This window comes from Lentzea sp. NPDC020367, assembly GCF_044387305.1.
Lineage (GTDB): Bacteria > Actinomycetota > Actinomycetes > Mycobacteriales > Pseudonocardiaceae > Lentzea.
The window spans coordinates 114,190-169,109 of the sequence record NZ_JBIRVV010000006.1; the positions used below are offsets into that span (position 1 = coordinate 114,190).

The following is a 54,920-nucleotide window of genomic DNA, read 5'->3' on the forward strand; positions in this document are numbered from 1 at the left end:
ACCTCGGTGACTGGGGCACCCCGTTCGGCATGCTCATCGAGCACCTGACGGACGAGGGCCAGGGCGCCGAGCACGAGATCAGCGACCTCAACGCGTTCTACCAGCAGGCCCGGCAGAAGTTCGACAGCGATCCCGGCTTCGCGGACCGCGCGCGGCGCCGGGTGGTGCTGCTGCAGGGCGGCGACGAGGCGACGCTCAAGCTGTGGCACGAGCTGGTGGGGGAGTCGCAGCGGCACTTCAACCAGATCTACGAACTGCTCGGCATCGGGCTGTCGGCCGGGGACAACTACGGCGAGAGCTTCTACAACCCCTACCTCGCGGACACGATCACCGAGCTGCAGCAGAAGGGTCTCATCGAGACCAGCGACGGCGCGCTCTGCGTGTTCCCGCCCGGCTTCAGCAACCGCGAGGGCGACCGGCTGCCGCTCATCGTGCGCAAGAGCGACGGCGGCTACGGCTACGCCACCACGGACTTCGCGACGGTGCGGTACTGGGTGCGGGACCGGAAGGTCGACGAGCTCATCTACGTCGTCGGCACGCCGCAGTCGCAGCACTTCCAGATGATCTTCGCGACGTCGAAGCAGGCCGGGTGGCTCGACGACGCGCACACCGCCGTGCACACCGGGTTCGGCACGATCCTCGGCTCCGACGGCAAGACCATCCGGACGCGGGCCGGCGGCACGATCAAGCTGATCGACCTGCTCACCGAGGCGATCGAGCAGTCGTACAAGGTGATGCCCGAAACGTCTGAAGTGGAGGGTGAGGAGAAGGTCGCCCTCGCCCACACGCTCGGGCTGGGCGCGGTGAAGTACGCGGACCTCTCCAGCGACCGGGAGAAGGACTACGTCTTCACCTGGGACAAGATGCTCGCCAAGACCGGTGACACGTCGGTCTACATCCAGTACGCGAACGCGCGCACCATCTCCATCGCGCGCAAGGTCGGACGCGTTCCCGACGCGAACGCCCCGCTCCTCCTGCAGGAACCGGCCGAGCAGGCTCTGGCGCTGAAGCTGCTGCAGTTGCCCACGGCCGTCAATGCGGCCATCGACGAACTCGCACCGCACAAGCTCACGAGCTACCTGTTCGACACGGCCACGGCGCTCTCGACGTTCTACGACGCATGTCATGTCGTGAAGGCGGAGACGCAGGAGTTGCAGGACTCGCGGCTGCAACTGCTCGCGCTGACCTCGCGGGTGCTCACCCTCGGACTGTCACTTCTGGGTATCGGGGCACCCGAACGGCTGTAGCAGGTTTATCCCTGGTCAGACCACGGGTACGCAGTGATCGCAACTCATTCCCCAGCCCACCGGGAGTTCGCGATGACCTGCACCACCCGTTTGCCCAAGCCGGTCACCGAGGTGTGGGACTGGCAGATGGACGGTCTGTGCCGCGGGCAGAACAGCGCCGTCTTCTTCCACCCCGACAACGAACGCGGCTACGCGCGGGCGGCTCGGGAGGAGAAGGCCAAGGCGATCTGCGAGACCTGCCCCGTGCTGGCACAATGCCGCTCCCACGCGCTGGAGGCTCAAGAGCCGTACGGCGTGTGGGGCGGCATGGGAGAGGACGAACGGCGCCAGATCGTCGTCGCGGCCCGGCGCCGTGTCCGTGCCTACTCCTCCAGCACGTCCCTGAGCTGACGCAACGTCTTCGCGAGCAGACGCGAGACGTGCATCTGGGAGATGCCGACCTTCTGCGCGATCTGGGTCTGGGTCATGTTGCCGAAGAAGCGCATGACCACGATCTTGCGTTCGCGCTCGGGCAGCTTCTCCAGCAACGGGTGCAGCGCCTCGCGTTGTTCGATCATCGCGATCTCGGGATCTTCCTCGCCGATCGTGCTGCCCAGCGAGATCGACGAGTCCTCCGACATCAGCATGTCGTCCAAGGACGCGCTCTGGTAAGCGTTTCCGGCCGCGAGTCCTTCGTGGATCTCCTCGCGCGACAGTCCCAGGTGCTCGGCGAGCTCCGACGGCGTGGGCGCGCGGCCCAGCGACTGCGCCAGTCTCGACGTGCCCGCGTTGATCGCCAGGTGCAGCTCCTTGAGCCGCCTCGGCATCCGCACCGACCAGCTGGAGTCGCGGAAGTACTTCCGGACCTCACCCATGATCGTCGGCACCGCGAACGACAGGAAGTCGCTGCCGCGGTCGGGATCGAACCGGTCGACCGCGTTGATCAGGCCCACCGTCGCGACCTGCACCAGGTCCTCGTGCGGCTCGCCGCGGTGACCGAATCTGCGTGCGATGTGCTGGGCCACCGGGAGGTGTTCGGTGACGAGCCTGTCCCGCAACGTCTCGCGCTTCGGCCCGGCGGGGGTGACCGCGAGCTCGGCGAACAACGGGGCCAGGTGGTCGTAGTCACCGGAGCGGGAGGACTTGCCCTCCGGCTTGGTCTCCTCCGGTGTGGACTCCTGCGGCGCGGTCTCCGCCGTCTTGGTGGCCTCTTCCGCCCCGGTCACGCATCCACCGCCCCTGCCGTGGACTTCACGAGGTCGATGTGAACCACGAACCCTTCGGTCTCCTCGACCGCGGTCTGCACCGAGTCGACGAGCGCGGTGAGCACCCGCCAGCCGAAGCTGGCCTCGTCCGGGCCGGCCGCGGACTTCGCGGACACCTTCGCGGAGACGTGCACGGCACCCTTGTCGTCCACCGCGAAGTGGCAGCTGAGCACCGCGTCCTGGGCCGCCAGGGTGATCAGCGTCGAGCACGTCTCGTCCACGGCGAGCTTCAGGTCCTCGATCGAGTCGAGGTCGAAGTCCTGGCGCATCGCGATGTCCGCCGCGACCGCACGCACGATGGACAGCTGCGTGGGATCCGCGGCCATCCGAAGCTCGACGCCTGACAATTGAGTCACAGCCACCTCGTAGTCCGTTCTGCTGAAGGCGGGTACGTCAACGCCGTACCCGAATCGATCTCATTTCACACGTGTAGTAGTGCCGTGGCCTGGGAAATCACCTGGCAGAAGCAACCAACACGAGGGAGCGCTGTGCTTGTGCACGAGGACTTCCTTGCCCTCAGATTCCCGGCGGACCCGCACGAGGTGGCGCCTGTGCGGCACCAGCTTCGCGAATGGCTGCGGGGCAGCGGCTTCGGTGAGGACGAGGCCGGCGACCTCGTTCTCGCGGTCAGTGAAGCGGTCAACAACTCCGTGGAACACGCCTACCCCGGCCTGGCGGGCGGCACCATCGAGGTGCGTGCCCGCGTCGACGCGGACGGCTCGGCTCGCGTCGACATCGCCGACCACGGCCAGTGGCGCGTACCGCCTCCCGCGCTGACCACGCGGGGCCGGGGACTTCTGCTCATGCGGGAGAGCGTGGACGAGGTCGAGATCGACCGCAGGGCGAGCGGCACGACCGTGCGCCTGCGTCGAGCCCGTTCGCCCGCACTGCCCGTGGCCCGGGCCGCGCCTGAATGCGACGTCCAGGTCCACGAGACCTCCTCCGGCGTAGTAGCGGTCGTGCGCGGAAACGTGCCGGCCGAGGCAGGCCCGTCGTTGCGCCGCACGCTGACCACGGCGGCACGAGGTGGAACCGTGCCGCTGACCGTCGACCTCAGCGGGCTCGGCGTCGAGAAGAGCGGAGTGGAACAGGCTCTCCACGACGTCGCCGAGGCACTCACGGCCGCGGGCAACCGTCTCACCGTGAAGATGCGTTAGCCGAGGGCGGAGTCGACGGAGTCGTGCAGGCTGAAGACCTCGCCCAGCCCGGTCGCCTCCAACGGGCGCGTCACCGCCCGTGCGGTCGCCACCACCTTGAGAGCGGCGTTCTCCCGCTGGGCCAGCCGGGCGGCCTCCACGAGCACCGCCAGACCGGCGGAGCCGAGGAACGTCACGCCCGTCATGTCCACCACGAAGGTGCCGCCGTCGGCGATGCCGTTGACCAGGGCGTCGCGCAGCGTGGGCGCGGACACCATGTCGACCTCGCCGGACACGGCGAGGACCGTGGCACCGGGCGCCGGCTGCCTCACCGACAGCGCGATGGTCTGCTCCGCACGCGGGTCCTGCACAGTCACCGATGTACTCCCTCTCGCGATAAACAGATACAAGGGAGCCGCCATTGCAGCGGCTCCTGTGCGGCTGCTGGCTCAACCGCTGCGGGCACCACCGTACGGGAGTGACCGCTCGACAGGACAGATCGAGATGTCCATACCCAGACAATGGTCGGTTCAAACACGCAGCGCCTCCCAGAGTCTTCGCGCCACCTCGAACGCGGCGGCGGGCGGCTCGACGACCTCCTCCGCGCTGTCCTCCAGCGTTCCGCCCACGACCAGCACCAACGCGGTGGCCACGTCCCGCAGCTTCACGTTGGCGTGCTGGCTCGCCCGCACCAGCAGTTCGAACGCCTCACCGGGCGCGCTCGGCCGCGCTCCCATCACCAGGCCCTTCGCCTGCTCGATGTAGCGGCGGTGCTGGACCATCCGGACCATCTGGTCGGCGCGCATCACCTCGCCCGCGCAGAACTCCACCACCGCCGCCGCGGTCGCGATGAGCGGTTCGATCTCCTCGATGGCCTTCAGATCCGCGACCTGGGGCGCGTGCGAGAGGTACACGGTGAGCACCACCGGCCCGCTGTCCCCCCAGCTGCCCGGCACCGCGACCACGTCCACGCCGCCGACCTTCCCGGACACCTGCCGCTCGTCGCGCGAGGCCTCGACGAGCGGTCCCGCGCCGCTGCTCAGCTGCTCGGCGTCGAGCTCCACGGCCACCCCGAGGGCCCTCAGCAGTTTGCCGTCCGGCCACACGCTCAGGCCCACGCCTTCGCAGCCGTCGAGCTGCGAGCACAGGTGGTCCATCACCCGCGAAATGAGTTCCGCACCGAATTTCACCTGGTTCACGCGCTGAGATTAGGCCCGGCCGATGAACTGGACGAGCCGTGCGGTCATCGTCGTACGACGAACGGTTGCGCAGGCAAGGACCCGCTCTTCCGCTGCGCTTCGGGCCCGAACAGCTCGGCGCGCGGTTCGATCCAGTTAACGCTTAGGACCCAAACAGGACACGTGTTCTGAACCACAGTCCGACAGAATTCGTTTCCAGGGATAACGCCGGAGCCCCGGTGCGCGACATCCCTGATGTCACGGAGGGACTGAAATGAGAACCGCCATGGAAACCCAGCCGATGCAGGACGCAGACTGCGATTCCGCGCTGCCGACCACGCCTTGCAGCGTGGTGTGGAGCCGGGGTCACGCCTACGTGCTCGAGGGTTTCCGCGCTCGCTGGGTGGGCCGCGACGACCGGGGCCGCCCGCACGCCATCACCGGGGCCGAGATGCAGCGCCGAGGATGGACGTTCACCCGGACAGCCTGAGATTTACCCGCACGAAACGAACACAGTGAGATCGAACATCGGGCACCACCCGCAACCAGTCGCACCGCGTGCCGTGACGCCATCCGGCAGCCCTTGCGCAGTCACTCGTTTAGAGTGCGGGTGTGCGTGATCCGGCTGATCGCCTGCTGACGATTCCGAACCTGCTCAGCGTGTTGCGGCTGGCCGGTGTTCCGCTCTTCCTCTACCTGTTGCTGGGACCCCGCGAAGACGGCTGGGCGATCCTCGTCCTCGTCTTCGCGGGCTTCTCCGACTGGCTCGATGGCAAGCTCGCGCGCTGGCTCAACCAGATGAGCAACCTCGGCGCGCTGCTCGATCCCGCCGCCGACCGCCTCTACGTGTTCTGCACGCTGCTGGCGTTCGTCATCAGGGACATCGTTCCGCTCTGGGTCGCCCTCGTGCTCGTGGGGCGAGAGATCGTCGTCGGCATCTGCCTGCTGATCCTGCGGCAACGGGGCTGGGGCCCGTTCGAGGTGACGTACCTGGGCAAGGCCGCGACCTTCAACCTGCTGTACGCCTTCCCCCTGCTGCTGCTCGCGCAGGGCGACTCGGCGTGGGCGCAGGCCGCCCAGCCGGTCGCCTACGCGTTCACGGTGTGGGGCGGGGCGCTCTACCTGTGGTCGGCGCTGCTGTACGTCTACCAGTTCTTCCTGGCCCTGCGGGGCACACCTCGCACGGTCGCGTGAAAAGATCACCCCATACAGGTTCAGCACGAGGAGCGCAGTCAGTTGATTCCCGAGGAGCTTCGTTACACCGAGGAGCACGAGTGGATCGCCGCCAGCGGCGAGAACACAGTGCGCGTCGGCATCACCGACTACGCCCAGGAACAGCTCGGTGACGTCGTCTTCGTCCAGCTGCCCGAGGTCGGCCACACCGTGGCGGCCGGCGACACGTTCGGCGAGGTCGAGTCCACCAAGAGCGTGTCCGACCTCTACTCGCCGCTCGACGGCGAGGTCGTCGCCATCAACGACGCGTTGGTCCAGACGCCGGACTCCGTCAACACCGATCCGTACGGCGAGGGCTGGATGGTCGAGATCAGGCTGAACGACCCCGAGGCGCTGGAAGGCCTGCTGGACGCGGAGGCGTACAAGGCCTTGGTGGAGAAGGAGTGACGTCGATCTTTCGCCGGATCTTCGGCCGGAAGGGGAGCCGCGCTGAAGGCGGTGACCCCAACGCGATAGGTTTTACCGGAAGTGACGGATCCAGCAGCAGGAGGAGAGCTCAGGTGAGCACGAACGACGGCCCAGGCGTTCCGCCGGAGCAGTCCCCGGAGCGGACCTCCGTCTTCCGGGCGGACTTCCTCCAGGAGATGGAAGGCACCCCCGCCCCGGAGCCGGCTGTTGCCGGTGTTGACGCCCTTCCCGCCGGTTCCGCGCTGCTCGTGGTGAAGCGCGGCCCGAACGCCGGTTCCCGGTTCTTGCTGGACCGTGACACGACGAGTGCGGGGCGCCACCCCGACAGCGACATCTTCCTGGACGACGTGACGGTTTCGCGCCGGCACGCCGAGTTCCGCCGGGAGAGCGGTGAGTTCGTCGTCATCGACGTGGGCAGCCTCAACGGCACCTACGTCAACCGTGAGCCGGTCGACCAGGCCGTCCTCGCGAACGGCGACGAGGTTCAGATCGGCAAGTTCCGTCTCGTCTTCCTGACGGGTCCTGGCTCCGCGGGAGCCTGACGCGTGACGGCCGGGCGGCCACAACGCGGGGTCTTGAGCATCGGAGCTGTGCTCGCACAGCTTCGTCCCGAGTTCCCCGACGTCACCATCTCCAAGATCCGCTTCCTGGAAGCGGAGGGGTTGGTCCGCCCGGCACGCACCGCCTCCGGCTACCGCCAGTTCGCCGTGGCGGACGTCGAGAGGTTGCGGTTCGTGCTGTCCGCACAACGGGACAGGTACCTGCCGCTCAAAGTGATCCGCGAGCAGCTCGACTCCGTCCCCGAGGACGCCACGTCGCTGTCGCGGATCGATCTGCTGTCCCAGACCGGTTTCACCGCCGAGCAACTGTCCCAGCTGGAACGCGACGGTCTGCTGCGCCCCGGCCCCGGCGGCCGGTTCACCACCGAGGACATCACCGCGCTCCGCACGATCCGGACGATGACCGGGCTCGGCGTCGAGCGCGAACACCTGCGCGCGGTTCGCGCGGCAGCGGACCACGAGGTGGTCGTGCTGAAGTCCTTCTCAGATCCCGAGACGGTTCGGGAATTGGCTGACCTGTTCACCTCGTTGCACACGTTGTTGGTGAGAGCGGGCTTGCGGCAATCATCTTGATCACTTTCTGCCCGCAACAATTGAGCACACGGCCCGCTTGGCGGGTAGCGTCGAACGCATACGCCGGGGGATGCTCGGAGCGAACCGGGTACTCCCCAACGAGTCAGAGGGAGGCGAGACCCGATGAGTGAGATGCGCGTCGTGGGCGTCCGGGTGGAGCTGCCCCAGAACCAGCCGATCCTCCTGCTCCGTGAAACCGAGGGTGAGCGGTACCTGCCGATCTGGATCGGCTCCGTGGAGGCCACGGCGATCGCACTCGAACAACAGGGTGTCCGTCCTGCCCGTCCGCTCACGCACGACCTCCTCAAGGACGTCATCGGAGCACTGGGACGCAACCTCGAGCAGGTGCGGATCACCGACCTGCAGGAGGGCACCTTCTTCGCCGAGCTCGTGTTCGACGGCGACGTGCGGGTGTCCGCGCGGCCGTCCGACTCGGTGGCGCTGGCGTTGCGCGTCGGCGTGCCCATCCACGCCGAGGAGTCCGTCCTGGCCGAGGCGGGCCTCATCATCCCGGACGAGCAGGAGGACGAGGTGGAGAAGTTCCGCGAGTTCCTCGACTCCGTGTCCCCTGAAGACTTCAGAGGCGCGGACACCTGAGTTTTCAAGGGTGTCGCACTCCGTCTCGTATGGACCGTGAGTCAGTTCGTTTGGATGTCCCTCGATCGGACTACTTACGGTCGTTTTAATCGCTAAACGATCACTAAACGTCACCTGAACGTCCCGTTTCGGGTGACGGCATGACTCTCCACTTGAGGTTGAGGGTCGCCTCTCCCCGCGCGTCGCGTTGACCTGCCCTCGGACCGGTCCTACCGTCGAACTCGAGTGGACGTCGCTGGTTCGCGCGAGCTGACGTAGCGGCTTGACGGTCATGAGTTTCGTGGCCGTTCCGAGGGGAGGCAGGCGTGGTCGAGGAAGCGCCCTTGAGGGCCGAATCCGGGCTGCAGGGTGAACTGTTCCCGGACTCCTCGCTGCCGGACGAGCTCGTCGGTTACCGAGGACCCGCGGCGTGTCAGATCGCGGGGATCACGTACCGGCAGCTCGACTACTGGGCAAGGACCGGGCTGGTCGCGCCGACGATAAGGATGGCGCACGGCTCCGGGAGCCAGAGGCTGTACTCCTTCAAGGACATCCTGGTGCTCAAGGTCGTGAAGCGGCTGCTGGACACCGGTGTCTCCCTGCAGAACATCAGGGTCGCGGTCGACCACCTGCGGCGCCGCGGCGTGCAGGACCTGGCGCGCATCACGCTGTTCTCCGACGGCACCACCGTCTACGAGTGCACCTCGCCGGAAGAGGTCGTCGATCTGCTGCAGGGCGGTCAGGGCGTGTTCGGCATCGCGGTCAGCGGTGCGATGCGCGAGATCTCCGGCACGATCCACGAGTTCCCGGCCGAACGTGCGGACGGCGTCGAGATCGCCCCGATGACCGAGGACGAGCTGACCCGCCGGCGTCGCGAGCGCGCCACCGGCTGACCGGTTTGGGAAACGTGGCCGACTGGCGCCGTGGGATGGCCGGTCGGCGGCAGCGACCAGACCGCATCGGTCCCTAGCGTTCCCCGCATGACGATCACCCCCTCCTACCAGGTCGTGAAGGTGCTGGAAGCGGCGGCGCAGCGCGCGCTTCGGCTGGAGTTCGGCTTCCTCGGCACCGAGAACCTGCTGATCTCGCTGATCGACACCATCGGACCCGGCCGCAAGCTCGGCGTGAAGTCGCTGCGGGCCCAGGCGATGGCGCGGGGGGCCGAGCACTGGGCCGACGACGACGGTGGCGTCGTTCCCGAGGCTCATCCGGACGTCACGGCGTTGCTGAACGTCGCCTGCGACCGCCTGGTCATCGAGACCGTGCCGCCCGTCAGCCGTGCGCTGGAGGAGTGTCTGCTCGCGGCGGCCGCCCGGGCCGGCGACGGCGTGCTGACCACGACCCACCTCTCCCTCGCGTTGCTGGAGCAGGGTTCCGGACGTGCCGCCGACCTGTTCGTGCTGCGCGGAGTGGACGTCGACGCGATGGCCGCCGCTGTGCGGGCGGATGCCGCGCGAACCCACGCGGAGGTCGAGGAAGCGCCCGCCGTGCGGTTGCTGCGCAAGGCGGGAGCGTTGGAGGGTGAGTCCGGCGGCGGGTACGTGCGCTGGCTGGTGCGGTGGGTCGCGCGCGGCCAGGGGCTGGGCGGGCCGGTGCTGACCGTCGTGCGCAACGAGGCCGGACGGCTGGCCGTGGCCGCGAGGCGAGAAGTGTCGTCTCGCGACCTGGTGGAGGCGGTGCTGGCGGTCGACCGCCAGTTGACGGTGGCAGGCAGGAGGCTGAAGCCGGAGTTCGAGTCGGGCGGGGCGGCGGCGTTGCGCGAGGCGGGGATCGACCTGGCCGCGTTGCCCGTCAGCGGCGGCAAGGTGGAGCGTGCGATGGAACGGGCGAAGCTCGTCGCCGCCCGGCGCGGAGACGCGGTCGTGGGCACCGCGCACCTGCTCGTGGCGCTGCGCGACGACCCGGCGGACCCCGTTGCGGAGGTGCTCGCCGGTCTTGGCACTGAGATGTAGGTCGCGTCCCTGGGGACTAGCGGGGCTGCCTGCGGGTATTCTTCTCGGGTAGTCGCTGAACTCAGGCGGGAGAGACCGGGTTTCGAGCCCGGCGCCGAAGGAGCAAGTCCCTCCCCGGGAACCTCTCAGGCATCCAGGACCGCCGAGCGAGACGCCTCTGGAAAGTGGATCACCAGGATTTTTCTGGGGATCCCGCCGACGGTGAAAGCCCATCCTTACCGGTGGGTGAACCTCTCAGGCGCCCTTCGGGGTACGGACAGAGCGGGGAGGGCACCAGGACACGTGTGCCCGCAGCCCCCGGAGGCGTTTGATGACGCAGGACCGCATTCCGCTCGCAGCTCTCGAGCACGGCACCCCGTTCGCCGACCGCCACGTCGGTCCGCGCCCCGCCGAACTCGCGCGCATCCTCGACGTCATCGGCGTCGGGTCGCTCGAGGAGCTGGCGCAGCACGCGGTGCCTTCGTCGATCCACGAGCGCGATCTCGTGCTGGACCTGCCCGACCCGGCCACCGAGACCGAGGCGCTGGCCGAACTGCGTGAGCTCGCCTCGCGGAACCGCCCGATGACGCAGATGATCGGCCTCGGCTACTACGACACCGTGACGCCGGGCGTGATCCTGCGCAACGTGCTCGAGTCGCCCGCCTGGTACACCGCGTACACGCCGTACCAGCCGGAGATCTCGCAGGGCCGTCTCGAGGCGCTGCTGAACTTCCAGACCATGGTCGGCGACCTGACCGGCCTGCCGACCGCGAACGCGTCCATGCTGGACGAGTCGACCGCCGCCGCCGAGGCGATGACGCTGGTGCGCCGCGCGGGCAAGTCCAAGTCGAACAAGTTCGTCATCGACGCCGACACGCTGCCGCAGACGCTGGCCGTCATCGAGACGCGCGCCGAGCCGCTGGGCATCGAGATCGTCGTCGCCGACCTGTCGCAGGGCATCGAGGGCCTGGGCCTCGGCGGCGACTTCTACGGCGTACTGCTGTCCTACCCCGGCGCCTCCGGTGTCGTGCGCGACCAGGCCGCGTTGATCGAGGAGATCCACGCCGCCGGTGCGCAGGCCGTCGTCGTCGCCGACCTGCTGGCGCTGACGCTGCTGCGCGCGCCGGGCGAGATCGGCGCGGACGTCGTCGTCGGCACCACGCAGCGCTTCGGCGTGCCCATCGGCTTCGGTGGCCCGCACGCCGGCTACATGGCCGTCCGGTCCGGCCTGGAGCGTCAGCTGCCCGGCCGTCTGGTCGGTGTCTCCGTCGACTCCGACGGCTCGCTGGCCTACCGCCTCGCGCTGCAGACGCGTGAGCAGCACATCCGCCGTGAGAAGGCCACGTCGAACATCTGCACCGCGCAGGTTCTTCTGGCCGTGATCGCGTCCATGTACGCCGTCTACCACGGTCCCGAGGGCCTGCGGTCGATCGCGACCCGCGTGCACCGCCTGGCCACCGTGCTCGCCACGGGCCTGTGCGAGGCCGGTCTCGACGTCGTGCACGGCGAGTTCTTCGACACCGTCCAGGTCCGCGTCGAGGGCCAGGCCGCCGCTGTCGTCGAGAAGGCGCGTGAGGCCGGCATCAACCTCCGCAAGGTCGACGACGACGTCGTGGCAATCGCTTGCGACGAGAAGACCACGCGCGCGCACATCGTCGCCGTGTGGAACGCCTTCGGTGTCACCGGGTCCGATGTGGACGCGATCGACGCCGACACCGCCGACGGCATCCCGGGCGACCTGCGCCGCACCTCGGACTACCTGACGCACCCGGTCTTCCACGCGCACCGCTCCGAGACCGCGCTGCTGCGCTACCTGCGCGCGCTGTCCGACAAGGACGTCGCGCTGGACCGCAGCATGATCCCGCTGGGCTCGTGCACGATGAAGCTGAACGCCACCGCGGAGATGGAGTCCATCACGTGGCCGGAGTTCTCGACGCTGCACCCGTTCGCGCCCGCCGAGGACGCCGCCGGTCTGCTGAAGATCGTGTCCGACCTGGAGGAGTGGCTCGCCGAGGTCACCGGCTACGACGCGGTGTCGTTGCAGCCCAACGCCGGTTCGCAGGGTGAGTTCGCCGGTCTGCTGGCGATCCGCGCCTACCACCGCGCCAACGGCAACGCCGACCGCGACGTCTGCCTGATCCCGTCGTCCGCGCACGGCACCAACGCCGCGTCCGCCGTCATGGCCGGCATGCGCGTCGTCGTCGTGAAGTGCGACGACAAGGGCAACATCGACATGGGCCACCTGCGTTCGACGGTCGCCGAGCACGCCGACGACCTCGCCGCGATCATGATCACCTACCCGTCGACCCACGGCGTGTACGAGGACACCGTCCGCGAGGTCTGCGGCCTGGTCCACGACGCGGGCGGCCAGGTGTACGTCGACGGCGCGAACCTCAACGCGTTGATCGGCCTGGCCCGCTACGGCAAGTTCGGCTCGGACGTCTCGCACCTGAACCTGCACAAGACGTTCTGCATCCCGCACGGCGGCGGTGGCCCCGGCGTCGGCCCGATCGGCGTGAAGTCCCACCTCGCCCCGTTCCTGCCGAACCACCCACTGCAGCCGACCGCGGGACCGGCCACCGGTGTCGGCCCGATCTCCGGCGCCCCGTGGGGTTCCGCGTCGATCCTGCCGATCTCGTGGGCGTACGTGCGCATGATGGGCGGCGACGGCCTGCGCCGCGCCACCCTGACCGCCGTGGCGGCCGCCAACTACGTCGCACGGCGCCTGGACGAGCACTACCCGGTCCTCTACACCGGCGAGGGCGGCTTCGTGGCCCACGAGTGCATCCTCGACCTGCGCCCGATCACCAAGGCCACCGGCGTGACGGTGGACGACGTGGCCAAGCGTCTCGCCGACTACGGCCTGCACGCCCCGACCATGTCGTTCCCGGTCGCCGGCACCCTGATGGTCGAGCCGACCGAGTCCGAGGACCTGGCCGAGATCGACAGGTTCATCGACGCCATGATCGCCATCAAGCACGAGATCGACCGCGTCGGCGCCGGCGACTGGCCCGTCGAGGACAACCCGCTGCGCAACGCCCCGCACACCGCGGCCTGCGTGACCGTCGGCGAGTGGAACCACCCGTACACCCGCGAGGAGGCCGTGTACCCGGCCGGTACCGGTGCTCCGAAGATCTGGCCGCCCGTCCGCCGCATCGACGGCGCGAAGGGCGACCGCAACCTGGTCTGCTCCTGCCCGCCGCTCGAGGCGTACAGCAGCTGATCTAGGGCTGGTGAAACGGGCGCACTCGGGGGTGCGCCCGTTTTTCTACGCTCCGACCGGGCAGGCCTCGTCGCCGCAGTTCTCGTCGGCGCTGATGCCGGGCTTGTTCACGTCGTGCTCGAACGCGAAGTGGAAGCAGTCGGGATGCATCCGCTCGAACAGCTCGAAGTCTTCCCGTTCCAGCTCGACCGTCTCGCCACACCGCTGACACGTCTGTTCTTCTGACACGCGCAAATGGTCTCACCCGCGCCGTGCGAACAGGACCGCGCCGTCGTCGCCGAGCAACCACTGCGCCTCCACGGTGAACCCGGCCTCCCGCAGCCATTCCGCCACCCGCTCGGGCTTGCGCAGATGAACGTGCACGCGCATCGGATGCCCGCCGTAGCCCTGCGTCTTGAGCCGCGTCTCGTCGCCGACGTGGAAACCCACCTGCAGCAACCCGTCCGGCCGCAACGCGTCCCGGAAGTGCCCGAACACCACGGGCACGAGCTCGTCGGGAACGTGGATCAGCGACCACCAGGCGATGATCCCGCCGACCTGCTCGCCGAGCGGTTCGGTCATCGACCCCACCTCGAACCGCAGCCCGGGGTGGGTGCGCCTGGCCAGTTCGATCATCGCGGGGGAGAGGTCGATCCCGAACGCGTCGACGCCGAGGCCGTGCAGGAGCGCCGTGATGGTGCCGGGCCCGCAGCCGACGTCCGCGACCGGCCCGCGCACCTCCTCCGCGAACAACCGCAGCGCCGCCCGCAGGTGCGGGAGGCCGTCCAGGAGGTGGTGCGTCTGCTCGGCATAGCTGACCGAGACCGTGTCGTAGGAGTCGCGGGTGTCCGCCAGCCAGTCGCTCACGCCGAGGGAAGTTACTCCTCGAACGGCTCCGGCCGGTGCCGCCCGAACAACGCCAGCGCGGCGATCCACACGTCCGGATCGCCGTCCCAGTCCAGAGCTTTGATCTGGTCGGCCGACCGCCGCCCGCCGATGGCCCGCATCAGCTCGAACGACGTGGTCCGCAACGTCCCGGCCGGCTCGCCGTGCCCGAGCACGCGGTCCCCGTGCTCCAGCGTGATCCGCAACGCCGGCACGTCGTTCTCCCGCATCCGCTGGTCGAGCTGCTGCAACGGCCGCACCAGCGCCGACCGCACCTCCACGCCGTCCCGATCGCCAGGAACCCCCAGTGCCGCACGGAGATCGTGCTCGTGCGCGATCACCTCGGACACCAGGATCGGCCCCATCGGCGTGTCGAACAACGGCTGCGCCAGCGCGAGGTTCGCCTCCCACTCGGCGAAGGCGTCCTCCAGCGAGTTGTCCTGGCGGTCGCGGACCTGCCGTTCACCCCACTCGCCCGACTCGACACCGTCGAACCGGCGGTCCACGAAGTCGCGCAGACCGCCGGCGAGGTGCGCCACCACGTCCTTGACCGACCAGCCGGGCGTCGCCGCCACGGGCGTCTGCGGATCACGTCCCTCGACCAGTGAGGTGATCCGGGCCTTGGCCGCGTCGTAGATGGGGGCGTTGGTCATGCTCAGACCTCGTACTCCAGGGTGTAGGTGCCGCTGCCATCCTCCGCCCAGTCCACCGTCACCGCACCTCGCGCGTTCAGGTACTTCCCGGTGCCGTCGACGATCTCGATGACGCCCTCCACAGAGGACCGGTACGCGCCGACGTGCCGCAGCACCAGCGTGCCCTCGTCCGCCACGATCTCCTCCAGCGCGGTCGTCCACGCCACGTCGTCGCCGTAGTACATGAGGTACCGGCAGCTGCCGACGCCGCTGACGTCGCCTGCGTAGCCGAACTGGACGTGCGCCTCGGTCAGCTTGCGTCCCTCGACCTCCTTGTAGGACCGGCCGTCCCAGGTCTTCTCGTCCCAGCTCTTCACTTCGATGGTTCCGGTTGCCTTCATGGGGACCACTCTGCTGGCTATTCCTGACAGATCGTGTCAGGTTTGGTGAATGAAATCCGGCAGGCTCCTCCAGGTCCTCCTGCTCCTGCAGTCCAGGGGCCGGATGACGGCCGACGAGCTGGCGTCCGAACTGGAGGTCTCGCCGCGCACGATCTACCGCGACGTCGAGGCCCTGTCGGCCGCCGGCATCCCGGTCTACGCCGACCGCGGCCCGGCCGGCGGCTACCAGCTGGTCGACGGCTACCGCACCCGGCTGACCGGCCTGACCACCGACGAGGCGCAGTCGCTGTTCCTCGCCGGGCTCCCCGGACCCGCCGAAGCGCTGGGGCTGAAGGAGTTCGCGGCCGCCGCCCAGCTCAAGCTCCTCGCCGCGCTGCCGACCGAGCTGCGCGACAAGGCCGACCAGATCCGCCAGCGGTTCCACCTCGACACCCCGACGTGGTTCCGCGGCGACGAACCCACCGAGCACCTCGCCACGATCGCCGACGCCGTGTGGGAGCAACGCCGCGTGCGGATGACCTACCTGCGTTGGGGCAACCAGACCGTCGAACGCGAGGTCGACCCGTACGGGCTCGTGCTGAAGGCGGGCACCTGGTACTTCGTCGGCAGCGGCCGCACCTACCGCGTCTCGCGCGTGCTGTCCCTTCAGGCCACACCCGAGGAGTTCGAACGTCCCAAGGACTTCGACCTCGCGCGGTACTGGGCGGAGTGGTCGCTGGAGTTCGAGGCCCGCATGTACGGCGAGCGCGTCACGGTCCGCATGACGCGGTCCGGCCTCGACAAGTCCCAGTACCTGCTCAGCGGCTACCAGGCCCGCGTCATTCGAGACGCGGCACCGCAGCCGGGACAGGAGTTCGGCTTCCCCACGGAGTCGCACCGGCACGTCGTCGCTGACCTGCTCAAATTCGGTGCGGACGTGGAAGTCTTGGCACCAAACGAAGTAAGACGCGAACTGGTGGCCGCAATCAAGGCGATGCACGACGTCTACAACGATGCGAAGCTACCCGCATGGTTCCGCTGATCTCGTTGAACAACGGAGTACGGATCCCTCAACTCGGCTTCGGCGTCTACCAGGTGCCGGAGCAGCAGGTGGCCGGCGCGGTCACGACCGCCATCGAGGCCGGCTACCGCAGCATCGACACCGCTGCCGCCTACGGAAACGAGTCCGGTGTCGGCGACGCCATCGCCGGCGTCCCCGACCTGTTCATCACGACCAAGCTGTGGAACGCCGACCAGGGCCACGATTCCACGCTGCGCGCCTTCGACGAGAGCATGCGCCGCCTGCGCCGCGACGTGCTCGACCTCTACCTGATCCACTGGCCGACGCCCAAGCGCGACCTGTACGCCGACACGTGGCGTGCGTTGGAACGGCTCTACGCCGACGGCCGCGTGCGTGCGATCGGCGTGTCCAACTTCCACACCGCGCACCTGCAGCGGTTGTTCGACGAGTTCCCGACCACCCCGGCGGTGAACCAGATCGAGCTGCATCCGTTGCTGCAACAGGAAGAGATGCGCAAGGTGCACGTGACGCACCGCATCGTCACCGAGGCGTGGTCGCCGCTCGGGCAGGGCGCGTTGCTGCGCGAGCCCGACATCGTCGGCCTGGCCGAGAAGTACGGCAAGACGCCGGCCCAGATCGTGCTGCGCTGGCACGTCCAGCTCGGCATCGTCGTGATCCCGAAGTCCGTCACGCCGTACCGGATCAAGGAGAACATCGACATCTTCGACTTCGAGCTGGCCCAGGACGACATGCTCGTGATCACCGAGCTCGACAACGGCACCCGCACCGGCCCGGACCCCGACCGCTTCAACGCCGCCTGACCGGACGAGCCGCGCTCGGTCAGGCCTTCGTCGACAGCACCTGACCGAGCGCCGCCTCCACGCCGTCCACGTTCTCCACCACCGACACCGACCCGCCGGTCGTCTGCGCGATGTCCGTCAGCGCCGCCTTGTCGACGTCGCCGCCGATCGCGATGAAGCTGACCGGCAGGTCCGTCCCGTGCAGCTGCGACTTCAGCGCCGCCAGGTCGATCCCGCCGTCCGAGGTGCCGTCGGTGATCACCACGACCCGGTTGACCCGCCCGGCCACGAACCCGTCGTGCGCGGTCTCGTAACAGGCCGCGAGCGCGCTGTAGAGCTGCGAGCCCTCCGCGGTCTTGAGCGCGTCGATCGACCTGCGCAACGCGTCGCGCTTGTCCGCCACGGGTCCGGTCGCGACCAGTTGCTTGTGCGGCTTCGACCCGTCGAGGTCGCGGGCGAACTCCCACAGCCCGAACGAGCCCGACACCGATCGGTCGACCTGGCCGCGCAGGGCCGCCTTCACCTTGTCCAGCCGGGGTTTCATCGACGTGGACACGTCCGTCAGCACCGTGACGACCTGCCCGCCGCGGTCGGCAGAAGCCCAGGCCGAGGAGATCTGCTGCGTGGTCGTCGCGTCGGCGGCGACGAGGTTCTCCGTGACAGGGGACCAGGACACGCCGGGCGAGGGCGACGGGCGGTCCTGAGTGGACTCGACCCGCAAGCCACCGGCGGCCAGGATGGCCTGCTGCTTCGGTTCGGTCATGAAGTCGCGGAACGCCTGCGCCGCACGCACTTCCGCCTCACCGACCTCGCTGCCGCCCAGCGCCACGTACGGGAAGTCCGCCACCGGTGCCGGTCCGGCCGGCAGCACGCCGACCAGAGGCTTCGACGGGGCTTCCTTGCCCGTGTTGTGCTTGAACAGGTCCACTTCGGACACCGGCGTGGCCGAGAAGCCCGCCGCGTTGACCGTCGCGCTGTCGCCCAGACGCCGCAACGCGTCGCGCGTCGTCGGCGGCACCTCCGGCGGCACCGTGGCGGCGAGCTTCGTCAGCGCGGACTTCGAGGCGTCCGACCCGAGCGACTCCGGCGTGACGGGACCCACGCCACCGGCCAGTGCCGACTGGATCGCGAGCGCGGACGCCGTGTTCGCGGCCGGATCGGGCATCGCGACGCTGAACCGGCCCCAGGACTGGCCGTACTTGCTCCAGTCCGTCACCTGGGGCATGTCCGACCAGCGGAAGTCCTTCAACACCGGCGCGGCGGCCTCGGGAGCCGCGAGCAGCACCGGCGACGTGCCGACGGACTTCGGCGCCGCGCCGACCAGCTTCGCGTTCAGCGCGGACAGCCGGTTCGCCCAGAGCGTCGAGTCGGGCAGCCACGCGTGGGGCCGCTTGCCGAGCTTCGACTCGTCCCAGGTCGTCGTCAGGCCTTCCAGCACCGCGGAGGAGTCCGCGGAAGTCACTTCGATCGCGATGCAGTGGTCGTACACAACGGGCCGTGTCGCGCTGTACGCGCGCGCAACGTCCCGCACGGCCTCTGCGATGCTCGGCGTCACGGAGACGCGCAGCACCGAGTCGCCCTCGCTGCAGTTCTGGGCAATGGCCTGCGAGCGCTTGTCGAGCACGTCACCGGCCCACGAGAGTGCGAGCCAGCTGAGGCCAAGCAACACCACGAGCACGACGATGAGCACGGGCCACTTGGCGATTCCGCGCTTCACCTTCGCCCGCAGAGTGCGGTGTCGAGACATCGATCCCTCACAACTACTCAGCGGCCCCCGACGACCGCCAATCACGCTAACAGGTGAACTTCGTCAGCGAAGTGAAGTCACTCCATGTATCGACTGGCAAACGAAGATGAGCCGTTCTCGCAACGGTCGTGCCTGCTCAGCGAACTCCGCCTGCCTGCGCGCGTACTCCGCACGCCCCTCCGGCGTCTCGATCCGCACCGGCCCGTACCCGAGTCCCGCCAGGTCGTACGGTGACGCTTGCATGTCCAGTTCGCGCACGTCAGCGGCCAGTTCGAAGCAGTCGGCGACCAGATCCGACGGCGTCGCGGGCTCCAGTTTGTAGGCCCACTTGAACAGGTCCATGGTCGCGTGCAGGCACCCTGGTTGTTCGTTCAGCAACTGATCGTCGCGAGTGGGCTGCAGAGCGTTACGCGGCCGAGCGGGTGGCGTGAAGAAGCGGAACGCGTCGAAGTGCCCGCACTGGATCCGGCTCGCCTCGACCACCTGGTCCGTGCCGTCACTGCCCAGGCGCAACGGCCACGCGTTGTGCCGGACCTCCTCAGGCTGCTGCCGGTAGACCATGGCCCACTCGTGCAGCCCGAAGCAGCCCAGCCGCGCGGGCCTCGAGAGCGTCGCCGTGAGCAGTGCCTGGACGAACTCCAGCGTCTTCGCGCGCTGCCCGACAAAGCTCTCGACGTCGAGCGTGACGCCGTCTTCGGTGGCCTTGTAGTGCGGGAACTCCAGATACTCCGCGGCGTCCTCCAGGACGACCCCAGGCCCCGGATGCCACCGTTCGAGCCGCACGGGCCGATGGCTGTAGTAGGTGAAGAGGAAGTCCATCACCGGGTGCTTCTCTTTGCGAAGCTTCCGCTCCTGATGTGGCCCCGTGAACCGGCGTATGCGTGCGATGTGCGAATCGCGCAGTTCGTGCCATTGGACTCGGGACAGGACCTCCACGAGCGATTACCGTACGCGCATGGTGAAGAGCCAGGCCTCCACGGTCGCCCAGTACCTCGCCGAACTGCCTGATGAGCAGCGTGCCGAGATCGAGGCCGTGCGCGACGTCATCCTCGCCAACCTCCCCGACGGCTACGTCGAGGCCATGGACTGGGGACTGATCACCTACGGCGTGCCGCTGGAGGTGAGCGGCCCGACCTACAACAAGAAGCCGCTCCTCTACGTCGCCCTGGGCGCCCAGAAGCGCTACCACTCCGTCTACCTCACCACGGTGATGGAGGAGTTCGAGGAGTCGTTCCGCGCCAGGTGGGCGGAGACCGGCAAGAAGCTCGACATGGGCAAGGCCTGCGTCCGCTACAGGCGAGCGTCAGACCTGGCCCTCGACGTCGTCGGCGACGAGGTGGCCCGCCTCTCGGTCCAGGAGTTCCTCGACTGGCACGCCGAGAACAGGGCTAAAGCGGCGGCACGAGCCCGGTGAACGTCCGCGCGCCGGCGCAGTGCGGGCACTCCCGCCCGTTGTCCACGGTCCGAGGCGCGCCACCGATGATCGCGAGCGTCGGCGCCGCGATGTAACTCGCACCCCCGCACAGGTGGCAGACCGTGCGCGGCTCAGGCGTGACGGCGAAGAGGTCGTCCGGGTCTTCCTCGTCCTCGAAGTCGTCGTCCTCGGCGAACTCGTCCTCGTCGTCCTCACTCATGCCGCCCAACTTAGTGGGTCGGCCTCGACGCCCGCGCGCGCTCCACCCATCGCGGGTCCAGTGTTTCGAGCAGTTCGTCCTGGCGCCGGAACGCCGTGAACCGCTGCTCCTCACCCTCCACCGGATTCTGCACCGCCCACGCGTACGCCATGCTGCGCGTGACCTCGAACAGGGCCCAGTAGAGGATCTCGTCGAGCTTGCGGGTCTCCCTCGCGTACAGCCGCTGCCCGCGCTCGTAGGCCACGAGCCGGTACACCGGCCCCTCGGACACCTCGATGAACGGGTGACCGCCGTCGAAGTTCTCGAACCCGATCATCCAGGTGGCGCCGACCTGCACCCTCAGTGCTTCCAGTCGCGCCGCGAGGTCGGTCACGCCGCCGACTCCGGTGCGCGGGTCAGCGACTCCGCCGTCGCCTCCTCGCCGCACGCCGCGCACACGACGCGTGGCTCCAGCACGGCGCCGCACGAGTGCTGGTACACGAGCGGGAGGGGGCCCTGCGTCACGTAGGTGTCGCCCCACTCCTTGAACATCAGCAGCACGTTGTGCAGCGCACGTCCCGCGTCCGTCAGGTGGTACTCGTGCCGCGGCGGGTGGTCCGAGTACTGGTGCTTTTCCAGCACGCCTGCCGCGACCAGCTTCTTCAGTCGCACGGTCAGCACGTCGCGGGAGGCGCCGGTGTTCGCGGCGATCTGGTCGAAGCGGGTGTTGCCGAAGAAGACCTCGCGCAACGCCAGCAGTGACCAGCGCTCGCCCACGACCTCCAGGGCGTTCGCCACCGAGCAGATTCGAGGTGCCATGTGACCATCCTATCAGTGAGTTGGCAAATCCAACTTACCCGGCTAACGTGAGTTGGGAAAGCCAACTTAGGAGGTAGCGATGGACTTCAACGGCGCAGCGGTGCTGGTGACCGGAGCCAACCGCGGGCTCGGCAGGGCGTTCGCGCAGGAGTTCGCGAAGCGCGGGGCGAAGGTCTACGCCGGCGCTCGCAATCCGGCGTCCGTTGTGGACGAGGGCGTCATCCCGGTCCAGCTGGACGTGACCGACGACGCGTCCGTCGCGGCCGCCGCGAAGGAGCTCGGGGACGTCTCGATCGTCATCAACAACGCCGGCGTGCTCGTCGCGGGCGAGGACGTTGACAGCATCAAGGCAGAATTCGAGGTCAACTTCTTCGGCCTCGTCCGCACGACGGACGCGTTCGCGCCCATTCTGAAAGCCAATGGCGGCGGCGCGCTCGTCAACGTGCTGAGCATCCTGTCCTGGGTCGGACGTCCGGCCTGGCGCGGGTACGCGGCGTCGAAGGCCGCGGGCTGGTCGCTCACCAGGTCGACGCGGGAAGCGTTGCGGGAACAGGGAACCAACGTCATCGGAGTGCACGCCGGCTTCATCGACACCGACATGGCGGCGGCCCAGACCGGACCGAAGGTCAGCCCGGAGGATGTCGTTTCCCAAGTGCTGCAAGCGATTCAGAATGGTGATGAGGAAGTACTCGCCGACGACCGCACCCGTGCGGTGAAGGCCTCACTGGCCTCTTGAGACGGTCGGCCTGCACACGTGAGCCCGTCTCGGAACTAGGTGTTCCCCCTGAGCGCCCGGCGTAGGTTTCCGCCGCATCCAACCGCTGCGGGAGCGTTCTCCTGATCGCATCCGCCTGGGGCGCTTAGGGGAACAGTGATGCTCAACAGACGAGGTGTGCTCGCCGCGGGCGGAATCGCGGCGGGTGTGTTCGGGGTGCCGAAGCTGCTCGCGCCGGCCGAGGGGCACGAGGACACGACGCACGCCGCGCACGAGCCGGTGGCGTTCCAGGAGTCGAAGACGTTTTCGGGCACCAGACCGGAAATAGTCCCGTGGACACGCCCGATGCCCGTGCCACCCGTGCTCAAACCGCTGGTGTCCACCTCGAAGCAGGAGGTCTACCAGCTCTCGATCGAACGCACGACCGCCGAGATCCTGCCCGGCCTGCAGTCGCCGGTCATGGGCTTCGGCGGTCAGTTCGTCGGCCCGACGATCAAGGCCAAGACGGGTCGCAAGACCCTGATCCTGTTCCAGAACAAGATGGACGAGGCCGCGAACGTCCACCTGCACGGCGGCCACGTGCCGGCCGAGCACGACGGCCACCCGAGGGACCTCATCGAGCCCGGCCGCAGCCGCCTCTACCTCTACCCGAACACCCAGCAGGGCACGACCCTCTGGTACCACGACCACAGCCACGGCACCGAGGCCGCGCACGTCTACTTAGGACTGCACGGCGCCTACGTGATCGAGGACGACTCCGAAAAGGGCCTGAACCTCCCGTCCGGCGCCTACGACGTCCCGATCATGCTGCGCGACATCCAGTTCGACGACAGCGGCAACATCGTGGTCTTCGACGACCCGAGCAAGCGCACCACGGTCCTCGCCAACGGCGTGCCGCAGCCCTACTTCGAGGTCGCCGCCCGCAAGTACCGCTTCCGCCTGATCAACACTGCGAACCAGCGCGTCTTCCACCTCAGGCTGACCGGCGACAGGTTCACCCGCATTGGCTCCGACGGCGGCCTGTACGCCAACTCCGTGGAGACCGAGGAAATCCTGCTCTCCTCAGCCGAACGCGCCGACGTCGTCATCGACTTCTCGAAGTACCCGGTGGGCTCGAAGGTGACGCTGACCGACTCCGTGGGCGGCGAGATCCTCCGCTTCGACGTCGTCCGCCGCGCCTCGGACTCGAGCCGCGTGCCGGCCGTCCTGCGCCCGCTGCCCGCGCTGCCGCTGTCCACAGTGGACCGCGAGGTCGACCTGTTCTACGTCTTCAAGCCCAACGACCGGCCCGACGGCGTGATCAACGGCAAGGTCTTCGACATGGACCGCGTCGACTTCACCGTCAAACGCGGCACCACCGAGACCTGGCTCATCAAGAGCTCCGACCCGACCGGCGTCAAGCACAACTTCCACCTGCACCTGGTCCAGTTCCGCGTGCTGGAACGCGGCGGCGGCCCGCCCCACCCGAGCGACGCGGGCCTCAAGGACACCATCCCGATCACGGCGGGCGAGACGGTGAAGGTGCAGGCGACGTTCACCGGCTACACCGGCCGCTACGTCTACCACTGCCACTTCCTCGAGCACTCGTGGATCGGCATGATGGCGCAGCTCGAAATCGTGCCCTAGCGCCGCAGCTCCCACACCACGTCCACCCCGACCCGGTTGCCGATCGCGGGTTCGCGCGGCGGTGTGCGGCGGTCGATCTCGGTGAACCCGAGGCGTCGCGGCACACCGCTGCTCGCGACGTTGGCCTCGTCGTGCCAGATCTGGATCCTGCGCACGCCGTCCAGCGCGAACGCGAACTCGACCAGCTCCGCGGTCGCCGCCGTGGCGTGGCCCTGTCCGGTGTGCGCCGGATGAAGCCAGTAGCCGATCTCCGCGAGATCGTCCTGATCGGTGCGCTCCGCCCCCGCCACCCCGGCGATGGCGCCGTCGACGGTGATGGCGTGGTGGAACAACGTCCCGCGCTCCCAGCCGTCCGCGGCGATGCGCAGAAACCCTTCGGCGGCCGCCAGGTCGTAGTCGCCGACGGCCCACGGCATCCACAGCCGCAGATGCGGGAGCGACTCCGTGATCACCTGAAGCAGCTCCGCAGCGTCGGCGTCACTCAGTCTCCGAAGCTTCATGCGTCACTTTGTAGCGCAGGTGCGTGACGGAGGCGCTCTCATTACCCCCCCGCGTCGATGGCCTGCCGCGCGACGTGAAGTGCTCGTTGTCCTCCAACGACACGGTGTGCACGCCCATCGGGTGCCGACCACCACACCGGGCTCAGCCGATGGGGTCGGGCAGCCTCGTCACCTCGTAGTCGCAGTCGAGGACGTCACCGGTCGCCGGGTCACGCAGCTCGACGCGCCACTTCGACGCGAACTGGTCGACACCGTGGTGCATCGGGATCGTGCCGGACAGCAGCACGGTGCCGGGCTTGAGCAGGCCGAGTTCGCGCAACCGCTCCACCCAGTACTGCGGGGTCAGCAGCTCGGCGAGGGTGCCGCGCTGGATCTCCACGCCGTCCGCCCACGCGGTGAGCTCGATCGCGTCGATCCGGTCCGCCACCTCGGACAACCGCCACGCCTTGCGGCCCAGCACGTCCGGGCCGGCGTTCTTGCTCCACGCGACGCCGTGCACTTCCAGCGCGCGGTCCGTGTGGTCGCATGCGACCGTCAGCAGGACATCTGAACCTGCTTCGAAATCATTGGGGACGACGAGCGCCCACTCGGCCTCGCCGGACGTCTTGCCGTGCTGCGCGGGAACCGTCGAGGTCTGCTGCGCGAGGTACGGCGAGACGGGGTAGAGGCTCGGCGTCACGGACGGCGCCGGCACGCCCAGCTCGGCGAGTTCGCGCACGTGAGCGGCCACGTCGTCCTGGCTTCGACCTGCGTATCCGCCGTTCAGCAAGGTCGTCACGGCGATCTCGGCGGTGCTGCCGTCGGGAAGATCGAACTGCAGCGTAGCGAGCTGTGTACGAGCGGTAGACATCCAGTACTCCTTGCGCATACGAGTTGTATACAGGCAGTATTACGCCATGCCGCCTGACTCTGCAACGACAGCAACACCACAGGACGTACCTCGTTCAGCCCTGGTACGGGCGTTCGTGGCCTCGCTCTCCGGTACCGCCCTGGAGTGGTACGACTTCGCGATCTACAACGTCGCCGCGGCCGTCGTGCTCGGCCCGTTGTTCTTCCCCAGCGAAGAACCGCTGACCGCGACATTGCTCGCGTTCTCGACGTACGCCGTCGGCTACCTGTCCCGGCCGCTGGGCGGGTTCCTGTTCGGCCGGCTCGGCGACAAGATCGGCCGCAAACGCGTGCTCGTCACGACGTTGCTGATCACCGGTATCGCGACGCTGCTCATCGGCCTGTTGCCGACGCACGCCGCGATCGGTCCCGCGGCCGGCGTGCTGCTCGTGCTGCTGCGGTTCGCGCAGGGCGTCGGCCTCGGCGGCGAGTGGGGCGGCGCGGTGCTGCTGTCCAGCGAGTACGGCAATCCGAAGCAACGCGGCTTCTGGGCGTCGGCCGCCCAGATCGGCCCGCCCGCCGGCAACCTGATGGCGAACGGCGTGCTGGCGCTCCTCGGCGTCGCGCTGTCGGACGAGGCCTTCATGTCGTGGGGCTGGCGGGTGGCGTTCCTGCTGTCCGCGGTGCTCGTGATCTTCGGCCTGTGGATCCGGGTGAAGCTGGAGGAGACCCCGGTCTTCAAGGCGATCGAGGCCCGCGGTGACCGCCCGACCGCGCCGATCAGCGAGGTGTTCCGCACGCAGACCCGGCCGCTGATCGCCGCCGTGCTGTGCCGCGTCGGCCCGGACGTGCTGTACGCGCTGCACACCGTGTTCGTGCTGACCTACCTCACGACCCAGCTGAAGCTGCCGCGCAACGTCGGCCTGGTCGCCGTGCTGATCGCCTCGGGCTTCCAGCTGTTCCTGATGCCGTTCGCCGGCTGGCTGTCCGACCGGGTCAACCGGCGCGGCCTCTACGCGGCGGCCGCGGTGTGCGGTGCGGTGTGGCCGTTCGTGCTGTTCCCGCTGATCGACACGAAGTCGTGGCCGCTGATCGTGCTCGGCGTCGTGGTGGGACTGGCCTTCCACGCGTTCATGTACGGGCCGCAGGCCGCGTTCATCTCCGAGCAGTTCAGCGAACGCCTGCGCTACACCGGAAGCTCGCTCGCCTACACGCTGGCCGGCGTGATCGGCGGCGCGATCGCCCCGTTGCTCTTCACCGCGCTGCTGGCCGGTTTCGGCACGTGGGTGGTCGTCGGCCTCTACGTAACGGTGGCGTGCGTGGTCACGCTGGTCGGCCTCAAGCTGGGCCGCAATCCCCAGGAAGACGGCGAGGATCAGCCCCAAGATCAGCCGTTGAGCAGCACCTTCAACGTGGTGTCCAAGTGAGCGGTGATCGCCGCGGTGGCCGCGCCGACGTCCCCGGACTCGAGCGCGGCCACGATCTCGTCGTGCTCGTCGATCACGGCCTGCTGCCTGCCGTGCGCCCGGTACAACGCGACCACACCCGCGCGCACCTGCCGTGCGCGCAACCCCTCGTAGGTCTTCGTCAGCAGCTCGTTGCCCGTCGCCGCCACCAACAGCGCGTGGAACTGCCTGTCGACGTCGATGAACTGCCGCGCGTCCTCGACCAGGAACCGCTGCTGCTCGATGAGCTCCTGCATCTGCCGCAACGGGACGGTGCCCTCGGAGATCGTGCGCTCGGCGGCGTACCGCTCGACGATGCCGCGCAGCTCCATCAACTCGCTGATCTGCCGCGAGGACAACGGCGCGACGTACGCACCCTTCTTCGGCACGAGCTGGACGAGGTCTTCGGCCGCGAGCAGCAGCAGGGCCTCGCGGATCGGCGTGCGGGAGACGCCGATCTGGTTGGCGACGTCCTGCTCGCTGATGAACCGCCCCTGCATCTCAGGGTCGGCGAGGATCGTGTCCTTGAGGAACTCGTAGGCCTTTTCTCTGCCAGACAAGCCGTCACCATCTCTAGGTGCACCCTGCATACAACATGTATACCAGAGGAGGATCATGCGCTTCGCGCTCTGCCAGATCAGCTCCACCGCTGATCCGCAGGAGAACCTTGCCACCGTCCGCGCCGAGGTAGCCGCTGCTGCTGCGAACGGCGCACGCGTCGTGCAGTTCCCGGAAGCCACGCAGTGCCGCTTCGGCGTCCCGCTGACGCCGATCGCCGAACCCCTCGACGGCCCGTGGGCGACGGCGGTCCGCGACATCGCCGACGAGCACAACGTCGTCGTGGTCGCCGGGATGTTCACGCCAGGTGAGGGAGACCGGGTCGCCAACACCACGCTCCTCACCGGCACGGGCCTGCACCTGGGCTACGACAAGATCCACCTGTTCGACGCGTTCGGCTTCCGCGAGTCCGACACCGTCACCCCGGGCGAGAAGCCGGTGACGTTCGAGGTCGACGGCATCACGATCGGCCTCGCCACCTGCTACGACGTCAGGTTCCCCGAACTCTTCCGCGCGCTCGCCACCACCGCGCCGGTCATCCTGCTCGGCGCCTCCTGGGGAGCGGGCCCCGGCAAGGCCGACCAGTGGGACCTGCTGGTCCAAGCCCGTGCCCTGGACGCGACGTCCTGGGTCCTCGCCTGCGGTCAGGCCGACCCCGACGCCGACCACGGTTCCGCCCCCACGGGAATCGGCCGCAGCGCCGCGATCGACCCGATCGGCTCCGTGCGCGAGCGACTCGGCGGAGCTCCCGGCACGATCCTGTCCGATGTGGACGTTCAGCTGGTCGACGAGGTCCGCGCGAAGCTGCCCGTGCTGGCGAACCGGAGGCTGTGATGCGCGAGGAACACGAGTTCTTCCCGGTCGAGGCGATCGACTGGCGCCCGGCCGACAAAGGCATCGCCGAACGCGTCCTGAGCCGCGACCCGGACACCTCGACCCTCACGAGGATCGCGCGCTGGGAACCGGGCCTGGAGACCCAGGACGTGATCCGCCACGACTACCACGAGGAGGTCTACCTGCTGGAAGGCGACCTCACCGACCTGACGCTGGGCAGAACGTTCCGGGCCGGCGACTTCGCGAGCCGCCGCCCCGGAATGCCCCATGGTCCCTACCGGACGGACGAGGGCTGCACGATGCTGGAAATCCGCACGGCCCCCAGCACCTAGACCCAGCGCACGTGGGTGCCGTCGCGCACGGTGCCCACGTACTCCTCCACCAGGTCCTCCAACGCCACGACACCGATCACCGTGCCGTCAGCGCCCACCGCGCGCGCGAGGTGGGACTGCGCCCGGCGCAACGCGGCCAGCGCCTCGTCCAGACGGGCGTCGACGGGCACCTCCGGCAACCCGCGGACCCGGTCACGCGGCACCGACGTCTCCGCGCCCTCCAGGTCCAGCACGTCCTTGACGTGCAGGTACCCGATCAGCCCGGCATCGGCGAGCACCGGGAAGCGCGAGAACCCGGTCGTCGCGACCACGTTCTCGATCTCACCCACGGTCGGCGTGGCCGACACCGTCGTCAGCTTCTCCAACGGCACCAGGACATCAGCGACCGTGCGCGCGGCGGACGACAGCGTCTGCGCCAGCCGCCGGTGCTCCGAGTCCTCCAACAGCCCTTCGGACCGGGACTGACCGATCAGCAACGCGAGCTCGTCCGGCGTGTAGGCCGACTCCAGCTCGTCGACCGGCTCCACGTCGAAGCGGCGCAGCACCCACCGGCCCACGGCGTTGAACAGGGCCAGCACCGGCGCGATCATCCGCGAGAACCCGTAGTGCACCGGAACCAGCCACACCGCGGCCCGTTCGGGACCGGCGATCGCGAGGTTCTTCGGCACCATCTCGCCGAGGATCGTGTGCAGCGCGACGACGATGACCAACGCCACCGCGAACGCCACACCGTGCACCACGGCCAACGGCAACCCGACGGCGCCGAGGGGCCCCTCCAGCACAGAAGCCAGCGCGGGCTCGGCGATCGCACCCAGCCCCAGCGAGCACAACGTGATGCCCAGCTGCGCGCCCGCGATCAGCAACGGCAGCTGCTGCGACGCCTTGATCGCGGTACGGGCCCGGGAAGAACCCTTGTCCGCCAACGCTTCCAGCCGGTCCCGGCGCGCGGTGATCACCGCGAACTCGGCACCGACGAAGAAGGCGTTACCGGCCAGCAGCAAAGCGATGACGAGGAAGTTCATGAGGACGACACCACCCGCAGCTCGGCCACGCGGTGCTTGTCCATCCTCATGACGGTCACCCTCCACCCGTCGACGCGAATCTCGTCGCCGACGTCCGGAATCCGCCCGAGCCGCGCCAGCACCAGACCGGCCAGCGTCTCGTAGTCGCCCTCGGGCATGGTGAACCCGGTCGCCTCGGCCACCTCGTCGTCGCGCAGCAGCCCGGACACGATCCAGCTGTCCTTGCCCAGCGAACGCACCGGCGCCGCCTCACCGCGGTCGTGCTCGTCGCGCACGTCGCCGACGATCTCCTCGACCACGTCCTCCAGCGTCACCAGCCCGGCCGTGCCGCCGTACTCGTCGACGACCAGCGCGGTCTGCAGCCCGGACGCCCGCAGGCGGTCCAGCAGGGCATCGCCCTCGAGCGTCTCCGGCACCGAGTACACGGGCCGGGTCAACGCCGACAGGGGAGTGGACACGCGCAACGCGGAAGGCACGGCGAACGCCTGCTTCACGTGCACGATCCCGCTCACCTCGTCCAGCGAGCCGTTGTGCACCGGGAACCGCGAGAAGCCGGTCTCCCGCGCCTTCAGCACGAGATCCGCGACCGACGCGTCGGCGCGCAACGCCTCGACCCGCACGCGCGGCGTCATCAGCTCGCCGGCCGTCCGGTCACCGAAGCGCAGCGACCGGTCCAGCAGCACCGCGGTGCCCTGGTCCAGCGTGCCGTGCTCCGCCGAACTGCGCACCAGCGCGCCGAGCTCCTCGGGTGACCGCGCGGACGCCAGCTCCTCGACCGGTTCGACGCCCAGGCGCCGGACCAGCCAGTTCGCCGAGTTGTTCATCCAGTTGATCAACCAGCGGAAGACCGTGGAGAACCCCGCCTGGATGCTGACCACGCCGCGCGCGGTCTCCAGCGGCTTCGCGATCGCCAGGTTCTTGGGCACGAGCTCGCCGAACACCATCGACAACGCCGTGGCGATCGCCAGCGCGAGGGCCAGCGACAACCAGTCGGCCACGGGTTCGGACACGCCCACCGCGGTGAGCCCGGGCTCGATCAGGTTCGCGATCGCGGGCTCCGCGATGTAACCGGTGATCAGCGTGGTCAGCGTGATGGCGAGCTGTGCGCCGGAGAGCTGGAACGAGAGAGTGCGATGCGCACGGTCGATGGTTCGCGCCTTCGCGTCACCGACCTCGGCGACATGGCGTTCGACGGTGCTCCGTTCCAGCGCGGTCAGCGAGAACTCCGCCGCCACCGCGATGAAGGTGCCCGCGGTCAGCGCCACGACGGCGACCAGACCGAGCACGCTCAGAAGTATTCCGGTCACCTACGCGCTCCAAGCGAGCGGATGACCGGGTTGGTATGCCAGCCAGGGCCAGACCCCATGGGGACGGCTCAACTCCTCATGACTAAGTACGTGAATAGCCAGACGAGTCTAATTGTGGGCAGTGGACGCCCTGAGCACCACCTCACCCGCCACCCGGACGGTGCGGGCCTCGTCACCCCCGGCGTCCAGCACGAGACCTGCGGCGATCTCGCCCATCTCCTCCAACGGCAGGCGCACGGTGGACAGCGCCGGAACCGTGTCGCGCAGCGTCGGGATGTCGTCGAACCCGGCGATCGAGATGTCCTCCGGGATGCGCACACCCCGTTCGCGCAGCGCCGCCATCGCGCCCATCGCCATCACGTCGGTCACGGCGAACACGCAGGTAGAGCGCGACTTCGACCCCAGCAGCTCCATCGCGGCGGCGTATCCGCCATCACGGGTGAAGGCTCCGTTGATCACCGTCGGAGGCGCGATTCCGGCGTCCGCGAGTCCCGCCTTGAACCCGGCGAGCCGGTCGCGGGCCACCACGAGCTCGGTCGGTCCACCCAATACGGCGAACTTCTTGTGCCCGAGCTCGGCCAGCGCACGGGCGAGTGCGCGACCACCCGCACGGTTGCCGGGAACGACCGTGTCGGTGCCGAGCTTCGCCTGCGACACGCACGCGACACGCCCACCCTGCTCGGTGAACGCGTCGATCTCTGCCGCGAGCCGCGACTGCGCCGCACGGTCCGTGGTGCGGGAACCGGCGAGCACCACCGCACGGGCCCGATGCGCACGCAGAGTAGAAAGCAGCTCCGCCTCACGCTCGGGACGGCGCCCGGTCGTGCCGAGGACGACGGAGAGCCCGGCGGCCTCGGCCACCCTCGTCACCCCCGCCGCGATGCACGAGAAGTACGGGTCGGTGATGTCGTGGACCACCAGCCCGACCAGCGAGCTCGAGTTGCGGGCCAACGCCTGGGCGGACGCGTTCGGCACGTAGCCGAGCTCCTCCGCGGTGCGCAGGACCCGCTCGCTCAGGTCCTCGCTCACCTGCCGCGTGCTGCCGTTGAGCACGCGAGAAGCGGTCGCCAGCGACACACCCGCCTGCTTCGCCACCTCGGCGAGCGTCACCTGTCGGGCGGACACGACCACCTCCGTCAACGTGCATGTGAGCGCTGAGACTAACTCGCGAGGAGGTTGACGGCCGTGAAGGACCGCGATTAGCGTGGCGGGAAAGCGCTTTCCAGCGCTGCTACCAGGGAGGTGCGATGGCGGTCAGGACCATTGGCGTGGCGGTCAACGGCGTCACGGGGCGGATGGGATACCGCCAGCATCTGGTCCGTTCACTGCTGCCGTTGCGCGACGAGGGCGTGCGGTTGCAGGACGGGACCGTGCTGAAGGTGGAACCGGTCCTCGTGGGCCGCAACGCCGACAAGCTCAAGGAGATCGCCGAACGGCACGACCTCGCCCACTGGACGACGGACCTCGACGCGGCGCTCGCGGACCCGTCCGTGGAGATCTACTTCGACTCGCAGGTCACGTCGAGGCATGTCGAGTCGATCACGAAGGCGCTGCGGGCGGGCAAGCACGTCTACACCGAGAAGCCGGTCTCCGACACCGTCGAGCAGGCGCTGGAGCTCGGGCGACTGGCCGACTCGCTGAACCTCCGGCACGGCGTGGTGGCGGACAAGCTGTACCTGCCGGGCATCCGCAAGCTCAAGCGGCTCATCGACGGCGGCTTCTTCGGCCGGATCCTCAGCGTGCGCGGCGAGTTCGGCTACTGGGTCTTCGAGGGCGACTGGCAGCCCGCGCAGCGCCCGAGCTGGAACTACCGGGCGCAGGACGGCGGCGGCATCGTCTCGGACATGTTCTGCCACTGGAGCTATCTGCTGCACGACCTGTTCGGCAGGGTCGAGGCCGTCACGGCGAAGGCCGTCACGCACATTCCAACCCGCTGGGACGAGCAGAACAACGCCTACGAGGCGACCGCGGACGACGCCGCGTACGGGATCTTCGAGATCGCGAACGGCGTCATCGCCCAGATCAACTCGTCCTGGTGCGTGCGCGTGCGCCGCGACGAGCTCGTCGAGTTCCAAGTGGACGGCACCGAGGGGAGTGCGGTCGCGGGTCTGCGCGAGTGCTTCGTGCAGACCCGCGCCGTCACGCCGAAGCCCGTCTGGAACCCGGATCTGCCGGTCACGCACCCGTTCCGCGAGCAGTGGCAGCAGGTGCCGGACAACGAGGAGTTCGACAACGGCTTCAAGGTGCAGTGGGCGGAGTTCCTGCGGCACGTCTACGACGGCACGCCGTTCCCGCACGACTTCCGCGCCGGGGCACGAGGTGTCGCGCTGGCGGCGGCCGGTCTGCAGTCCTCTTCGGAGGGTCGCCGAGTGGAGATCGCCGATGTCTAACCGGATCGTGTTCGCCGCGGCACACGTCGTGGCCGAGGACGAACACAGCGTCGACTGGGACGCGACTCTCGCCTTCCGGCACCACCTGTGGTCGCACGGCTTCGGTGTCGCGGAAGCCATGGACACAGCCCAACGCGGCATGGGCCTGGACTGGCCGACGGCCGCCGAGCTCATCCGTCGCAGCGCCGCCGAGAAGGCGGGACGGATCTGCGCGGGCGTCGCGACCGACCACCTCGCCGGTGAACCTGGGCTCGACGACGTGCTGAACGCCTACCTGGAGCAGCTCGACGTCGTCCAGGAGGCCGGCGCGCAGCCCGTGCTGATGTGTTCGCGTCAGCTCGCGGCGGCCGCACGTGGTCCCGAGGACTACGAGAAGGTCTACGGCACGTTGCTCGACCGCGTCAGCGAACCGGTGATCCTGCACTGGCTCGGCACCGCGTTCGACCCGAAGCTGGAGGGGTACTGGGGTACGGGCGACATCCCGCAGGCCACCCGGAACTTCCTGGAGATCATCCACTCGCGGCCGGACAAGATCGACAGCGTGAAGGTCTCGCTGCTCGACGCCGACCACGAGATCGGGCTGCGGCGCGCGCTGCCGGACGGCGTCCGCTGCTACACCGGCGACGACTTCAACTACCCGGACCTGATCGCGGGCGACGAGCAGGGCCACAGCCACGCGCTGCTCGGCATCTTCGACCCGATCGCCCCGGTGGCCGCTCGTGCGCTGGCCAAGCTGGCGGAGGGCGACACCGAGGAGTTCCACCGGATCATGGCGCCGACGGTTCCGTTGTCCCGCCATCTGTTCAGCGCGCCGACTTACTACTACAAAACAGGTGTCGTGTTCCTGGCGTGGCTGGCCGGACATCAGGAACGATTCCAGCTCCTCGGTGGCCTGGAATCCGCACGCACCGTTGAACATCTCGCCGAGGCGAAACGTCTCGCGGAGATCGCCGGCGTGATCGAACCGGAGTTCGCGGAACGGCGGTGGCGCCAATGGCTCGCCTCTCGCTGAACCAGGCCACGATCAAACGCGCGACGGTCGCGGAGGCAGTCGAAGGCTGTGCGCGGCACGGCATCGAATCGATCGGACTGTGGCGCGAACCCGTCGCGGACCACGGCCTGGAACGCACCGCCAAACTCGTCGCGGACGCCGGACTGCGCGTGTCCTCGTTGTGCCGCGGCGGGTTCCTCACGGCCGTGGACAACCGAAGCGCGATGGACGACAACCGCCGCGCGATCGACGAGGCGGCGGCGTTGCGCACCGACACGCTGGTCATGGTCGTCGGGGGAGTGCAGGCCGACAAGGACCTCATCGGCGCACGTCAGCGCGTTGCGGACGCCATCGCGGAACTGTCGGCGTACGCCGCGCAGGCGGGCGTGGTCCTGGCGCTGGAGCCGATGCATCCGGTGTTCTGCGCGGATCGCGGCGTGCTGTCGACGTTGGCGCAGGCGCTGGACATCGCCGAACGGCACGAGTCGGTCGGCGTCGTCGTGGACGCGCTGCACGTGTGGTGGGACCCCGATCTGGACGCGCAGATCGTGCGCGCGGGGCCGCACATCGCGTCGTACCAGGTGTGCGACTGGCTCACGCCCGTGCCCGCCGATGTGTTGCTCGGACGCGGTTATCCCGGTGACGGCGACATCGACCTGGACCGTCTGACGCGACACGTCGCGGCGACCGGATATTCGGGGGATGTCGAAGTGGAGATCTTCAACGCGGCCATCTGGGCGGCGGACTTCGACGAGGTGATCGAAGAGGTGACGCGCAGGTACCACGACATTGTGGAACCGGCGCTCTGACCAACGCGGGGAAGCCGGTCGTCGACGGCGGCGACGACCGACCCCGGCGTTGGTATCTATATATCTGAAAACCAGCGTTCTTTGGTCCAGATTCCAGATAAATCTCAGGAATCAGCCACCGTTGACGAACCTGTAAACCTTTGCACCGTGTTTCGGCTTCGCGGTCGTGATCTTGATGACGGCGTCGAACATGGACCGCCCGAGCTCCGCGCGGGCCGCGACGGCCGGGTGCGTGGTGCTGAAGTCCTCGTCGTTCACGGCCTTGTCGCCGGCGAAGGCGCCCGACGCGAACATCGAGTAGATCAGGATCGCCCGGTTGTCCGCGCTGAACATGATCCCGGCCTCGTTGCGGCCGTCCTCGAACCAACCGGCCTTCGTGGCGACGCGCAGACGCTCGTTCGTCGTGAGGTTGAGCCGCACGCCGTCGGTGAAGCTCGCCGTGGCGCGCAGGATGTTCAGCAGGTACGCGGTGGACGCGGCGGACAGCAGCTGACCGTCGACCAGCTTCTGCAGCAACGTGTGCGTCTCACGCGCCGTCGTGGTGCCGAGGAAGAACCGGTTCGGGTTCGCGACCGGGACGACCTGCGTGTGCACGAAGCCCTTGGACCGCAGGATCTCGTTGAGCTCCAACGCCGGCACGACCAGGCCGCACAGGCGGACCGCGGTGTTGTCCGAGACCGTCAGCAGGTTCGCCAGCGCGTGGCCGACGGTGACCTCGCTCGGGTACGCGCCGTCGAGCGCGAAGATGCCGTCGGTGTCCTGGATGACGATGGCGGCCGACACGGTGACCGTCTGGTCGAGCTTGATCAGCCCGCGGTCCACCTTGTCCAGCACGGCGACCGCGACCGCGATCTTGTTGACGCTGTAGGCCTCGACCACCTTGTCGGCGTCCTCGTCGACGGCGGGCTTCGTCGTCCCGTCGAGATCGGCGACCGTGATCAGCGACGACCAGCTGCCCTTCGCCTTGCGGGCCTGCCGCTTGTAGATCTGGGCCACGCGCTTGCGCGACCGGTCGGCCGTCGCCGGAGAGCGTTCGATCTCTACCTCCGCGTCTTCCTGGGCTTGTGCTGCACCGTTGGAGCCGAGCACGGCCGTCGCGGCCGCGACGGTTCCCAGCCCGAACACGGACCTGCGGTTCAAAGTCATGAGCGGTATCAAAACAGGCGGCACTGACGTTTCCCTGACTAGGGTTCCGGATCATGGAAAACGTCTTCGTGGTGACCGGCGCTTCCCGCGGAATCGGGGCGGCGACCGCCGTTCTCGCAGCTCAGGCGGGGTATCGCGTGGTCAGGGCCTCGCGCGGCGCCGAAGAATCTGTCGGAGATCGCGGCTGGGACGCCCGATGCGACGTCTCTTCCTGGGATTCCGTGCAGGATCTCATGTCCCGAGTGGAGTCCCGCTGGGGCCGGATCGACGTTGTATTCGCGAACGCTGGAGTTTCCGTCGACACGTCGTTCGTCTCCGACGCCGGCGCGAAGCCGTCGGAGTGGACCGGCATGGTCGTCACGAACGTCTGCGGGCCCGCCTTCACCGCCCGTGCCGCGATGCCGGCGCTGATCCGCTCCGGCGGCCACTTCGTGATGACGGGGTCCGCCGCCGGTCGTGGCGTGCGTCCTGGCAACCTGTACTCGGCGACGAAGTGGGCGATCACCGGTCTGGCGCAGGCGATCCGCGCCGAAGCGGTGGCCACCGGGGTTAGGGTGACGGTGGTGCAGCCGGGCCTGGTCGACACCGACGCCATTCCGGCGTCGCGTGTGGATGACCCGAAGCTGGCACCGGAAGACGTTGGCAGGGCGGTGCTCTACGCCGTGTCCCAACCGTCCACTGTGGACGTGTACGAGATCCTGCTGCGGCCGACCGGACAGGCTGCGCATCGCTGACGGGGGTACTTCGTTGATCGTGCTCTTCGCTGTCGGAGGCGGTGGCGACCCGGAACGGCACCGCCCGCTCCTGGACCACTTCACCGCTCGGGGTCACCAGGTCATCGCGCCGTCCTTCCCGCGCCTGCACCCGCGGCAGGCGACCTGGGACGACTACCTGGCGCGGCCGTTGGGCCTGGTCGAGGCCCTGCGCGACGTCGGCCCGGACGCCGAGGTGGCTGTGGTCGGCCACTCGATCGGCGCCTGGGCGGGGTTGTGCCTCGCGGGCGCGACGCCGTGGAGCAAGGAACGCGAGCCCCTCGACGTGCCAAGGGATTCGCGCGTCAGCCGCCTGGTGCTCTACACCCCGCCCGCCGGCTGGTTCGCGGCTCCCGGCGCGCTGGACGCGGTGAAGGTGCCGATCCTCGCCTACGTCGGCGAGCTGGACACGTTCGTCCCGGCCTCCGAAGTGGAGGTCCTGAAGACCGCGCCGGCCGAGGTGGACCTGCGGGTCGTGCCGAAGGCGGGCCACTTCAGCTTCGTGCACGTGCCGCCGCCGGGCATGGACGAGGACCCGGAGTTCGACCGCGACCGGTTCCTCGCGCGGATGGTCGACGAGACCTACGAGTTCGTCAGCTCTCGCTGAGCACGTCGGAACATCGCTGTAGGAGCGCGCGCAACTGCGCGCGCTCCTCGGTGCTGAACGCGTCCGCCAGCCTTTGCTCCACCGCCACCGCGGCCCTGTCCGCCTCGTGGAACCTCGCCTGACCCGTCTCGGTCAGCCGGTTCTCCAGGACGTTGCGCTGCCACTGGTGCGATGTGCGCTCCACGAGACCCAGCGCGACCAGGTTCTGCAGGATCGTCGTCATCGTCTGAGGCGTCGTCAGGCACAACCGCGCGAGCGTCGCCGCGGGCGCGCCGGGGTTCTCGCTCAGGGCCAGCAACGCCGAGTACTGCGGCACGGTCAGCCCCGCGGGCTTCACCGCCGCCGACTTCGCGGCCACCAGGTCCTGCTCGGCGCGCTTGATGTCTCCGCCGATCCGATCACCGCTGCGCATCCCCCCATCGTAAGAGTGTGATAAGAGTATGGATGAGTATCAGAGTTCTGATATTCATCAGTGCTCGTACTGGAGGGAAGTCATGCGCGTCCTGCTCACCGTCTTGACGGTGCTGGTGCTGTTCACGGGCACGGCCCAGGCCACGCCGAGACACGTCGAGGCCCGCTCACCGTCGCTGCACCCCGAGGGCGTGGCCTGGGACTCGAGCCGCGGCCAGTTCCTCGTCGGCTCGCTGCGCCACGGCACGGTGTCGCTCGTCGGCACGAACGGCCGGGTCCGCCCGCTCGTCACCGGAACCCACATGGTGTCCACGTTCGGCCTCCAGGTGGACGGCGGCCGCCTGCTCGTCACCTACGGGGACATCGGCCTCGGCGAACGATCGGTGCCGGGCCAGTCCGGTCTTGGCATCTTCGACCTGCGCACCGGCCGCGCGCTGAAGTTCGTCGACGTCCCCGGCGGCGCCAACGACGTCGCGCTCGACCCACTCGGCAACGCCTACGTCACCGGCACGATGGGCGACACGATCTGGAAGGTCGGCCGCGACGGCACCGCGACGCCGTTCGCCCGCGACCCCCGGCTGGGCGGCACGTCGTTCGGCAACAACGGAATCGTCTGGGACCCCAGGGGATTCCTCGTCACCGGCCACTACACGAACGGCACGTTGTTCAAGGTCACGCAGAACCGCGTCGAGGAACTGCCCGCACCGAGGCTGCCGGGCGCGGACGGCCTCACGCTCACCCCGCAGGGCCTGGTCGTCGTGACGAACAGCCTGGCCGCACCGGGCAAGAACGCGGTGACGCTCCTCGACACCCGCACGTGGCAGGTGAAGTCCCAGCGCGACTGGAAGACCGCACCGACCACGGCCGCCCGCACACCGCACGGCACCTACGTGCTCAGTGGCCGCGTCGACCTGCTCGTGAAGGGGGAGACGACGGACGAGTTCAGTCTCGACCGCTAGCCGGGGTCACCCGGCGCCGCTCGCGGTCGATCTCGGTGACGACGGGGTCGACCGCGTCGCCGGCTCGGGCGAGGTCAGGAACGCGTCGAGTTCCGGGTGCTCCTGCGGGTTCACGCGCCGGCGAGGAACTCGACCAGCAGCCGGTTCACCTCGTCCGGCCGCTCCAGGTACCCGACGTGCCCGGCGTCCGCGACCTCGGCGTACCGGGCGCCGGGAATCGCGTCCGCCACCTCGCGAGACAACCGTGGCGGCAGCACGACGTCGTCGGCGAACCCGATCACCAGCGACCGCACCGCGATCGCGCGGTAGGCCTCCAGACGCGTGTCGTACTCGGCCAGGCCGAGCTGGATCCGTTCGCCCGCACCGAGCGACGACCCGGCGAACTCGTACATCTGCAGCCAGTCGCGCGCCACCACGGGGTCGGCCAGCGTCGTCTGCGACAGGTTCCGGACCACCGACGCCACCGAGTAGAACGCCAGCGGGATCTCGACACCCTTGTCGTGCAGGTCGCACAGCGCCTGCGACCACGCCTGCTGCACCGGTTCGGGACGGCCGGCGGTCGCCATCATCACCGCGCTGCGCACGAGTGACGGATGCGCCAGCGCCAGTTCCTGGGTGATGCGCCCGCCCAGCGACGTGCCGATCACGTGCGCCGGACCGCCCAGGTGCTCGATCAGCGCGGCGGTGTCGGCGACCATGTCGTCGAGCGTGAAACCCCCGGCGCACTCCGACGACGGCCTGATGCCGCGGTTGTCGAAGTACGCGACCCGGTAACCGGCCTTGACCAGCGCGGGCACCTGGTAGGAGCGCCAGACCCTGCCGGGACTGCCGGTGCCCATGACGAGCACGACGAGGTCACCGGAACCCTCGGTCTGGACGTTGAGCTCGATGCCGTTGAGCGGGACAAGCGCCATGCGCAAGATCCTAGATAGCTAGAACCGGCACAGGGGCCGAATCACCGCAGCGTGTGAGGGATAACGCGCACACAGCTCGTCCGCGTGCCCGAAGGACACGATGTCATCGGTGTACGGCGGCACCACGACCGTGCCGACCAACGACCAGTCACCGGCCGGAGTGCTGCCCTGCCACACGCCCGCGGGCACCACGACCTGCGGATTCGACTCGCTCAGCACCGGCTCGGTCACCGTGCCGTCCGGGTGCAGCAGCAGCATCCGCAACGGCGACCCGGCGTGGAAGTGGTAGATCTCCAGGTGCTTCAGCACGTGCATGCCGGAGAAGTCCGGGCTGCGCAACAGGTACGCGATCGCGGACACCTCGTCGGACCGGTGCGTCTGCGCGAAGTACCCGCCCTCGACGGGCAGTTCCTGCATGTCCAACGAGGCGATCAACTGCTCTGGGGTCACGTCATCTCCGGAAGCGGGGAACCGTGCACGACGACCATGCCCTTGCCGAGCCGCTTCGCCGTGTACATCGCGGCGTCCGCGGCCCCGAGCACGTCGTCGGCGGTGATCTTGGGATCGTACGAGAACCGTTGCGCCACACCGATGCTGGCGTGCACCCGGTGCACCCGGCCGTGCACCTCGTGCGGATGCCCCAGCGCGTCCAGCAGCCGTGTGCCGATCTCGTCCGCGTCGCCGCCGTCGATCAGCACGCCGAATTCGTCACCACCGAGCCGCGCCACGGTGTCCTCGGGCCGGACGTTGTTCTCCAGCCGTGCGGCGACATTGCGCAGAACGATGTCGCCCTCGGCGTGCCCGTTGTTGTCGTTGACCGCCTTGAAGCCATCCACGTCGATGAACAGCAGGATCAGCGGCTTCGCGCGGTCACGGACCGCGAGCGCGCGCTCCAGCCGTTCGCGGAAGAGCGAGCGGTTCGCGACGCCGGTCAACGGGTCGTGCGTCGCCTCGTGCCGTAGCTCCTCGCGAGAGACGCGGAGCTGGTCCATCAGCCGTACGTTGTCCATCATCGTGAGCAGCTGACGCACGATCACGAGACACACGACCAGAAGCCCGACGTAGATCTCGACCGGGTTGAGACGGCCGCCCGTCGCGGTGTTCCAGATGACGAACAGGCCGGTGATCGCGAGCGGCAGGTACGGCACGAGCAGGTGCAGCAGGTCGGCCGTGCGCATGCGGCCAGAGGTGGGTTCGAGGTTGCGGGCCGGTGCCAGCGCGCTCAGCAGGAAGAACGCCGGGCACAGCATGAAACCGATGTCCGCGGCCGCCGGGATCGCCGTGTTGCCCTTGGAGATGTAGAACGCGAACACCCAGCCCGACGACGACTGCGCGATACCGGCCAGTGCGACGAAAAGCATCGGCCACTGACGCACGGCCTGATGCGTCCACGACATCACCACGATCGCCACGAGCAGCACGAGGTACGCGGCGGGATGCGCGATGACGGTGGCGAACCCGGGACCTTCGGTCGCCCACGCCCTGGTCAGAGACTCCAGCGCCGACACCCACGTCAGCACGAACAGCGACCCGATCACGATCAGCCCGTCGAGCACGAGAACCGTGCGGCTGCGGTAGTTCGGCAACAGGTCGTCGGAACGGCGTTTCTGCGCCTTCGCGATCACGGCGGCCAGGCACAGCACCGGCACCATCGTGAACCCGATCGGCGCGATCGTCGACGACGGCAGTTGCACGCCCATGATCTGCTGGCCCCAGATCCACGCGGACAACCCGACGCTGAGGCTGATCATCGCCGCCGTCATCCAGCGGTCACGTGCTCGCGCGTAGACGACCAACGCCGCGATGGCGAACACCAGCTGCACGAGCTTGTCGATTGCGATACCGATATCGCGCGGCGCGGCGAGGGCGGTGAGGATGGCGATCGCGATGAAAGTGCCGACGCACCCCGCGATGATCCAGAACCTCTTCACCGTGACTCCCGATGATCGAAACCCGACCACCGTAGTAACGGCGGTGTGGACTTGTCGAACCGCGTCAGCCCGTGTCGGTGCAAGTCCCCTATCGGTGCACCGGATATGGTTCGAACTGTTGTTCGTTCAGCGATCCGGGGAGCTGTTGTGCGGGTGTTCGGGGTCGACCCCGGTCTGACCAGGTGCGGCTTCGGCGTCGTCGACGGCGGACCAGGCCGAGTCGTGCGCGCCGTGGCCGTCGATGTCCTGCGCACGCCCGTTGACGCTCCGCTGTCCGTGCGCCTTCATGAGCTGTACGACGGCGTCTGCGTGTGGCTGGACCGTTACGAACCTCAGGTCGTCGCCATCGAACGCGTCTTCGCGCAACACAACGTCAGCACCGCGATGGGGGTCGCGCAGGCGTCGGGCGTCGTCGCTTTGGCTGCCGCGCAACGGAACCTGCCGGTCGAGTTCCACACGCCTTCCGAGGTGAAGGCCGCCGTCACGGGCTCTGGCCGCGCGGACAAGGCGCAGGTGACCGCCATGGTGACCAAGCTGCTCGGCCTGAAGGTCGCGCCGAAGCCGGCCGACGCGGCGGACGCGCTGGCCCTCGCGATCTGCCACCACTGGCGCGCGCCGATGCGCAACAGGCTGGAAGAGGCGCAGGCCCGCGCGGCGGAACTCGCCCGCGTGCACAGGGCGAAGCTGGCCGAAGCAGCCAAGCGAACTAACTAAGGTCCAGCAAGTGAAGTCCGGAGGAACCAGGTGATCTCGTCACTGCGCGGCCAGGTGCAGCACGTCGGCCTCGACCACGCCGTCGTCGAGGTGGGCGGCGTCGGGTTCGCCGTCCAGATGACGCCGACCACGCTCGCCACCCTGCGCCGCGGCGAGGAGGCGAGCCTCGCCACCACCCTGATCGTCCGCGAGGACAGCCTCACCCTGTTCGGGTTCGCCGACGCCGAGGCCCGCGAGCTGTTCAGCCTGCTCCAGACGGTCAGCGGCATCGGCCCGCGGATCGCACTGGCCACCCTCGCGGTCCTGGAGCCGGACAAGCTCCGTCACGCGCTCGCCGAGGGCAACATCACCGTGCTCACGCAGGTCCCGGGCATCGGCAAGAAGGGCGCGGAACGCCTCATCATCGAGCTGCGCGACAAGGTCGGCCAGCTCTCCGCACCCACGACGCCCGCGCACAGCCAGACGCGTGACCACGTCGTGGAGGCGCTCCTCGGCCTCGGCTTCCCGGCCAAGTCGGCCGAGACCACGGTCGACAACGTCCTCGCCGCGAACCCCGACCAGTCCACGTCGGCCGTCCTGCGCCGTGCGCTCGCGACCCTGGGGCGCAAGTGACCGAGGACGAGCTCAGCCCGTACGTCGCCCCCGCCGAACGCGACCTCGAGACCAGCCTCCGCCCGGCCGACCTGCACGAGTTCGTCGGCCAGCAGCGCGTCCGCGAGCAGCTCGAACTGGTCCTGCACGGCGCGATGCGCCGGGGGACGGCCCCGGACCACGTCCTGCTCAGCGGCCCTCCCGGCCTGGGCAAGACCTCGCTGGCCATGATCATCGCCAAGGAGCTCGGCGCCGCCATCCGCATCACCAGCGGCCCCGCCCTGGAACGCGCCGGCGACCTGGCCTCGATGCTGTCGAACCTCGTCGAGGGCGACGTCCTCTTCATCGACGAGATCCACCGCATGGCGAGGCCCGCGGAGGAGATGCTGTACCTCGCGATGGAGGACTTCCGCGTCGACGTGATGGTCGGCAAGGGCCCCGGAGCGACCAGCATCCCGCTCGACATCGCGCCGTTCACGCTGGTGGGAGCCACCACCAGGTCCGGTGCGCTCACCGGACCGCTGCGCGACCGCTTCGGCTTCACCGGGCACATGGAGTTCTACACGCCGGAAGAGCTCGACCTCATCGTGAAGCGCAGCGCGAAGATCCTCGGCGTCGACCTCGCCGAGGACGCCGCCATCGAGATCGCCGGTCGCTCCCGCGGCACCCCCCGCATCGCGAACCGCCTGCTGCGCCGGGTGCGCGACTTCGCCGAGGTCAGGGCCGACGGAAAGGTGACGGAGGACATCGCCAAGCAGGCCCTGGTGGTCTACGACGTCGACGAACTGGGCCTCGACCGGCTCGACCGCGCGGTGCTGAACGCCCTGGTCAAGAGCTTCAACGGCGGCCCCGTCGGCGTCGCCACCCTCGCGGTCGCGGTCGGTGAGGAACCGACCACCGTGGAAGAGGTGTGCGAACCGTATTTGGTGCGGGCTGGCATGCTGGCCCGGACACCGCGCGGCCGAGTGGCGACGCCCGCCGCGTGGTACCACCTGGGGCTCGAACCGCCCGCCGGTGATCAACTGTGGTGACCTGGCACAATCGGTGAAAGCACCTGGACATATCGGACGTGCGTCGAGGCATGTCCACCTGATCGGAGAATGATGGGCAACCTTTCGTCTTTGATGTTCCCGTTGCTTCTGGTTCTGCTGGCGGTGCCGCTGTTCCTCAGCGCGCGCAAGCAGAAGCGGGCGATGGCCGAGCAGAAGAACCTGCAGGACTCGCTCGCCCCCGGCGACAAGGTGATGACGACGTCCGGCCTGTACGGCACCGTTGCCGACGCGAGCCACGACACCACCATCGACATCGAGATCTCCGAGGGTGTCGTCACGCGCTGGCTGCGTGCCGCCATTCGCGAGAAGGTCGCCGAGACCGACGAGTTCGTGGCCGAGGAGAAGACCGACGACGTCGAGGAAGAGGTGCCCGCGACCACCGCACAGGTCGCCGAGCCCCTGGACCACGGCGCCAAGAAGTAACCAACAAGCTCGTGACACCTGGAGTTGGCAACTGTGAACACCGCCAACTCCAGGTAGTGACGCGCAGCTCACGCGGCGCGCGTTACGCTGCGCGCTCGGAAACCATAGCTACTAGGAGACGGACGGATCGTGGCACCTCCGGCCGGGCAAATTCGCCCTGCGAAGTATCTGGCGAGTTTTGTCCTCATCGTGGTCGCGCTCTACGCCCTGGTGTTTCTCACCGGGAACGGTTCGGCCAAACCCAAGCTCGGAATCGACCTCCAGGGCGGCACCCTCGTCACCCTGACAGCTCGGCAGGAAGACGGCGCACAGCCGAGCGAGGAAGCGCTCAACCGGGCACGTGACCTCATCGAGGTCCGCGTGAACGGTCTCGGCGTCTCCGGTGCCGAGGTCGTGCGAGACGGCAACAACCTGGTGATCACGGTCCCGGGCGCGGACAGCGAAGGCGCGAAGGGCCTCGGCCAGACCGCTCGCCTCGCGTTCCGCAAGGTCATCGGCCAGCCGGTGCCCGCGGGCGCCGTGCCGCAGACCCAGACGAGCACGCCGCCGTCCGGCAGCGCGAGCACGCCTCCGTCGACGCCGCCGAGCCAGAGCGCCGGCAGCCCGCCGCCGTCGAGCGGTGCTCCGCAGGGCCGCCCCGCGCCGAACCTGGCCGCGCAGCCGTCCAGCACTCCGCCGTCGAGCAGCACCGCGCCGTCCAGCAGCGCGCCTTCGAGCACTCCGTCCGCTCCCTCCAACGTCGACCCGAAGGTCGCGAAGGAGATCCAGGACGCGAAGGCCCTCCGCCAGGCGACCGACCCGCAGATCCTGCAGCAGGCCGCGATCATGCTCGACTGCTCGCAGCCCGACCCGCTGCGCGGCAACGACGACCTGGACAAGCCCCTCGTCACCTGTGACGAGAAGGGCGAGTTCAAGTACACGCTGGCCCCGGTCAACCCTCCCAAGGAGGACACCGAGACCAAGGCGGACGACTACACGAACTACTCCCGCCTGACCGGTGAGGACATCAGCAACGCCGCGGCGAACAACAACCCGAACGGCACCGGCTACGTCGTCAACCTGGACTTCAAGTCCGAGGGCGGCACCAAGTGGGGCGCGTTCACCGCGGCCAACGTCCAGCAGGCCGTCGCGGTCGTGCTCGACGGCGAGGTCATGTCCGCGCCGACCATCCAGTCGGCCATCGCGGGCGGTTCGACCGAGATCAGCGGCAAGTTCACGCTGAAGGAAGCCCAGAACCTCGCGAACACGCTGAAGTACGGCGCGCTGCCGCTGTCCTTCGACTCGTCCGAGGCGCAGACGATCTCCCCGACGCTCGGCCTGCAGTCGCTCAAGGCGGGTCTCATCGCCGGCGGCATCGGCCTCGCGCTGGTCTTCGTCTACTGCCTGTTCTACTACCGCCTGCTCGGCATCCTGACGATCCTGTCGCTGGTCCTGTCCGCGGTCGTCATCTACGCGGTGCTGGTCCTGCTGGGCCGCCTGATCGGCTTCACGCTCGACCTGGCCGGTATCGCCGGATTCATCGTCGCCATCGGTATCACGGCGGACTCGTTCATCGTCTTCTTCGAACGACTCAAAGACGAGGTGCGTGAGGGCCGCACGTTCCGTTCGGCCGTGCCACGCGCATGGGTCCGTTCGCGCCGCACGATCCTCTCCGCCGACGCGGTCAGCTTCATCGCCGCCGCCGTGCTGTACATCATCGCGGTCGGCCAGGTGAAGGGCTTCGCGTTCACCCTGGGCATGTCGACGGTCCTCGACCTCGTGGTCGTGTTCCTCGTGACGCACCCGCTGGTCGCGATCGCGTCGAAGTCCAAGCTCCTCTCCAACTCGAGCCTGTCGGGCCTGGGAGGTGCGGCCCGCGAGGGCGCCTCGCACCGCGCCACCTCGACCGGCAAGACGACCGCCGTGAAGGAGGCCTGACATGAGCAGCGTGTTCTCACGCCTCTACGTGGGCAACGGCGCCTTCGACATCGTCGGCAAGCGCGTCCGCTGGTACATCACCTCCGCCATCATCCTGCTGATCTGCATCGGCTCGATGGTGTTCAACGGCTTCAACCTCGGCATCGACTTCGAGGGTGGCACGAAGATCTCGATGCCGTCGGTGTCGGCCAGCGGCCAGACCATCACGACGGGCACCGTCGAGGACGTCTACTCGAAGGCCCTGCCCGGCAAGAAGCCGAACGCCGTGCAGGCCGTCGGCTCCGGTGCCAGCGCGACGATCCAGCTCAAGTCGCCCGCGCTGAACATCGCGGAGGTCGCGACCCTCAAGACGGCTCTCGCGAAGGACACCAACCCGCAGGGCGGCCAGACGGCGATCTCCGACAGCGCCGTCTCCGCGTCCTGGGGCGGTGAGATCAGCGGCAAGGCCCTGTGGGCCCTGTTCTGGTTCTTCATCGCCGTGACGGTCTTCCTGGTGTTCTACTTCGAGTGGCAGATGGCCGTCGGCGCGCTCGTCGCCGTGTTCCACGACGTCATCATCACCGCCGGCGTGTACTCGATCATCGGCTTCGAGGTGACGCCGGCGACGGTGATCGGTCTGCTCACCATCCTCGGCTTCTCCCTGTACGACACGGTCGTCGTGTTCGACAAGGTCAAGGAGAACACCCGAGGCCTGCTGGGCCTGACCCGCCGCACGTACGCCGAGGCGTCGAACCTGGCGCTGAACCAGACCCTGATGCGCTCGATCAACACCTCGCTGATCGCGCTGCTCCCGGTCATCGGCCTGCTGGTCGTCGGCGTCGGCATCCTGGGCGTCGGCACCCTGCAGGACCTCGCGCTCGTGCAGCTCGTCGGCATGTTCATCGGCGCCCTGTCCTCGATCTTCCTCGCCACCCCGGTGCTGGTGGACCTGAAGATGCGCGACCCGAAGTTCATCGCGCAGGCCAAGCGCGTGGCCACCCGCCGCGCCAAGGCCACGGGCCCGCAGGTCGCCGAGGGCATCGAGTCGGTCGACGACGACGCCCTCAACGCCGACCTGCGCAAGGAAGAGGCGTACGCCGCCGCTGCCTCGGTGCCTCACCGCACCGCCAAGGCAGGCGACGCCCGCCGCCGTCCGACCGGAAAGCGTCAGCGTTGAAATTGGATCGTGCTCTGGGACTGATGCGTGAAGTCCCGGACTTCCCCAAGCCAGGGGTCGTCTTCCGGGACTTCACGCCGGTTCTCACCGACCCGGACGCCCTGCGCGCCGTCGTCGACGCCCTCCAGGACAAGATCGACGACAGCACCCAGGTGATCGCCGCCATCGAGTCGCGCGGCTTCCTCCTGGGTGCTGCTCTGGGTTACGGCTGGCGCTACGGCGTCGTGCCGCTGCGCAAGCCGGGCAAGCTTCCCGTGGTCGCTGACTCGGAGTCGTACGAGTTGGAGTACGGCTCGGCGTCTCTGGAGCTGCCTGCCGACGCGATCCTGCCTGGGCAGCGTGTCGTGGTGGTGGACGACGTTCTGGCCACCGGTGGGACCGCTGAGGCCGCGTGTGCGTTGGTCGAACGGGCCGGTGGGATCGTGACCGGCGTGTCCGTGGTTCTGGAGATCACCGCTCTGGGCGGCCGTTCGCGGCTCGCTGGGCGCGAGGTCAGCGCGTTGATGGCTGTGTAGAAGGACTTTCGTGCTTAGGGGGACCGGTGACGTTGTCGCCGGTCCCTTTTGCATGTCAGCCTTCGGCCGGCACCACGAACCTGTACGCGACGACGACCGTGATCGCCCACAGGAAGTAGAAGATCGGCAAGCCCAGCAGGATCAGGCGCCAGGCCTTCATGTCGCCGTGTCCGACCCGCATCAGGGCTGCTGAGGCGCCCAGCCAGGGGACGACGCCCAGCGTCGCCGCGCGGAGTGCCTCGCTGCCGCCGTTGGTGACCAGGTTGAGCAGGACGATCGCGGCGTACCAGATGCCCGCGAACGCCAGGCAGTGCCAGATCGGGCGGTGCTCGTGCATGCGCTCAGTTTTTCAGCCTGGCGGCTTCAGGCGATCGGCGGTGGGGCCACGAAGGCGGCGCCGATGCTCACGAAGACCAGCGTGACGAGCGATGCCGGTGCTGTCACGACCGCGATCTCCCACAGTTTTGGGGACTTTGCTCGGCGTAGCACGAGCCAGCTCAGTGCTGTTGCCACCAGCCAGCCGACCGTTGAGCCGATGATCGACCGCTGGTCGATGTAGCTGGGGTCGTCGAGGGCCAGGTACGCCATCGTGCCGAGCCACACGAACGTCATCGTGGCGCACCAGATCAGAGTCCTCACCTCGTCGAGTGTTCCAGGAGGGCACGGCTGCGCCGAACCGGCACATGCCCTCCTTCGTCGGGCGTGTGCCGGACTGCATTTCTGTGGTTTGTTTTTGGTGGTGGTTGCGGGGCGTGGTTGGTGTGCTTTGTTCGCGTTTCTGTGCGTGCGTGGTTGCTAGTGGTTGCGTTGCGTCTAGAGAGATGTGCACTAACGGAACCTATGACCGTTGGCTAGTGTGTTCACCCGAACGTGTGGCTGCTGACGTGCTTTTATGTCGTGATCTTGCGGTAGTGTCGAACGCATGAGCGAACGAGACTTCCGCCTTCTGTCCACCGACGAACTGCTTGCCGCAGTCGTCGGAGACGTGGTGGAAATTCGCGTTCTTGAGAATGTGATGATGCAGAAGATCGCCGAGTTGGAGCGGCGTGGTGCGGCGACCGAGCTGGGGTACAGGAATGTGGCGCACGTGTTGCGTCATGCCGTGCGGTGGGACTTGAAGACCGCGCGTCAGTGGGTCGCCCGAGCCGAGTCGCTGGCCCATCAGCTCACGCCGACGGGCTCGCTCCTGGAGCCGGAGTTGCCGGTCACCGCCGCCGTGGTGGCGGAAGGTGCGTTGTCCGGGGAGCACATCTCGGCGGTGGCCGAGGTGATGAAGGACCTGCCGCCTGAGGCAGAGGGGCCTGTGGTGGAGTTCGCGCAGGCCCACGAACCCAGCGCGGTGCGTTCGTTCGGCAAGGAGCTGGCGTACCGGCTCTACCAGCAGGACGCGGAGCCGGGTGAGGTCGAGCCGGCGCCGCCCGTCAACCGGTTGCGAATGGAGTGGAAGGGCGACCAGCTGGAGGTGTCGGCGAAGCTGGACAAGATCGCCGGCGTCAAGTTCGAGGCGATGATCGACCCGCTGGCCAAGCCCCGCCCCACCACCCCGGATGAAGGCCCGGACCCCCGCACGCGCGCCGAACGCGAGGGTGACGCCTTCGCCGACCTGATCGACCTGATGCTGCGTGCCGACCGCCTCCCCGAACACGGCGGCGAGCCGGTCACGCTCACCCTGACGATGGCCTACCGCGACCTGGCCGAGCAGACCGGCTTCGCCACCCTGGACACCCGCGAGCGCATGCAGGCCAAGCTGGTCCGCCGCCTGGCCTGCAACGCCGGCGTCATCCCGGTGGTGCTGGGCGGCCGGTCCGAGCACGTCGACATCGGCCGCAAGACCCGCACCTTCCCGGCTTCGATCCGCCGCCTCCTGGTCGCCAGAGACCAGGGCTGTTCCTTCCCGGGCTGCGACCGCCCGCCCAAGCACTGCGACGCCCACCACATCAGATTCTGGTCAGAGGGCGGCGGCACCTCGGTCCAGAACGCGGCCCTGCTGTGCCGCCACCACCACACCCTGATCCACCAAAGCGAATGGGAGGTAAGGCTCCTCAATGGCACCCCCACGTTCACCCCGCCGGCCTGGCTCGACCCCACCCGCACCCCCAGAACGAACACCCGCCCCGACCGCCGCCAAGTCGCTTAGCGGCACCAGCGCGCAAGCAACCGTTTTCACCCGAATGAGCAGGTTCGTGGAGGAGGGTCAATGCCTACCGTCGGACGAATGACCGCGATCACCTCCACCGCCTACAGCCGCGACCTGGGCGACGAACTGCGCCGCCTGCGCGAGAAGCACACCAGGCTGACGGGCTTCGGCTTCGCCGAACAACTCGGCTGGGACCCGAGCAAGGTCTCCAACATCGAAAACGGCAAAGCCCGAGCGAGCGAGATCGACCTCGTCCAGTACCTGATGACGTGCGGCCGGGACAGCAACTACTTCGAGGCCTTCCGAGCCCGCTACCGCTACGCCTTCGACCCGTATGTCGTGCTGGTGCCCGACAACATCCGCACCCTCGCGATGACCGAAGCGAGGGCGAAGAAGATCACCAGCTACGACGTGCACACCATTCCGGGCCTCATCCAGATTCCGCAGTACGCGCGAGCGCTGTTCGTCGACGGTGGTCGCGTCACCCCGGCAGAGATCGAAAAGGCTGTCCAGTTGCGTACCGAGCGCCAAACGATCATGAGGCGTCAGGCTCCTCCGGAGTGCCTCTTCTACGTGCACGAACTCGCATTGCAACTGAGGGTCGGCGATGACCAGGTCATGGAAGAGCAGTACCTGCGCTTGCTCTTCCACACGCACATCCTGCGGATCGTGCCGATGTCGGCGGGCACCGCTCCGGTGAGGCAATCGGCGCGCATGCTATTCAGCTTCGAGAAGCACCCTCCAGTGGCATACAGCGAGAACGGGCTCGGCCAGGTGTTCGCGCACGATGGTGATGCCATCCGGGGCAGCCGTGAGTTCTTTAAGTGGCTGGAAGAGCACGCTTTGGATGAGGGACAATCGCGGAGCCTGCTGGCGAACTACGTCAGCGGACTGCGAGAGGACTCTCATGACCGGCGAGCGGACCTGGCGTAAGAGCACCTACAGCGGAGAAATGGCGAGTGGCTCGTGCGTTGAAGTGTCACTCGACCGGCACTGGCGTAAGAGCTCCTACAGCAACGACACGATCGAGAGCGCCTGTGTCGAGGTGTCGCTACGCCAAGCCGCTCTCGTGCGGGACTCCAAGGCCTCGGGCGGCGCTGTTCTCGCCTTCTCGCTCTCCGCCTGGCGGGCGTTCGTGGCGCAGGCGCGGGTCTAGCCGCTGTGCAACTGAGCGGTGAAGTGCGGTCGCGGGTAGCGCTCGTCACGGGTGGCGGTTCGGGTATCGGGCAGGGGATCGCCCTCGCGCTGGCCGCCCAGGGGCATCGGGTCGCCGTGCTGGACCGGCTCGAGGAGGCCGCCGAGGCGGTGGCCGGCGAGATTCGGGACAAGGGTGGCCAGGCTGTCGCGGTCTGGGCGGACGTCAGCGATCCCGGGCAGGTCGAGCGGGCCGTCGGTGAGGTCGGTGAGGCGTTCGGGGCCGTGGAGATCCTGGTCAACAACGCCGGGTTCGCCAAGGACAACCTGGTGCTCGACATGCCCCTCGAGGACTGGGACGCGGTCGTCGACACGCACCTGCGGGGTGCGTTCCTGTTCCTCAAGGCCACGGCGCCGGCCATGCGGGCGGCGGGGTGGGGGCGCGTGGTCAACATTTCGAGCATTTCGGCGATCGTCGACGACGAGCGGGTCAACTACGTCGCGGCCAAGGCCGGGCTGGAAGGGCTGACTCGGGCGGCGGCGCTCGATCTCGCGCCCGTCGGGATCACGGTCAACGCGGTGGGGCCCGGGGTCGTCGTCACGCGGATGACCGAGGTCAGTGCGGCGCGGGCCGGGCGGACGCTCGAGGAGCACGTCAGGCACCAGGCGAAGGGCATTCCGCGGGGACGTACCGGGACGCCGCACGACATCGCGCGGGCCGTCCTGTTCTTCACCGCTGAGGACGCCGACTACGTCACCGGGCAGGTGCTCTACGTGAGCGGCGGGCCTCACGGCTGACGCCTGCCGGGGGTGTGCCAGGGGCGTGTCGCCTGATCGGCCCAGCAAAAGTTCGGGGTGCGTTCACCGTGTGAGCTGTGCCGCTCAACGCGTCATCGGAAGTTTCCGCATCGTAAACGCGTTATCCTCGGTACTCGCGAGACCCGAGGAGCGTGGGGTTGAGTCAAGACACCGAACCCGCTGCGACGGTTGTTCAACCGTCGGCGACCCGGCGTGTGCGCGCCCGCCTTGCGCGGCGCATCACCGCCCAACGTGCGGCCCCGGTGAAGCAGGTCCTCGAACCTCTCGCCGCCGCGCACTACGACCTCCATCCCAAGGCCGATCTGGCGCTTCTGCAGCACGCATATGACGTTGCCGAGGAGAAGCACCGCCCGCAGCGCCGCAAGTCCGGCGACCCGTACATCACCCACCCGCTCGCCGTGGCGACGATCCTCGCCGAGCTGGGCATGGACACCACGACGCTGGTGGCCGCGCTGCTGCACGACACCGTGGAAGACACCGACTACTCGCTCAACCAGCTCAAGGAGGACTTCGGCGAGGAAGTCGCCCGGCTGGTCGACGGCGTCACGAAGCTCGACAAGGTCAAGCTGGGGGCAGCGGCCGAGGCCGAGACCATCCGCAAGATGGTCATCGCGATGGCGAAGGACCCCCGCGTCCTGGTCATCAAACTCGCCGACCGGCTGCACAACATGCGCACCATGCGGTTCCTGCCGCCGGAGAAGCAGGCCCGCAAGGCCCGCGAAACGCTCGAAGTGCTCGCGCCGCTCGCTCACCGCCTGGGCATGGCGACGGTCAAGTGGGAGCTGGAGGACCTCGCGTTCGCGATCCTGCAGCCCAAGAAGTACGACGAGATCGTTCGCCTGGTCGCGAAGCGCGCGCCGAGTCGCGACACGTACCTGCGCACCGTCGTCCAGGAGCTGAACTCGCAGCTCGAGACCGCGCGGATCGTCGCCAAGGTCGAGGGCAGGCCGAAGCACTACTACTCGATCAACCAGAAGATGATCGTCCGCGGCCGGGACTTCGACGACATCCACGACCTCGTGGGCGTCCGGATCCTGGTGGACGAGGTGCGGGACTGCTACGCCGCCATGGGTGTCGTCCACGCCGCCTGGCAGCCCATGCCGGGCCGGTTCAAGGACTACATCGCGCAGCCGCGGTTCGGCGTTTACCAGTCGCTGCACACGACCGTCATCGGTCCCGATGGCAAGCCTCTCGAGGTGCAGATCCGCACTTCCGAGATGCACCAGCGCGCCGAGTACGGCATCGCGGCGCACTGGCGCTACAAGGAGACCAAGGGCACGCACAACGGCAAGTCCGTCGAGATCGACGAGATGGCGTGGATGCGTCAGCTCCTCGACTGGCAGCGGGAAGCCGCGGACCCCGGTGAGTTCCTGGAGGGTCTGCGCTGGGACCTCGCCGCGCGCGAGATCTTCGTGTTCACCCCCAAGGGCGATGTGGAGACGCTGCCGACGGGGTCCACGCCCGTCGACTTCGCCTACTCCGTGCACACCGAGGTGGGTCACCGCTGCATCGGCGCCCGCGTGAACGGTCGCCTGGTCGCTCTGGAGCGCAAGCTCGAGAACGGTGAGGTCGTCGAGATCTTCACCTCCAAGGCGGAGGGCGCGGGTCCGTCCCGCGACTGGCTGAGCTTCGTCGCGTCCCCGCGTGCCAAGGCGAAGATCAAGCAGTGGTTCGCCAAGGAGCGCAAGGAAGAGGCGATCGAGCAGGGCAAGGACGCGATCACCAAGGAGGTCCGGCGCGTCGGGCTGCCGATCCAGCGTCTGGTCAGCGTCGACTCGATGCAGGCCCTCGCCAAGGAACTGCACCACTCGGACATGAGCGCGCTGTACGCGGCGGTCGGCGAGGGGCACACCTCGGCCCGCCACGTCGTGCAACGGCTCGTCGCGCAGCTCGGCGGTGTCGATCACGCCGAGGAGGAACTGGCCGACCGCGCCACCCCGTCCACGGTCACCCGGCGCCGCCCCACCGGCGACGCGGGCGTGATCGTCAAGGACGCGGGCGACGTGTGGGTGAAGCTCGCCCGCTGCTGCACCCCGGTGCCGGGCGACGACATCCTCGGCTTCGTGACGCGGGGCGGCGGCGTGTCCGTGCACCGCACCGACTGCACGAACGCGGACGAGCTGCTGAAGTCGCCGGAACGGCTCCTCGACGTCGAGTGGGCGCCGTCGGCCTCCAGCGTCTTCCTGGTCGCCATCCAGGTGGAGGCGCTCGACCGGCACCGGCTGCTCTCGGACGTCACGAAGGTGCTGGCCGACGAGCGCGTCAACATCCTGTCGGCGTCGGTGACGACGTCACGCGACAGGGTGGCCGTCAGCCGGTTCTCGTTCGAGATGGGCGACCCGAAGCACCTCGGCCACGTTCTGAAGGCTGTGCGGAGCGTTGAGGGCGTCTACGACGTGTACCGCGTGACGTCGGCGTCGTAAAAACTGGGGCAGGATGCGAAACGGGCCCGGAGCGAAAGCCCCGGGCCCGTTTTCTGCGTGAGATCTAGCTCGCGACCAGTGCCGACTTGATGTCGACCGGGGTCTTGGGCTTGCCGTCGCCCTGGCCGGGCTGCTGCGAGATCGTGCCGGTCTTCGCGACCTCGTCGATCTTCTTCAGCGACTCCTCGTCGACCGTGCCGAAGATCGTGTACTTCGCCTGCAGGTTCGCGCCGTCGCCGTAGACGATGAAGAACTGCGAGCCGTTGGTGTCCGGGCCCGAGTTCGCCATGGCGAGCACGCCGCGGCCGTAGGTGAGCTCCGGGTAGACCTCGTCCTTGAACGAGTAGCCCGGGCCGCCCATGCCGTTGCCGCCGGGGTCGCCGCACTGCAGGACCTGGATGCCGGTGACGACGAGGCGGTGGCACGTGGTGCCGTCGAAGTACTTCTGCTTGGCGAGGTTCACGAAGTTGTTCACCGTGCACGGCGCGAGCGCGCGGTCCAGGTTGAACTTCAGGTCACCGATCGAGGTGCCGAGCGTGACGCCGACCGTGCCGGTGGCGGGCTGCTCGCCGTTCGCGGGCGGCGTGTTCTCCTTGGCCGCCGGCTCCTGGCCCTTCGTGTATTCACAGTTCACCTTTTCCGGAAGCGCGGCCGGGCGCTTCGGGATCTGGTGCAGCGCGGTGGGAATGTTCTCCGCCTTGTCCACCGACTCCTGGGTGGGAGTCTCCGACGCGGCGGCGTCACCATTACCGAAGACGTCGTTAGTCGCGAGGAACC

65 protein-coding genes and 2 riboswitches (2 of these 67 only partly in view) are annotated in these 54,920 nt (G+C 68.5%); of the genes, 38 read left to right on the top strand and 27 right to left on the bottom strand.

From position 1 onward, the window contains the following. Positions 1-1,247, top strand: partial view of an arginine--tRNA ligase gene (gene argS / locus ACH413_RS25640; protein ID WP_360032202.1) — the 3' portion only. 487 nt of this gene lie to the left of the window's left edge; only the last 1,247 of its 1,734 coding nucleotides appear in the window; the start codon falls outside the window, past its left edge; it ends in the stop codon at positions 1,245-1,247. Between the two features lie 72 nt (positions 1,248-1,319). Further along, positions 1,320-1,637 carry a WhiB family transcriptional regulator gene (locus ACH413_RS25645; protein WP_360032199.1) on the top strand — a complete coding sequence of 106 codons (318 nt, stop codon included), beginning with the start codon at positions 1,320-1,322 and terminating at the stop codon, positions 1,635-1,637. On the opposite strand, the gene ACH413_RS25650 is transcribed toward ACH413_RS25645, so the two are convergent. Together ACH413_RS25650 and ACH413_RS25655 are read right to left on the bottom strand one after the other, a co-directional pair. Next, complete coding sequence (locus ACH413_RS25650; protein WP_360032529.1) at positions 1,610-2,341, bottom strand: SigB/SigF/SigG family RNA polymerase sigma factor; 732 nt, start codon at positions 2,339-2,341, stop codon at positions 1,610-1,612. The two genes, ACH413_RS25645 and ACH413_RS25650, sit on opposite strands and share 28 nt — an antisense overlap. A 107-nt stretch (positions 2,342-2,448) precedes the next feature. Next, positions 2,449-2,847, bottom strand: coding sequence for an ATP-binding protein (locus ACH413_RS25655; RefSeq protein WP_360032196.1), 399 nt, complete (start codon positions 2,845-2,847; stop codon positions 2,449-2,451). A 138-nt stretch (positions 2,848-2,985) separates the two neighbouring features. On the opposite strand from ACH413_RS25655, the gene ACH413_RS25660 reads away from it, so the two are divergent. After that, on the top strand, positions 2,986-3,648 hold the full coding sequence (locus tag ACH413_RS25660; protein WP_396425303.1) for an ATP-binding protein: 663 nt from the start codon (positions 2,986-2,988) through the stop codon (positions 3,646-3,648). On the opposite strand, the gene ACH413_RS25665 is transcribed toward ACH413_RS25660, so the two are convergent. Beyond that, positions 3,645-4,004 (bottom strand): STAS domain-containing protein, encoded by a 360-nt coding sequence (locus ACH413_RS25665; RefSeq protein WP_360032190.1) that lies wholly within the window; start codon positions 4,002-4,004, stop codon positions 3,645-3,647. The two genes, ACH413_RS25660 and ACH413_RS25665, sit on opposite strands and share 4 nt — an antisense overlap. Before the next feature lie 153 nt (positions 4,005-4,157). After that, a complete protein-coding gene (locus ACH413_RS25670; RefSeq protein WP_360032187.1) occupies positions 4,158-4,826 on the bottom strand; it encodes an ANTAR domain-containing protein in 669 nt (222 codons plus the stop codon). 253 nt (positions 4,827-5,079) lie between these two features. Between ACH413_RS25670 and ACH413_RS25675 the strand changes: the two genes are divergently transcribed. The 9 genes from ACH413_RS25675 (at position 5,080) to gcvP (ending at position 13,309) form a co-directional block, all read left to right on the top strand. Beyond that, positions 5,080-5,295 (top strand): hypothetical protein, encoded by a 216-nt coding sequence (locus tag ACH413_RS25675; protein ID WP_245822549.1) that lies wholly within the window; start codon positions 5,080-5,082, stop codon positions 5,293-5,295. Positions 5,296-5,417: 122 nt separating this feature from the next. Next, positions 5,418-5,999, top strand: a complete 582-nt coding sequence (locus tag ACH413_RS25680; protein WP_360032184.1) for a CDP-alcohol phosphatidyltransferase family protein — start codon at positions 5,418-5,420, stop codon at positions 5,997-5,999. A gap of 42 nt (positions 6,000-6,041) precedes the next feature. Continuing rightward, on the top strand, positions 6,042-6,425 hold the full coding sequence (gene gcvH / locus ACH413_RS25685; RefSeq protein WP_360032181.1) for a glycine cleavage system protein GcvH: 384 nt from the start codon (positions 6,042-6,044) through the stop codon (positions 6,423-6,425). Positions 6,426-6,538: 113 nt separating this feature from the next. Further along, positions 6,539-6,988: a glycogen accumulation regulator GarA gene (gene garA / locus ACH413_RS25690; RefSeq protein WP_093604716.1), complete on the top strand. Its 450-nt coding sequence runs from the start codon at positions 6,539-6,541 to the stop codon at positions 6,986-6,988. 33 nt (positions 6,989-7,021) lie between these two features. Continuing rightward, complete coding sequence (locus ACH413_RS25695; protein WP_360032178.1) at positions 7,022-7,579, top strand: MerR family transcriptional regulator; 558 nt, start codon at positions 7,022-7,024, stop codon at positions 7,577-7,579. Between the two features lie 123 nt (positions 7,580-7,702). Next, on the top strand, positions 7,703-8,176 hold the full coding sequence (locus ACH413_RS25700; RefSeq protein WP_030468959.1) for a bifunctional nuclease family protein: 474 nt from the start codon (positions 7,703-7,705) through the stop codon (positions 8,174-8,176). A gap of 305 nt (positions 8,177-8,481) precedes the next feature. Continuing rightward, positions 8,482-9,048: a MerR family transcriptional regulator gene (locus tag ACH413_RS25705; RefSeq protein ID WP_030476305.1), complete on the top strand. Its 567-nt coding sequence runs from the start codon at positions 8,482-8,484 to the stop codon at positions 9,046-9,048. An 87-nt stretch (positions 9,049-9,135) separates the two neighbouring features. Then, complete coding sequence (locus ACH413_RS25710; protein WP_360032175.1) at positions 9,136-10,107, top strand: Clp protease N-terminal domain-containing protein; 972 nt, start codon at positions 9,136-9,138, stop codon at positions 10,105-10,107. A gap of 56 nt (positions 10,108-10,163) precedes the next feature. Next, a riboswitch (glycine riboswitch) is annotated at positions 10,164-10,259 on the top strand. A gap of 3 nt (positions 10,260-10,262) precedes the next feature. Next, positions 10,263-10,369, top strand: a riboswitch (glycine riboswitch). Positions 10,370-10,417: 48 nt separating this feature from the next. Next, the gene (gene gcvP, locus ACH413_RS25715; protein ID WP_360032172.1) at positions 10,418-13,309 is read left to right on the top strand and encodes an aminomethyl-transferring glycine dehydrogenase; all 2,892 of its coding nucleotides are present in this window, start codon (positions 10,418-10,420) and stop codon (positions 13,307-13,309) included. Between the two features lie 45 nt (positions 13,310-13,354). On the opposite strand, the gene ACH413_RS25720 is transcribed toward gcvP, so the two are convergent. From ACH413_RS25720 to ACH413_RS25735, 4 genes are read right to left on the bottom strand one after another with little or no spacing between them, the layout of a single operon-like run. Continuing rightward, positions 13,355-13,537: a hypothetical protein gene (locus ACH413_RS25720; protein WP_360032169.1), complete on the bottom strand. Its 183-nt coding sequence runs from the start codon at positions 13,535-13,537 to the stop codon at positions 13,355-13,357. A gap of 12 nt (positions 13,538-13,549) precedes the next feature. Continuing rightward, complete coding sequence (locus tag ACH413_RS25725) at positions 13,550-14,155, bottom strand: class I SAM-dependent methyltransferase (RefSeq protein ID WP_360032166.1); 606 nt, start codon at positions 14,153-14,155, stop codon at positions 13,550-13,552. Between the two features lie 11 nt (positions 14,156-14,166). Continuing rightward, positions 14,167-14,826 (bottom strand): maleylpyruvate isomerase family mycothiol-dependent enzyme, encoded by a 660-nt coding sequence (locus tag ACH413_RS25730; RefSeq protein WP_360032163.1) that lies wholly within the window; start codon positions 14,824-14,826, stop codon positions 14,167-14,169. Positions 14,827-14,828: 2 nt separating this feature from the next. Continuing rightward, positions 14,829-15,206 (bottom strand): DUF3224 domain-containing protein, encoded by a 378-nt coding sequence (locus ACH413_RS25735; protein ID WP_360032160.1) that lies wholly within the window; start codon positions 15,204-15,206, stop codon positions 14,829-14,831. Between the two features lie 49 nt (positions 15,207-15,255). On the opposite strand from ACH413_RS25735, the gene ACH413_RS25740 reads away from it, so the two are divergent. Both ACH413_RS25740 and ACH413_RS25745 read left to right on the top strand, forming a co-directional pair. Beyond that, a complete protein-coding gene (locus ACH413_RS25740; protein ID WP_360032157.1) occupies positions 15,256-16,227 on the top strand; it encodes a YafY family protein in 972 nt (323 codons plus the stop codon). Further along, a complete protein-coding gene (locus ACH413_RS25745; protein ID WP_360032154.1) occupies positions 16,215-17,027 on the top strand; it encodes an aldo/keto reductase in 813 nt (270 codons plus the stop codon). The genes ACH413_RS25740 and ACH413_RS25745 overlap by 13 nt, the downstream gene beginning before the upstream one ends. A 19-nt stretch (positions 17,028-17,046) precedes the next feature. On the opposite strand, the gene ACH413_RS25750 is transcribed toward ACH413_RS25745, so the two are convergent. Then, positions 17,047-18,753 (bottom strand): substrate-binding domain-containing protein, encoded by a 1,707-nt coding sequence (locus ACH413_RS25750; RefSeq protein ID WP_360032151.1) that lies wholly within the window; start codon positions 18,751-18,753, stop codon positions 17,047-17,049. Positions 18,754-18,816: 63 nt separating this feature from the next. Continuing rightward, on the bottom strand, positions 18,817-19,575 hold the full coding sequence (locus ACH413_RS25755; protein WP_360032148.1) for a 3-methyladenine DNA glycosylase: 759 nt from the start codon (positions 19,573-19,575) through the stop codon (positions 18,817-18,819). Positions 19,576-19,708: 133 nt separating this feature from the next. Between ACH413_RS25755 and ACH413_RS25760 the strand changes: the two genes are divergently transcribed. Then, entirely contained in the window at positions 19,709-20,167 is a 459-nt protein-coding gene (locus ACH413_RS25760) for a DUF1801 domain-containing protein (protein ID WP_360032145.1), read from the top strand. Here the strand turns inward: ACH413_RS25760 and ACH413_RS25765 are convergent. The 3 genes from ACH413_RS25765 to ACH413_RS25775 are packed head-to-tail and all read right to left on the bottom strand — an operon-like array spanning position 20,142 to position 21,185. Further along, positions 20,142-20,387, bottom strand: a complete 246-nt coding sequence (locus ACH413_RS25765; RefSeq protein WP_093604692.1) for a hypothetical protein — start codon at positions 20,385-20,387, stop codon at positions 20,142-20,144. The genes ACH413_RS25760 and ACH413_RS25765 overlap by 26 nt on opposite strands. Positions 20,388-20,397: 10 nt before the next feature. Continuing rightward, the gene (locus tag ACH413_RS25770) at positions 20,398-20,760 is read right to left on the bottom strand and encodes an Imm63 family immunity protein (protein WP_360032142.1); all 363 of its coding nucleotides are present in this window, start codon (positions 20,758-20,760) and stop codon (positions 20,398-20,400) included. Beyond that, positions 20,757-21,185 carry a helix-turn-helix domain-containing protein gene (locus ACH413_RS25775; protein ID WP_360032139.1) on the bottom strand — a complete coding sequence of 143 codons (429 nt, stop codon included), beginning with the start codon at positions 21,183-21,185 and terminating at the stop codon, positions 20,757-20,759. Before ACH413_RS25775 ends, ACH413_RS25770 begins: the two co-directional genes overlap by 4 nt. A 79-nt stretch (positions 21,186-21,264) precedes the next feature. Between ACH413_RS25775 and ACH413_RS25780 the strand changes: the two genes are divergently transcribed. Both ACH413_RS25780 and ACH413_RS25785 read left to right on the top strand, forming a co-directional pair. After that, positions 21,265-21,921 (top strand): SDR family oxidoreductase, encoded by a 657-nt coding sequence (locus ACH413_RS25780; RefSeq protein WP_360032136.1) that lies wholly within the window; start codon positions 21,265-21,267, stop codon positions 21,919-21,921. A 138-nt stretch (positions 21,922-22,059) separates the two neighbouring features. Then, on the top strand, positions 22,060-23,526 hold the full coding sequence (locus tag ACH413_RS25785; RefSeq protein ID WP_360032133.1) for a multicopper oxidase family protein: 1,467 nt from the start codon (positions 22,060-22,062) through the stop codon (positions 23,524-23,526). On the opposite strand, the gene ACH413_RS25790 is transcribed toward ACH413_RS25785, so the two are convergent. Next, entirely contained in the window at positions 23,523-24,026 is a 504-nt protein-coding gene (locus tag ACH413_RS25790; RefSeq protein WP_360032130.1) for a GNAT family N-acetyltransferase, read from the bottom strand. The two genes, ACH413_RS25785 and ACH413_RS25790, sit on opposite strands and share 4 nt — an antisense overlap. 142 nt (positions 24,027-24,168) lie before the next feature. Further along, positions 24,169-24,876, bottom strand: a complete 708-nt coding sequence (locus ACH413_RS25795) for a DUF2848 domain-containing protein (protein WP_360032127.1) — start codon at positions 24,874-24,876, stop codon at positions 24,169-24,171. 46 nt (positions 24,877-24,922) lie between these two features. Between ACH413_RS25795 and ACH413_RS25800 the strand changes: the two genes are divergently transcribed. Continuing rightward, the gene (locus ACH413_RS25800) at positions 24,923-26,281 is read left to right on the top strand and encodes an MFS transporter (protein WP_360032124.1); all 1,359 of its coding nucleotides are present in this window, start codon (positions 24,923-24,925) and stop codon (positions 26,279-26,281) included. On the opposite strand, the gene ACH413_RS25805 is transcribed toward ACH413_RS25800, so the two are convergent. Next, positions 26,242-26,859 (bottom strand): GntR family transcriptional regulator, encoded by a 618-nt coding sequence (locus ACH413_RS25805; RefSeq protein ID WP_360032122.1) that lies wholly within the window; start codon positions 26,857-26,859, stop codon positions 26,242-26,244. The genes ACH413_RS25800 and ACH413_RS25805 overlap by 40 nt on opposite strands. Positions 26,860-26,914: 55 nt before the next feature. Here ACH413_RS25805 and ACH413_RS25810 point away from each other — a divergent pair, with 55 nt between their 5' ends. Next, positions 26,915-27,691 carry a carbon-nitrogen hydrolase family protein gene (locus ACH413_RS25810; protein ID WP_360032119.1) on the top strand — a complete coding sequence of 259 codons (777 nt, stop codon included), beginning with the start codon at positions 26,915-26,917 and terminating at the stop codon, positions 27,689-27,691. Continuing rightward, positions 27,691-28,023, top strand: a complete 333-nt coding sequence (locus ACH413_RS25815) for a cupin domain-containing protein (RefSeq protein ID WP_360032116.1) — start codon at positions 27,691-27,693, stop codon at positions 28,021-28,023. Before ACH413_RS25810 ends, ACH413_RS25815 begins: the two co-directional genes overlap by 1 nt. On the opposite strand, the gene ACH413_RS25820 is transcribed toward ACH413_RS25815, so the two are convergent. From ACH413_RS25820 to ACH413_RS25830, 3 genes are all read right to left on the bottom strand, one after another. Next, a complete protein-coding gene (locus ACH413_RS25820; RefSeq protein WP_360032113.1) occupies positions 28,020-29,045 on the bottom strand; it encodes a hemolysin family protein in 1,026 nt (341 codons plus the stop codon). The two genes, ACH413_RS25815 and ACH413_RS25820, sit on opposite strands and share 4 nt — an antisense overlap. After that, entirely contained in the window at positions 29,042-30,352 is a 1,311-nt protein-coding gene (locus tag ACH413_RS25825) for a hemolysin family protein (protein ID WP_360032110.1), read from the bottom strand. The genes ACH413_RS25820 and ACH413_RS25825 overlap by 4 nt, the downstream gene beginning before the upstream one ends. Positions 30,353-30,460: 108 nt before the next feature. Next, positions 30,461-31,477 (bottom strand): LacI family DNA-binding transcriptional regulator, encoded by a 1,017-nt coding sequence (locus ACH413_RS25830; protein WP_360032107.1) that lies wholly within the window; start codon positions 31,475-31,477, stop codon positions 30,461-30,463. A 122-nt stretch (positions 31,478-31,599) separates the two neighbouring features. Between ACH413_RS25830 and ACH413_RS25835 the strand changes: the two genes are divergently transcribed. From ACH413_RS25835 to ACH413_RS25845, 3 genes are read left to right on the top strand one after another with little or no spacing between them, the layout of a single operon-like run. Then, positions 31,600-32,742: a Gfo/Idh/MocA family oxidoreductase gene (locus ACH413_RS25835; RefSeq protein ID WP_360032104.1), complete on the top strand. Its 1,143-nt coding sequence runs from the start codon at positions 31,600-31,602 to the stop codon at positions 32,740-32,742. Then, positions 32,735-33,754: a dihydrodipicolinate synthase family protein gene (locus ACH413_RS25840; protein WP_360032101.1), complete on the top strand. Its 1,020-nt coding sequence runs from the start codon at positions 32,735-32,737 to the stop codon at positions 33,752-33,754. The genes ACH413_RS25835 and ACH413_RS25840 overlap by 8 nt, the downstream gene beginning before the upstream one ends. Next, positions 33,736-34,542 carry a sugar phosphate isomerase/epimerase family protein gene (locus tag ACH413_RS25845; protein ID WP_360032099.1) on the top strand — a complete coding sequence of 269 codons (807 nt, stop codon included), beginning with the start codon at positions 33,736-33,738 and terminating at the stop codon, positions 34,540-34,542. Before ACH413_RS25840 ends, ACH413_RS25845 begins: the two co-directional genes overlap by 19 nt. Before the next feature lie 111 nt (positions 34,543-34,653). Here the strand turns inward: ACH413_RS25845 and ACH413_RS25850 are convergent, their stop codons facing one another. After that, positions 34,654-35,688 (bottom strand): serine hydrolase, encoded by a 1,035-nt coding sequence (locus ACH413_RS25850; RefSeq protein ID WP_360032096.1) that lies wholly within the window; start codon positions 35,686-35,688, stop codon positions 34,654-34,656. Positions 35,689-35,738: 50 nt separating this feature from the next. On the opposite strand from ACH413_RS25850, the gene ACH413_RS25855 reads away from it, so the two are divergent. Both ACH413_RS25855 and ACH413_RS25860 read left to right on the top strand, forming a co-directional pair. Further along, entirely contained in the window at positions 35,739-36,422 is a 684-nt protein-coding gene (locus tag ACH413_RS25855) for an SDR family NAD(P)-dependent oxidoreductase (RefSeq protein WP_360032526.1), read from the top strand. Positions 36,423-36,441: 19 nt separating this feature from the next. After that, complete coding sequence (locus tag ACH413_RS25860) at positions 36,442-37,047, top strand: alpha/beta fold hydrolase (protein ID WP_360032093.1); 606 nt, start codon at positions 36,442-36,444, stop codon at positions 37,045-37,047. Here the strand turns inward: ACH413_RS25860 and ACH413_RS25865 are convergent. Then, on the bottom strand, positions 37,034-37,459 hold the full coding sequence (locus ACH413_RS25865; protein WP_360032090.1) for a MarR family transcriptional regulator: 426 nt from the start codon (positions 37,457-37,459) through the stop codon (positions 37,034-37,036). The two genes, ACH413_RS25860 and ACH413_RS25865, sit on opposite strands and share 14 nt — an antisense overlap. A gap of 82 nt (positions 37,460-37,541) precedes the next feature. On the opposite strand from ACH413_RS25865, the gene ACH413_RS25870 reads away from it, so the two are divergent. Further along, positions 37,542-38,417 carry a hypothetical protein gene (locus ACH413_RS25870; protein ID WP_360032088.1) on the top strand — a complete coding sequence of 292 codons (876 nt, stop codon included), beginning with the start codon at positions 37,542-37,544 and terminating at the stop codon, positions 38,415-38,417. A gap of 110 nt (positions 38,418-38,527) precedes the next feature. Here ACH413_RS25870 and ACH413_RS25875 read toward each other — a convergent pair whose 3' ends face one another. From ACH413_RS25875 to ACH413_RS25885, 3 genes are read right to left on the bottom strand one after another with little or no spacing between them, the layout of a single operon-like run. Continuing rightward, positions 38,528-39,331: an alpha/beta fold hydrolase gene (locus ACH413_RS25875; RefSeq protein WP_360032085.1), complete on the bottom strand. Its 804-nt coding sequence runs from the start codon at positions 39,329-39,331 to the stop codon at positions 38,528-38,530. An 18-nt stretch (positions 39,332-39,349) separates the two neighbouring features. After that, positions 39,350-39,781: a cupin domain-containing protein gene (locus ACH413_RS25880; RefSeq protein WP_360032082.1), complete on the bottom strand. Its 432-nt coding sequence runs from the start codon at positions 39,779-39,781 to the stop codon at positions 39,350-39,352. Next, complete coding sequence (locus ACH413_RS25885) at positions 39,778-41,262, bottom strand: GGDEF domain-containing protein (RefSeq protein ID WP_360032079.1); 1,485 nt, start codon at positions 41,260-41,262, stop codon at positions 39,778-39,780. The genes ACH413_RS25880 and ACH413_RS25885 overlap by 4 nt, the downstream gene beginning before the upstream one ends. 147 nt (positions 41,263-41,409) lie before the next feature. Between ACH413_RS25885 and ruvC the strand changes: the two genes are divergently transcribed. The 7 genes from ruvC (at position 41,410) to ACH413_RS25920 (ending at position 47,630) form a co-directional block, all read left to right on the top strand. Continuing rightward, complete coding sequence (ruvC, locus tag ACH413_RS25890; protein ID WP_360032076.1) at positions 41,410-41,976, top strand: crossover junction endodeoxyribonuclease RuvC; 567 nt, start codon at positions 41,410-41,412, stop codon at positions 41,974-41,976. Positions 41,977-42,006: 30 nt separating this feature from the next. Next, positions 42,007-42,588: a Holliday junction branch migration protein RuvA gene (ruvA, locus tag ACH413_RS25895; protein WP_360032073.1), complete on the top strand. Its 582-nt coding sequence runs from the start codon at positions 42,007-42,009 to the stop codon at positions 42,586-42,588. Then, positions 42,585-43,598: a Holliday junction branch migration DNA helicase RuvB gene (gene ruvB, locus ACH413_RS25900; RefSeq protein ID WP_360032070.1), complete on the top strand. Its 1,014-nt coding sequence runs from the start codon at positions 42,585-42,587 to the stop codon at positions 43,596-43,598. Before ruvA ends, ruvB begins: the two co-directional genes overlap by 4 nt. A 93-nt stretch (positions 43,599-43,691) precedes the next feature. After that, the gene (gene yajC, locus ACH413_RS25905) at positions 43,692-44,042 is read left to right on the top strand and encodes a preprotein translocase subunit YajC (RefSeq protein WP_360032067.1); all 351 of its coding nucleotides are present in this window, start codon (positions 43,692-43,694) and stop codon (positions 44,040-44,042) included. Between the two features lie 129 nt (positions 44,043-44,171). Continuing rightward, a complete protein-coding gene (gene secD / locus ACH413_RS25910; protein ID WP_360032064.1) occupies positions 44,172-45,959 on the top strand; it encodes a protein translocase subunit SecD in 1,788 nt (595 codons plus the stop codon). A 1-nt stretch (position 45,960) separates the two neighbouring features. Continuing rightward, a complete protein-coding gene (secF, locus tag ACH413_RS25915) occupies positions 45,961-47,115 on the top strand; it encodes a protein translocase subunit SecF (RefSeq protein ID WP_360032061.1) in 1,155 nt (384 codons plus the stop codon). Between the two features lie 23 nt (positions 47,116-47,138). Then, on the top strand, positions 47,139-47,630 hold the full coding sequence (locus tag ACH413_RS25920) for an adenine phosphoribosyltransferase (protein ID WP_360032058.1): 492 nt from the start codon (positions 47,139-47,141) through the stop codon (positions 47,628-47,630). A 55-nt stretch (positions 47,631-47,685) separates the two neighbouring features. Here ACH413_RS25920 and ACH413_RS25925 read toward each other — a convergent pair whose 3' ends face one another. After that, positions 47,686-47,967 (bottom strand): hypothetical protein, encoded by a 282-nt coding sequence (locus tag ACH413_RS25925; protein WP_360032055.1) that lies wholly within the window; start codon positions 47,965-47,967, stop codon positions 47,686-47,688. Positions 47,968-47,993: 26 nt separating this feature from the next. After that, the gene (locus ACH413_RS25930; RefSeq protein ID WP_360032052.1) at positions 47,994-48,269 is read right to left on the bottom strand and encodes a hypothetical protein; all 276 of its coding nucleotides are present in this window, start codon (positions 48,267-48,269) and stop codon (positions 47,994-47,996) included. A 283-nt stretch (positions 48,270-48,552) separates the two neighbouring features. Here ACH413_RS25930 and ACH413_RS25935 point away from each other — a divergent pair, with 283 nt between their 5' ends. The 5 genes from ACH413_RS25935 to ACH413_RS25955 all read left to right on the top strand — a co-directional run bounded on the left by ACH413_RS25935 (position 48,553) and on the right by ACH413_RS25955 (position 54,143). Next, complete coding sequence (locus ACH413_RS25935) at positions 48,553-49,767, top strand: DUF222 domain-containing protein (RefSeq protein WP_360032049.1); 1,215 nt, start codon at positions 48,553-48,555, stop codon at positions 49,765-49,767. A gap of 78 nt (positions 49,768-49,845) precedes the next feature. Further along, a complete protein-coding gene (locus ACH413_RS25940) occupies positions 49,846-50,700 on the top strand; it encodes a helix-turn-helix transcriptional regulator (protein WP_360032046.1) in 855 nt (284 codons plus the stop codon). After that, entirely contained in the window at positions 50,675-50,923 is a 249-nt protein-coding gene (locus ACH413_RS25945; RefSeq protein WP_360032043.1) for a DUF397 domain-containing protein, read from the top strand. The genes ACH413_RS25940 and ACH413_RS25945 overlap by 26 nt, the downstream gene beginning before the upstream one ends. Positions 50,924-50,946: 23 nt before the next feature. Then, positions 50,947-51,699, top strand: a complete 753-nt coding sequence (locus tag ACH413_RS25950) for an SDR family NAD(P)-dependent oxidoreductase (RefSeq protein WP_360032040.1) — start codon at positions 50,947-50,949, stop codon at positions 51,697-51,699. A gap of 158 nt (positions 51,700-51,857) precedes the next feature. Next, a complete protein-coding gene (locus tag ACH413_RS25955) occupies positions 51,858-54,143 on the top strand; it encodes a RelA/SpoT family protein (protein WP_396425201.1) in 2,286 nt (761 codons plus the stop codon). A gap of 64 nt (positions 54,144-54,207) precedes the next feature. Here the strand turns inward: ACH413_RS25955 and ACH413_RS25960 are convergent, their stop codons facing one another. Then, positions 54,208-54,920, bottom strand: the 3' portion of a protein-coding gene (locus tag ACH413_RS25960) for a peptidylprolyl isomerase (protein WP_360032034.1). Its footprint extends 145 nt past the window's final position; the window shows 713 of its 858 coding nt (coding positions 146-858); its start codon lies beyond the right edge, outside the window; its stop codon occupies positions 54,208-54,210.

Coding starts and splice junctions, on each gene's coding strand:
- ACH413_RS25645 (WP_360032199.1), top strand. CDS start 1,320: ATGACCTGCACCACCCGTTTGCCCAAGCCGGTCACCGAGGTGTGGGAC.
- ACH413_RS25675 (WP_245822549.1), top strand. CDS start 5,080: ATGAGAACCGCCATGGAAACCCAGCCGATGCAGGACGCAGACTGCGAT.
- ACH413_RS25700 (WP_030468959.1), top strand. CDS start 7,703: ATGAGTGAGATGCGCGTCGTGGGCGTCCGGGTGGAGCTGCCCCAGAAC.
- ACH413_RS25710 (WP_360032175.1), top strand. CDS start 9,136: ATGACGATCACCCCCTCCTACCAGGTCGTGAAGGTGCTGGAAGCGGCG.
- gcvP (WP_360032172.1), top strand. CDS start 10,418: ATGACGCAGGACCGCATTCCGCTCGCAGCTCTCGAGCACGGCACCCCG.
- ACH413_RS25730 (WP_360032163.1), bottom strand. CDS start 14,826: ATGACCAACGCCCCCATCTACGACGCGGCCAAGGCCCGGATCACCTCA.
- ACH413_RS25735 (WP_360032160.1), bottom strand. CDS start 15,206: ATGAAGGCAACCGGAACCATCGAAGTGAAGAGCTGGGACGAGAAGACC.
- ACH413_RS25740 (WP_360032157.1), top strand. CDS start 15,256: ATGAAATCCGGCAGGCTCCTCCAGGTCCTCCTGCTCCTGCAGTCCAGG.
- ACH413_RS25745 (WP_360032154.1), top strand. CDS start 16,215: ATGGTTCCGCTGATCTCGTTGAACAACGGAGTACGGATCCCTCAACTC.
- ACH413_RS25750 (WP_360032151.1), bottom strand. CDS start 18,753: ATGTCTCGACACCGCACTCTGCGGGCGAAGGTGAAGCGCGGAATCGCC.
- ACH413_RS25760 (WP_360032145.1), top strand. CDS start 19,709: ATGGTGAAGAGCCAGGCCTCCACGGTCGCCCAGTACCTCGCCGAACTG.
- ACH413_RS25765 (WP_093604692.1), bottom strand. CDS start 20,387: ATGAGTGAGGACGACGAGGACGAGTTCGCCGAGGACGACGACTTCGAG.
- ACH413_RS25775 (WP_360032139.1), bottom strand. CDS start 21,185: ATGGCACCTCGAATCTGCTCGGTGGCGAACGCCCTGGAGGTCGTGGGC.
- ACH413_RS25780 (WP_360032136.1), top strand. CDS start 21,265: ATGGACTTCAACGGCGCAGCGGTGCTGGTGACCGGAGCCAACCGCGGG.
- ACH413_RS25785 (WP_360032133.1), top strand. CDS start 22,060: ATGCTCAACAGACGAGGTGTGCTCGCCGCGGGCGGAATCGCGGCGGGT.
- ACH413_RS25790 (WP_360032130.1), bottom strand. CDS start 24,026: ATGAAGCTTCGGAGACTGAGTGACGCCGACGCTGCGGAGCTGCTTCAG.
- ACH413_RS25795 (WP_360032127.1), bottom strand. CDS start 24,876: ATGTCTACCGCTCGTACACAGCTCGCTACGCTGCAGTTCGATCTTCCC.
- ACH413_RS25800 (WP_360032124.1), top strand. CDS start 24,923: ATGCCGCCTGACTCTGCAACGACAGCAACACCACAGGACGTACCTCGT.
- ACH413_RS25810 (WP_360032119.1), top strand. CDS start 26,915: ATGCGCTTCGCGCTCTGCCAGATCAGCTCCACCGCTGATCCGCAGGAG.
- ACH413_RS25815 (WP_360032116.1), top strand. CDS start 27,691: ATGCGCGAGGAACACGAGTTCTTCCCGGTCGAGGCGATCGACTGGCGC.
- ACH413_RS25820 (WP_360032113.1), bottom strand. CDS start 29,045: ATGAACTTCCTCGTCATCGCTTTGCTGCTGGCCGGTAACGCCTTCTTC.
- ACH413_RS25835 (WP_360032104.1), top strand. CDS start 31,600: ATGGCGGTCAGGACCATTGGCGTGGCGGTCAACGGCGTCACGGGGCGG.
- ACH413_RS25840 (WP_360032101.1), top strand. CDS start 32,735: ATGTCTAACCGGATCGTGTTCGCCGCGGCACACGTCGTGGCCGAGGAC.
- ACH413_RS25845 (WP_360032099.1), top strand. CDS start 33,736: ATGGCTCGCCTCTCGCTGAACCAGGCCACGATCAAACGCGCGACGGTC.
- ACH413_RS25850 (WP_360032096.1), bottom strand. CDS start 35,688: ATGACTTTGAACCGCAGGTCCGTGTTCGGGCTGGGAACCGTCGCGGCC.
- ACH413_RS25865 (WP_360032090.1), bottom strand. CDS start 37,459: ATGCGCAGCGGTGATCGGATCGGCGGAGACATCAAGCGCGCCGAGCAG.
- ACH413_RS25870 (WP_360032088.1), top strand. CDS start 37,542: ATGCGCGTCCTGCTCACCGTCTTGACGGTGCTGGTGCTGTTCACGGGC.
- ACH413_RS25875 (WP_360032085.1), bottom strand. CDS start 39,331: ATGGCGCTTGTCCCGCTCAACGGCATCGAGCTCAACGTCCAGACCGAG.
- yajC (WP_360032067.1), top strand. CDS start 43,692: ATGTTCCCGTTGCTTCTGGTTCTGCTGGCGGTGCCGCTGTTCCTCAGC.
- secF (WP_360032061.1), top strand. CDS start 45,961: ATGAGCAGCGTGTTCTCACGCCTCTACGTGGGCAACGGCGCCTTCGAC.
- ACH413_RS25920 (WP_360032058.1), top strand. CDS start 47,139: ATGCGTGAAGTCCCGGACTTCCCCAAGCCAGGGGTCGTCTTCCGGGAC.
- ACH413_RS25925 (WP_360032055.1), bottom strand. CDS start 47,967: ATGCACGAGCACCGCCCGATCTGGCACTGCCTGGCGTTCGCGGGCATC.
- ACH413_RS25935 (WP_360032049.1), top strand. CDS start 48,553: ATGAGCGAACGAGACTTCCGCCTTCTGTCCACCGACGAACTGCTTGCC.
- ACH413_RS25940 (WP_360032046.1), top strand. CDS start 49,846: ATGACCGCGATCACCTCCACCGCCTACAGCCGCGACCTGGGCGACGAA.
- ACH413_RS25945 (WP_360032043.1), top strand. CDS start 50,675: ATGACCGGCGAGCGGACCTGGCGTAAGAGCACCTACAGCGGAGAAATG.